This is a genomic window from Providencia sp. PROV024 (genome assembly GCF_032709665.1).
GTDB lineage: Bacteria > Pseudomonadota > Gammaproteobacteria > Enterobacterales > Enterobacteriaceae > Providencia > Providencia huashanensis.
In genome coordinates, this window is record NZ_CP120545.1 from 634388 (window position 1) to 692058 (window position 57671).

Genomic DNA, 57671 nt, shown 5'->3' on the forward strand with positions numbered 1-57671 from the left:
TTTTCCAGTTTCATAAATGCTACCAATAACCCAAGGTAAAACCTCTGATTTCATAGTGCTATCAACAGGTTTTAAGAGTAACTTTTTGGGGTTTGATGCATCGTAATCAGTGTCTTTTGCTTTCGCTATCATTCTGATGGTGTCTTGTTTACTACCATTACAGGTGACTGTTAATGACGATTTATGCAGTGACTGCATTTCATCTAAAAAGGAGTGTTTAATTTGGCTATTAGTCACATTACTTACTTCACAATAACGCAAAATGGTGATGTCAGCATCGATATTTAAACGAATGGCACTTCTTGCTGCATTATATCCACTAGTCATAAAATACAATGGAATATTGTTGCTGTACTGCATCTTTCCTGATGGCAAATTACTATCAACATATAATAATTGGGGACGAGAAACAGATAATGTCAGGTTTTTTCGCCCACCTTTAGGTACCGCTCGGTAACTGTCTGATGGATAAAAGCACGCTCCAGTGATTCCTGATTTCGAAATTTCGCTGAGTTTTGGGCTATTATCTCTGGTAAAAAAAGTACCATGGTAAGAAGGCTCTAGCCGATTAGAATATTTGCTAATAATTAAATCATAATCCAATTGTGGCACCAGATACGCGTTAACTCCCCCTTGGCTATTAACTAATGGGGCACCATAAATAACGTTAAGCATATAAGGTATCCTCCCAAAACCGGATAAATCGCATCCCGATTGGCTATTACTGATCCCCAGTAATGGTAGCGTTTCTAACCAATATTTGCTGTCAGTATTATCGTAAATGGGTTCAACATTTAAGACGGTATCCCCAGTTAAGGTTCCTTGGACTTCTTGTGCGACCCGATCCGATGATGTGAGATCGATGACTCCATGTAATTTTAGTGTTGCGGTACCGACAACCGCTGACTCACATGAAAGAGATACTCCTAACATGCCAAGAAATAAAATTGGGATGAGGCTTCGCCGCGTATAAGTATTTTTTCTCGGTATTTTTGTGTTCATCATCATCGTTATATCTCGACCACAGAAAAGAGGAAGAGGGCATTGTAATTTTACTACCTCAAACTCACAATAAAGGAATGACTCAGTATAATCGACGCCAGTTTAATTTATTCGTCGTATGACGATGCTAATATCAATAAAACATCAGAATATCAAATAAAACACAAAAGATCTGAAGACAATAATAATAATTCTTCGGCAGTCAGATATAAATAAGTATGAGCTACCCCGTCAGAAACTGGTTCTAATAGCTATCCACTGAAAGCCATATGCGATTTAGGTTCATTGTTGAGGACGGATGAACAATAAACTGATTTAATTGATATTATTGTATTAATAACTAGTTATTCGTTAGGTTAGAAAGAATACAGATGATATGAAGGGAAAGCCATGGCGGCTTTCCCTGTGCCTTTAGTTTTTAATAACCGCGCTCTAAAATAGGCTTTAAAAACCTTGCAGTATGTGATTTTTCACACTCAGCGACTTCTTCAGGAGTGCCGGAAATTAAAATTTCACCACCACCACTACCACCTTCAGGGCCTAAGTCGACAATCCAATCTGCCGTTTTAATCACATCAAGGTTATGTTCAATGACAACGATGGTGTTTCCTTGGTCACGTAACTGATGTAAAACAGCTAATAACTGTTGAATATCAGCAAAATGCAGACCCGTTGTTGGTTCATCTAAAATATAAATAGTTTGCCCAGTACCCCGTTTAGATAGCTCTTTGGCGAGTTTTACTCGTTGGGCTTCACCACCGGATAATGTGGTCGCGGATTGGCCAAGACGAATATAGGATAAACCTACGTCCATCAGGGTTTGTAGCTTACGAGCGAGTGCTGGGACGGCATCAAAAAATTCACGAGACTCTTCGATTGTCATATCGAGGACTTCATGAATACTTTTCCCTTTGTATTTGATTTCTAACGTTTCACGGTTATAGCGTTTGCCTTTACATTGGTCGCAAGGGACATACACATCAGGCAGAAAGTGCATTTCTACTTTAATGACCCCATCACCTTGGCATGCCTCACAGCGCCCACCTTTGACGTTGAAACTAAAGCGCCCCGGGTTGTAACCACGTGTTCTTGACTCAGGAACACCGGCAAATAGCTCACGAATTGGTGTAAACACCCCCGTATAGGTGGCAGGGTTTGAACGAGGCGTACGGCCAATAGGGCTTTGGTCAATATCGATAACTTTATCGAAATGTTCTATACCTTCTACATCCAAATAAGGGGCTGGAGTAATGGTTGTTGCACCATTTAGTTGGCGTTGAGCTATAGGGAATAAAGTATCGTTAATTAGTGTTGATTTACCAGAGCCTGATACCCCTGTGATACAAGTAAATAGACCAACAGGGATTTTTAGCGTCACATTTTTTAGGTTGTTACCCTTAGCACCAAATACAGTGAGTATTTTGTCTTTGTTAATAGGGACACGTTGCTGAGGGATTTCTATTTTACGCTCACCACTTAAATACTTACCGGTTAAAGAGTCAGGGTTCGTGACAATATCATTTAATGTGCCTTGAGCGACAACTTGCCCACCATGTACACCGGCCCCAGGCCCAATATCAATCACATGATCAGCGGCGCGAATGGCATCTTCGTCATGCTCTACGACGATAACAGTATTACCAAGATTACGCAGGTGGATTAACGTTTCGAGTAAGCGGTCGTTATCACGCTGGTGTAAGCCGATTGAAGGTTCATCAAGAACATACATCACCCCGACTAAACCAGCCCCAATCTGGCTTGCCAAACGAATACGCTGAGCTTCCCCACCAGACAAGGTATCCGCAGAACGTGAAAGACTAAGGTAATTAAGCCCCACATTAACTAAGAATTTCAGCCGCTCGCCAATTTCTTTTAATACTTTTTCTGCGATCTGCGCACGTTGACCCGTGAGTTTTAGATTTTGGAAAAACGCCATTGCGTGGCCAATGCTGTAATCAGCAATTTCAGGTAATGTTGTATTCTCAACAAAAACAAAGCGCGCTTCTTTACGCAAACGGGTTCCGTGACAAGAAACACAAGGGCGATTGCTTATGTATTTGGCGAGTTCTTCACGTACCGCAGTGGATTCTGTTTCTTTATAACGGCGCTCCATATTATTGAGCACCCCTTCAAATGGGTGACGACGAACAGTGACATCGCCACGGTCGTTACGATATTTAAATTCGATCGTTTCTTTGCCTGAACCGTATAAAATAATTTTTTGGATAGCAGGACTTAATGAACTGTATGGCGCTTCTGCGTCAAATTTATAATGTTCTGCTAATGACATTATCATTTGAAAATAATAAAAATTACGGCGATCCCAGCCACGAATAGCCCCGCCAGACAGGGATATTTCTGTATTTTGGATAACCCGTTCAGGGTCAAAGAACTGCTGAACACCTAAGCCATCACAACTTGGGCAAGCCCCCGCTGGATTGTTAAAGGAAAACAGCCGTGGCTCAAGTTCCATCATGCTGTAACCACACACCGAACAGGCAAAATTAGCAGAAAAAACCAATTCTTCTGCACTTGGGTCATCCATATCGGCAACAATAGCACTACCACCGGAAAGCTCGAGTGCGGTCTCAAAGGATTCGGCTAAACGTTGGGCGATATCATCACGAATTTTAAAGCGGTCGACAACAACCTCAATCGTGTGTTTTTTTTGTAATTCGAGCTTTGGAGGATCAGAAAGATCGCAGACTTCGCCATCAATTCTTGCTCGGATATAACCCTGTGTTGCTAAGTTATCAAGTAACTTAACGTGCTCGCCTTTGCGTTCTTTAACGACAGGAGCCAATAACATCATCCGGCGGTCGGTAGGCTGCGCTAGTACATTGTCAACCATTTGGCTAACTGTTTGTGCTGCTAGTGGTATGTCATGATCAGGGCAACGAGGTTCACCGACACGAGCAAATAATAAACGTAGATAATCATGAATTTCAGTGATTGTCCCGACAGTTGACCGTGGGTTATGTGAAGTCGATTTTTGTTCAATCGAAATGGCTGGAGATAGCCCCTCAATATGGTCGACATCCGGTTTTTCCATTAAAGAAAGAAACTGGCGTGCATAGGCGGATAGGGACTCAACATAGCGGCGCTGACCCTCGGCATATAGGGTATCAAAAGCTAAAGATGACTTCCCAGAGCCAGACAAACCCGTAATAACAATCAGTTTGTCACGAGGGATAACGAGATTGATGTTTTTCAGATTATGCGTGCGTGCGCCGCGTACTTCGATATTATCCATTTACCACTTCCCGGATGATTTGATATTGAACAATCGCAAGCGATCATTATCACATAATTATGGCTGAATGGATATACAGTACTTGCCATATTTTTCTACTACTCCTATTTAAATTCTTAGTGCTGTTGGTTGTGCTTGGCTAGGTAGTTACATACTTATATATACCTTTGTAATGCCTTCGCTTGCCGCCTAGCTATGAATTAAACAGTCTAGAGTGGGGAGTTTTAGTCTTAAAAATGTACAATTATACATAAGCTCAAGGGAAGAACGAATTTGTCGAAGGGGAAACGGTGAATTATTTTGTGTCTATACTGAAATTGCACTCAGAAATTACACTAAAATTTGGAAAGTGTTTCGCAAGTTCGAGGGGGAGTTTCAATTTCGTGGTGCAAATCAGCGAGGTCGTGGTAAACTTCTCGGCTAATCCAGAGATTAAAATTCAATGCATCAGGAGTAATAAATGGCCAGCAGAGGCGTAAATAAAGTAATTCTTATCGGTAACCTAGGACAAGATCCAGAAATCCGTTATATGCCTAACGGTGGGGCTGTGGCAAACCTGACTCTGGCAACTTCTGAAAGTTGGCGCGATAAGCAAACCGGCGAGATGCGTGAAAAAACAGAATGGCACCGCGTGGTTATTTTCGGCAAATTAGCTGAGGTTGCGGGTGAATATTTAAAAAAAGGTTCACAAGTCTACATCGAAGGTTCTTTGCAAACCCGTAAATGGCAAGATCAAAGCGGTCAAGACCGTTACACCACTGAAGTTGTTGTTAATATCGGTGGTTCAATGCAAATGCTAGGTGGTCGTGGTGGTGATTCGTCATCACAAGGGCAAGGCGGTCAGGGGGGTTGGGGTCAGCCTCAGCAGCCACAAGCTCAAGCTGCTCAACAATTTAGTGGCGGTGGTGCGCCAGCTCGTTCACAAGCACCAGCACCACAAACTAATGAGCCACCAATGGATTTCGATGATGATATTCCATTTTAATTATCAATATAATTAGAGGAATATATTAAATATAATGAAGGCTTCCTTGTGAGGCCTTTATTTTTATCTTAATAAATTAAATAATAACTTTAAACCTTAAGAGATTATTAATTTTAAATTAAGAGTTTCTTAAATTAATATTTTCTTAAGGTAATAATAGAAAAAGCTCCAGTAATTAACTTACATGGAGCTTTGTATTGAAGGTTGAATAAAAGAATATACAAATTTTATTTTCATATTGCGTATCAGGCAACTTTGGGTTCCAGTAGTAAAGGGTCATTTTGGCTTTCACCGGAAATTCGGTAAATTGACGGTGATGTACCTAAATATGCTCTGAACCGCTTTGCAAATGATTGCTGGGAGTCGAATTGGTATTTTATTGCTATATCAATAACTTGAAGGTCGGTCGTGCAGAGGTCCTTTGCTGCTTCACATATCCGCCTTCGGCGAATATATTCACCTAAAGGTATCCCAACAACTTTGCGAAATACCCTCTGTAAATGCCACTTCGTATATCCCGATTTTAGTGCAATATCGTCGAGTAATAGACGATTGGTTAAGTTCATTTCAATCCAAACTAATATCTCATTGACAACTGTAGATTGAAATTCCGTGTATTTCCCTTGGTAGGGAACAGTAATTTCTTTATACATAATATTTTCCTACTAGTTACTTTTTAATCATATCTCTGATTATGTAAATTACCAATAAATAAAAGATAAACAGATATAAATACAGGCTGTTAATTTGTGAAATAACAATAATGCAAAATTTTAATTAGTACTCAACCAGTGTTGTTTGACTTATGGTGATATATTTATGGAGCAACAAACTATCATGAACTTGTTTTTACACCATAAGCACAGAATTAAGATGTGAGTATTAAATGGTTTATTGGTGCGTTGGAATATATCTTTTTAACTGCCAAAAACCGACCAAAATTGCGATGGATATAACAACGGATAAGATATTCATCACTTGCCACCCTAGAGTGAAAAACAACATACCCGCAGCTAAGCTGCCAATTCCCCCAAAAAAATAAATAAGAAAATCCGTCATTCCTTGTACTTTGGCACGTTCATGTATTTCATAGGTGTGTGGTAGCAGGTTGGTCGTGCTGATAAGAATTAAATTCCATGCTACACCGACAAAAATACCCGCGAAAAGATAGTTATAAAAATGGTTAGCGAGTAAGTTCATGACAGCAGATAAAATTAATAAAACAATACCGCAGAAAATAATGCGTTTTGCGCCTAAATGATGAATTAATGTGCCCGTAAAGAATGATGGAGCGAACATGCCAAGTACATGAAACTGAAATACAATTGCAATTGAAGAAAAGGGGAAATCATGTTGCTTCATAGATAAAGGAATTGAGGCAAAAGTAAAGACAACAATGGCGTAACCTGCAGCACTAACAATTGCAATCAGCATTAAAATTGGCTGTAAATACAAATCCTTATAGCTACGTTTAACTAAGGTTTTGTCTGTTGTGGACTTAACAGCCTTCTTCAAGGGGACAATTAATAATAAAAGAAAAGCGATAAGATAAATGATGCCTAATGTGATAAATGGGCCAGCAAAAGGGTATTCTGCAAAAAATCCTTGGGTGGTAACCGCTAGGGTTGGGCCAATTAACGCAGCAGCAATGCCCCCACTCATAACAAGCCCAATAGCTTTAGCTCGCAAAGAAACAGGAGCTTCCTCGATTGCCGCAAAACGAAATTGTTGTGCAGTGCCTATTGCAATACCAGTGAAAAATAGCCCGATAGAAAAATAAATTAAGCTACTTTCTAAAACGCCAAGTATAGATAACCCAGCACCAATTAACCCGCCAATGTTGCCAATAATAAATCCTATTTTTCTTGAGTACCTTTGCATTACATAGGCAATTGGGATGGTTGCGAGGATCAAACCAATATACTGGCTTAATAATGGGAGCGTTGCGTAAGTGGGGTTTGTTGCCAATTTTTCTCCAACCACGACAGCAACAGAAAGTACAATGGCATTTCCGGTTATAAACAATGCAAGCGTCGTTGTTAACCACCAAACGGATTTTGGCATAAGCCCTCTCTCAACTAAAAGTTATTAAAATCAAGTAATAAGATATTTTTAATAGGGTAATTCTGTAGAATATTACATAAGGTACTACTTCAAGTTGACTTTAAGTCAAGTCTTAATGTAGGGTAAAAAAGGAAAATTTAATCAAAATTTAATTCTGAGTTTATTGATATACCCAGTTTATTCGTTGGTTTAGGAGGAGTGTGATGTATATCTCATTTGAGATTAGTAGAAATTAAAACGCAAAAAAATGATTGTCATCATCAGAAATTTATGTTTTCTTAAAGAAAGCAAGAACAATAATCAAATAAGTTAAACCAAATAAACTAAACAGGAAAACCCCGTGAACATGACTTTTAATCACTCAAACCTACTACTAACCGCGCCATGTGCCGCGGTGGTCGTGCGTGTGGTGGTGGTCGTGGGCTTAGCGCCGTAACGGGTACAAATCAACGCAGATTTAGAAACCCCGCCGGCGCAAACCGAGCGGGGTTTTTTATTACCTTCCGCTTGGGGTCGCAGGCTAGCAAAGGATAATTATGATGAGCGGATCGGGCACTACATCACCACATAAAACCTGTTTTACAGGGGCAGAGTTAATCGTCTATTTATTAGAAAAACATGGTATTACTATTGTTTCGGGCATTCCTGGCGGGGCGGCTTTACCGTTCTATGATGCTTTAGGGAAAAGTAAGCAAATTCAGCATATTTTGGCTCGTCATGAGCAAGGTGCGGGGTTTATTGCGCAAGGGATCGCGCGTACTACAGGGAAAGCGGCCGTTTGCATTTCTTCAAGTGGTCCGGGCGCGACCAACTTAGTGACCGCCATTGCGGATGCAAAACTGGATTCTATCCCGCTAGTTTGTATTACAGCTCAAGTTTCCTCATCAATGATTGGGACCGATGCATTTCAGGAAGTTGATACCTATGGTATTTCTATTCCTGTCACTAAACATAATTATTTAGTTCGTTCTATCAATGAATTACCTCAAGTTATTTGTGATGCTTTTCGTATAGCAGAGTCAGGGCGTCCGGGACCTGTTTGGATTGATATTCCAAAGGATGTTCAAACTGCCACTATTGAACTGACTGAAATACCAGAAGTATTACCGAAAGATAAAGCGCCAGCATTTGATATGGAAAAAGTTCTGCAAGCAGCTGAAATGATTAATAATGCGAAGCGCCCAGTACTGTATTTTGGTGGTGGGGTTATTAGTTCTGATTCAACAGAAACAGCGATTGCGTTTGCGGAAAAAGCCTCATTACCGACGACGATGACCTTAATGGCGCTTGGCACTATCCCTATGCGACACCCATTATATTTAGGTATGTTAGGCATGCATGCTGCTGCTAGCACAAATATGGTCATGGAAGAGTCTGATTTATTAATTGTTATTGGCGCACGCTTTGACGATAGAGCAATCGGGAAGGCAGAGAAGTTTTGCCCTAATGCAAAAATCATTCATGTGGATATCGATAAAGCGGAAATTAGTAAAATTAAACGACCAGATATCGCCATTCACGCAGATGCAGGGCAGATCTTGGAACTATTATTACCTTTAGTTGAACGTAATGAACGTAATGAACGTACTGAATGGGTTAATCAAGTTAGTGAATTGAAAAATAAATACCCATTGGATCTCCGCGAGGCAGACAACCCGTTAAATCATTATGGATTAGTTCTTTCTACTGCGCGGGCTGCGGGTGAAGATGCGATTATCACAACTGATGTTGGGCAACACCAAATGTGGGCAGCTCAGGCTTATCCATTATCGCGCCCTCGCCAATGGCTGACTTCTGGTGGTTTAGGCACCATGGGGTTTGGTTTACCAGCGGCGATTGGAGCCGCATTAGCCGAGCCAGACAAAACGGTTGTTTGTTTTTCGGGTGATGGCAGCTTGATGATGAATATTCAAGAGCTGGCGACAGCCGCCGAGCACCAATTAAATATAAAAATTGTTTTGATGAATAACCAAGCGTTGGGAATGGTACATCAACAACAGGATCTGTTCTTTGAGAATCGTATATTTGCGGCAGCTTATCCTTATCAAACTGATTTTATTAAGATAGCGGCAGGTTTTGGCTTACAAACGTGTGATTTAAATAATGAAGAAGATCCTGAAATGGCACTGGAAAGGGTGATGAATACCAAAGGCCCTTGTTTGATCCATGTTTTAATTGATGTTAACCAGAAGGTTTATCCAATGGTTCCACCAGGCGCAGCTAACATTGATATGATTGGAGCTTAATTATGGCATTTGAACATCACCCAATAGCTTTAGAGTTAATTGTTCGTAACCATCCCGGCGTGATGTCACATATATGTGGCTTATTCGCACGCAGAGCTTTTAACGTTGATGGCATTCTTTGTATGCCAATTAAAAATAAAGATGAAAGCCGGATATGGCTGTTGGTGCAAAAAGACGAGCGTCTATCACAAATGATTAATCAAGTTGAAAAGCTTGAAGATGTGAGAGAAGTTCGTTTCAGTGACGATTTACGTCTCTTCGAAACCATGCAGAATTATTTGCAGTAATGCTTATCAGCACCTTTTTTAATAGCCTACACAATGCGTGTGGGCTTTTTTTATCATGATTAATTTTCAACGTAGTATCATAAATAAGGGTTTCCTAAAGCGAACAAAGGTGATATAAATTTAAGCGGTTATAGAAATAGTTTAGGGAATGAAAAGCGAATACATTCTGCTAAATTGAATAATAAAAGGTACGAAAGTTATGCAGAACAACATTTATCTCACCAATACTTACCAATATGAAGTAGAAACAGTTCTATTAAAACAAGGTAGTGACGAGGAAGGGCACTGGGTTGCACTACAAGATAACATTTTCCATCCACAAGGTGGTGGGCAACCCGCCGATACTGCTTGGGTTAATAATGAGCCCGTTCGTATTAAGAAACACCTAAACGGTTTGATTGTTGCTTATCTCCCTGATGGGATAAATTTAAATTTAGAGAGCACCGTTGTTGCAGCCATTGACGGAGAAAAACGTCAACGATATGCCGCACTGCATACCGCAGGGCATTTGTTAAACTGGGAATTACGGCGTTTTGGCTGGCTTGCACAAAAAGGGCATCATTTTCCTGATGAATCTCGAGTCGAGTTTTGTATGATGGATGGTGAGGTTGTGCCGTTTGAAAAACTGGATAGTCAATATATTGAAGATATTGTTAATCAAAGCATTAGCAGTGGCCGGAAAGTTGAAATAAAACAAAACGACGAGCTGAGGATCAGTTATATCGACCAAACTGAAGAAATGCCATGCGGAGGAACGCACGTTGGTTCATTGGATAGCATTACGCATTTTTCAATTAAGTCGATGAAATATAAAAAAGGGACGTTGCGCATTAGCTATGATGCACAACATGCCTCGGTTTAAACACCTTCGCTGATATGGGAGTAAGTCATGACTACAGTCGCTTGTAACTCTCCCTCTATGCATAAATAAGAATGTGGAAAATCACCGCTAAATGCATAAAAATCGCCTGCTTCTAGAATGATGTTTTGATCGTTATGCAAACGCAACATTAGTGAACCTGAATTCACCATAATGTGCTCATGGGTTCCACTCATATGCGCAGGGCTATTAATAATAGCCCCTCTTTTCATGGTTAATTGCCAGATTTCGGAGATATTCCCCATACTAATACGGAATTTAAATTGCTGTGAATATTCCTCTTCACTCGAGGACCCTTTGACAAAGTAGGGATAAGCTTCATGTTGGCGTGTAAATAAATCGCTAAGCGGAAAACGCAGCGCGATGGCAATCGATTCTAATGTATCAATACGTGGGTTTGAATCGCCGGATTCTAATTTGGATAATGCGGCTTTTGAGATCCCAGATAGGCGAGATAGTTCATTCAAAGAAAGGTTTCTAGCTTGCCTAAGTAAACGGATCTTTTGACCAATTTTTATATTAATTTTTTTATCCACAATATGGCTTTCCCTAAATTCCAATTCATTATGCTAATTCTACATGACTCAGTAGAACTAATCACATATTCTCCATCTTATATTGTATTTAAAGAGGTTATTTTATTTTTTGATATAGTATTTAAAATTTACCCACAAAAAAATAAGGCTATTTAATCTGTCCTAAAAAATTTATAGTGAGAGTATCAAAAATTTTAGGAGTTAAATCAGTATGCCGTTTGGGTTATTAACGCCAGAGATGGCGATTTGTTTTGTGACTTTACTTTTCGCTTATTTGGTTTTTGGTATGGCGGGGTTTGGCTCAGCTCTTATCGCAACTCCTGTGCTGGCTATGTATTTGCCCTTAAGTATGATTGTCCCAATATTAGCGCTAATTGATTTAACTGCGGCCATTTTAAATTTATTTAGAGATGGGAAAAAAGCCGATTATCAAGAGATAAAATGGATAATTCCACTAATGGTAATAGGAAGTTTAATTGGAGCCGCTATTTTATTAAAAACGCGACCGGATATTTTAGTATTATTACTGGGTTTGTTCGTGATCGGTTATGTATTAAACACTTTCTTCTCCAAGAAAGTGAAAACACCATTTTCCAAAGCACTTGTTGTTCCATTCAGTTTAATAGGCGGTATTTTCAGTGCCTTATTTGGTAGTGGTGGGTTTATCTATGCGATGTATTTATCGAGCCGAATTGAAGATAAACAACGTTTTCGTATCACTCAGATGACACTGATTGGCTTTAGTACTCTTACCAGAGTAATCATATTCTTGGTTATGGGTGTTTATCTAAATATTGATATTTTATTGATTGCTTTGGCATTTTCCCCGGCAATGTTAATCGGTATTTGGGCGGGTAGGCATATTACCTTAAAAATTTCCCGTGAAGCATTTTTGAAAATTATTAATATTGTTATTTTAGTCTCAGGAATCGCATTGTTATATCGATATTTTTTTGTTCTTTAGTTCATCTAAGGCATTAAAATAAATAATACAATCTGCTTTTGTAGAGATAAATAGCGGAATATATTAGTCATGCTACAATTGATGAGCTAACTATAGTTTTCATTAGTGGCTTATTGGTTTTTTATTTTAAATAGTTATTTATTCATGGAGTTAAAACCTGTTTCTTTTGAAGAGGAAACGAGTTAAGTTCAAAATGAGCTCTGATAATCAGTTTTTGCAAAATTGTCGTCGTTCCCCGTTTTTCGCTATTTTTACGATCACCATGAGTATTGCTGTTATTGGTATCGTGATCGGGTTAAGTATACCGATGGTCGCGCTTAGGTTACATAATTATGGTGTCAATGAATTGTATATTGGCATTATTTCCGCAGCACCTGCGTTAGGGATGTTTTTAATCGCGCCTGTAGTCCAACGTATTGTGTTATGGTCAGGTAAGCGAAAGGCCATGTTATTGGCAACCATCATTTCTGCTGTGAGTTTATTGCCATTACTCAGTACCTTACCGCTGTGGTTATTATTTCCTTTGCGGCTCGTTACTGGTTTGGCTAGTGGTGTGATGATTTGTTTAGGGGAAACGTGGATCAATGAACTATCCCCAGAAAATAAGCGGGGCCGCATATTGGCGATTTATACGACTGTCTTTACAGTGAGCCAATTACTCGGGCCATCATTTATTGCTTATTATGGCGTGGAAGACAAATCACCATTATTAATTTGTACATTGATCCATTTAATTTCGGTGGCGTTATTTCTTTTGATGGATCAAAAAGTTGGTGATCATTCCGCAGAGGCTGCCGCGAAGTCTAATTTCTCTATTATTCAGTTTGTAAAAATTGCCCCAGGTATTTGCGGTGGGATTTTATTTTTTGCTTTTTTTGATGGCACTATTCTATCTATGTTTCCAATCTATGGGATGGGGATGGGCCACACAGAGGCTGTTGCTGCATTAATGATTAGCGCAATTTTAGCCGGTGATGCGATTATGCAACTGCCGTTTGGCTGGCTAGCTGACCATATGAATAGAGAAAAACTGTATCGAATTTGTGGTGTTGTGACATTAGGTGCAAGTTTTTTACTCCCTTTTTTGATAGACCAACCTTATCTTATTTGGGGGTTGTTGTTTGTTTTAGGGGCAACAGCAGGGGCAATTTACACCATCGCATTAGTCCAGATAGGCCAGTATTTTAAAGGGAATGAATTAATTGTAGCGAATGCTGCTGCCGCTATGCTGTGGGGGATCGGTAATTTATCTGGGCCGTTGTTAGGGGGCATTGCTACATCTATTTCACCTTCAGGCCTACCAGTGTTACTGATTTTATCTGCGGCTATCTTTTTATGGTTTACTCGTGAGAAGTACAGTGCTCAATCTATTGAACAATTAACAAATTAATTAATTTAGCGGTGCACTCAGGTAGGGAGTACACCGCTTATCGATTACTCAATAGCTTTATATACCACTAAGTTTTCACGATCTTCATCTGGCCTATGGTTGTGCCAAAATAACTTCATACCTTGTGGGGCCGGTTTAATTTCTTTTGATAGTACAATTAACCAACGGCATTGTGCGGGGCGCTCAAAACGATCTTGGCGTTGGTGTAAGATACCAGTGTAATAATAGAGCATGGGTGCTTCTGATTCGCCAATATTATCTGAAGCCATACAGTCAGTTGCAGTAAATTGGCCTGCTAAGTGTTGATCTAAATCGACAAAAACTCCCTCAAAACCTTTAGTGTAATCCACCCATCCGAGAAATAAGGTTAAAATCACGCCCCAGACGCAACATAGCCCAAGTAACCAATTTTTCATCATCTGAAATGCAGGTGAAATAGGGTTAGCGATGATTTTATTACGTAAAAACCAAACTAAGGTAATGACTAAGCCACTCACAAAAGCCACTGAGGAAAATGGCATCTGGTAGCTCATCGGTAGCCAGCGACTAAAAGGGCTGAGCCATTCTTGCTGGTGGCCTGTTAATGCTATTAGGTAACAGGCCCAAAGAAATAGAATCAGTAATGACCAGAATATTGCCGCGAAATATGAAATATAACGTAAAATTTTCGCTGGAGCAGCTAAGAGTGTTTGTGTTGCTAAAATCGCCATTGGGGCAATAAATGGGAGCAAATACAAGGCACGACCTGAAGCTGAAAGCTGCAAAAAAACAATGCCTAATAAAGGAAATAGGGTGAGTAAATATTGGTTTTGATTGAATAACCGCTTGATAGGGTGCCTTAAAAAATATGCTGTAGCTAGTAGACCCGAAGGAAAGGCGAACAATAAAACGGCAGCTGGAATACGTGTTAAATTGGCTTTTGCACCTAATTTTTCGACAGAAAACCCGAAAAAGCGACCAATATTGTTTTCCCAAAACCACACCATAAATAAGTCAGGATGCTGCAAGTATAAATGGATAGGCCAAGGTAAAATAGCAACAAGGGCGATTAACCCTGCGGATAAACTGAATAGCCAGAATTGCTTGGTTCTACATTGGCGAATAAAAATAGGGGATAAAATTAAGCAAATCCATAAAACGCCGGGGATGAAAACCCCTTTTGAGAGCATTGTGATTACCGTCCCTAGGGATAACCAAAGGCTAGACATCAACAGTTTCTGTTGCTGTATTAGCCCGAGTAACCCATAAAGGCCGATAGTTGCCCCAGCCATAAGAGCAACATCTGTGAACATATCATGGCTGTGGCGCAGAACCCCTGGGGCACAGGCATAGAGTGCGAAAGCTAACCAAATGCGTGTATCCGTAAAGTCTTTAGCTTGGAAAAAGCGGCGCGCTAAGCATAAAAAGAAAGCGAAATTGAGCGCTGAAAACAGCAAAGTTGCACTACGAGCTGCATCATAAAGGGGCATAAAACCAGAAAATAAATGGGATGTAATAGTAGCAACCCAATAATAAAGCGGAGGTTTTTCCATGAATGGTTCACCCGCATTTGTTGGGACTAACCATTCATTAGTTTCATACATGGTTTGAATAATGCCAAAGCTATAATTTTCATCTTGCTTCCAAGGGCTATGGCTATATATTCCCGGTAATAAATACATTGCGAGGAAACAAATAAAAAGTAGTAAAACACCCCGTTGTAAAGTGATTATTGATGTATTCTTATTTGACATTTTAATATGTTTTTTGTGTTCGTTATTATAAATAAATCAGAATTATAACTATGGTTGACAATAATTGAGTGTATATATATATGAATTATATTCACTCCATGTATGTTTTATTTTCTCAATAAAAACAACGTAAAAAAGCATGTTTAATGGTTTGTATGAAAATTATTCTACCATAAATAAATATTTTTTAAGTTGTTCGTTTTGTAAGAAAATATTCTGTGATTATACCAAGAAAAATAATCACTCTCTTTAAACAAACGCTATATGAAAAGTAATTAGTTATTTTTACTTAAAATAACTACGATGAAAATAAAGGGAATTTTAGAAAGTCCGTTTAAGGCTCAGAGGGGAATAGATATTTTTTATCCTTAAGGAAGTACTTAGCAAAAAAACTGATAAGCCTTTGTTGAATACGAAAGGGGGAATATCAGGGGGATATGCTAAAAACACTTGATCATTAGCCCGTTTTAGAACGATAATTGCCCTCCTCACAATACGTTTTATTCTAATTTCAAAGCCAAACGATTGCGTAACTGTTTTTATAGAGAATTTATTCTCAATTGGTTTTATTTTTTGAAAACGTAATCGTTTACGTCAACGTATGCGTTAGGCGTCAGCACTATTTGAGAGTATTCGTTTACTATTAACAGCAGAGGTACACCATGTCAGGCCAACAGGCGTCATCCAACTGTAAATTGGATTCATTTTTTAAGATAACAGCACGCGGGTCTTCAGTTCGCCGTGAAATCATTGCAGGGCTAACTACATTCTTAGCGATGGTTTATTCTGTCATCGTTGTGCCTGGTATGCTGGGGCAGGCTGGTTTCCCTCCAACCGCTGTTTTTATTGCAACATGTTTAGTGGCGGGGTTTGGTTCTTTGCTGATGGGGCTATGGGCAAATTTGCCAATGGCCATCGGCTGTGCGATTTCATTGACAGCTTTTACTGCATTTAGCTTAGTTTTAGGGCAAAAAATTAGTATACCCGTGGCACTAGGCGCCGTTTTTCTAATGGGGTGTTTATTCACCATTATCTCTGTTACAGGTATTCGTAGCTGGATCTTACGTAATATGCCAATGGGGATTGCCCATGGTACAGGGATAGGTATTGGTTTGTTTTTATTGCTAATCGCAGCAAATGGTGTTGGTTTAGTGATCAAAAACCCAAATGCAGGTTTACCCGTCGCTCTGGGGGAATTTACCTCTTTCCCTGTGTTAATGTCACTCGTTGGGCTAGCGGTTATTTTTGGTTTAGAAAAACGTCGTGTTCCGGGCGGCGTTCTACTGGTGATTATCGCTATTTCAATTATTGGGTTGATTTTTGACCCCGCTGTCCAATATCAAGGTTTCTTTAAATTACCATCATTGGGTGACGATGGGCTATCTCTAGTATTTAGTATGGATATTATGGGGGCTTTACAACCCATGGTATTACCAAGCTTACTTGCGTTGGTGATGACAGCTGTTTTTGATGCAACAGGGACAATTCGTGCTGTTGCGGGGCAAGCTAACCTTTTAGATAAAGATGGGCAAATTATTGATGGTGGTAAGGCGCTAACTGCCGACTCAGTGAGTAGTATTTTTGCTGGTGCGATCGGTGCATCTCCTGCCGCAGTCTATATTGAATCAGCAGCAGGAACCGCAGCGGGTGGTCGTACAGGGTTAACGGCTGTGGTTGTTGGGGTACTCTTCCTCTTAATTTTATTTTTATCACCATTATCTTATTTAGTGCCTGCTTATGCGACAGCACCTGCATTGATGTATGTGGGCCTGTTGATGCTAAGTAATGTCTCTAAACTTGATTTTGATGACTTTGTTGATTCAATGTCAGGTTTACTGTGTGCGGTGTTTATTGTTTTAACTTGTAATATTGTGACTGGTATTATGCTTGGTTTCGCCGCATTGGTGATTGGCCGTATTTGTGCGGGTGAATGGCGTAAACTGAATGTGGGAACTGTGATTATTGCGGTGCTTTTAGTGGTATTTTATGCCTCAGGATTAGCTATTTAAGGTTCATAATATTTAAATAAGGCGATCTTATCGCCTTATTTAACGTTTTATATCGATTAATCGCAAAATGGTAATTTTTTCCCCGAAAAATAATTGCTAAGGATAAAATAGATATAAGGCGGTGAACCAAGTGGAAGTCCATAGTTTCCACTCGTTACTGGCTCGATTTGAACAATCATGGTCTGGACGGTGCTATCTCTTACTATGCGGCGGCAGGCAAATTTTAGACTTTGGTCGTCTGGTTAATCAGTAAGGGCAACATGGAAATTTTCTTTACTATTTTGATTCTGATTTTAGCGGTCTCTATTTCTGGAGTTGCCGTTAAAGTTTTACCTATTCGAATTCCGCTTCCCCTCATTCAAATTGCTATCGGTGCATTACTTGCATGGCCTCAATTTGGCTTGCATGTCACTTTTGACCCTGAACTATTTATGGTTCTACTGATCCCACCTTTGCTGTTTGTTGATGGTTGGAAGACACCAACACGTGAATTTTTCCAAAATGGCCGAGAAATTTTTATTTTAGTGTTGGTTTTGGTGTTAGTGACTGTAATCGGCATTGGCTATTTAATTTACTGGTTAATGCCGGGTATACCTTTAATTGCCGCTTTTGCGCTTGCCGCGGTATTGTCACCTACAGATGCCGTAGCGTTATCTTCCATTGTTGGGAAAGGGCGAATTCCTAAGCGGATGATGAGCGTACTTGAAGGTGAAGCTCTGATGAACGATGCTTCCGGTCTGGTTGCATTAAAATTTGCCGTCGCAATTGCGATGGGCACGATGGTGTTTAGCACTTCAGGTGTCACCATTGAGTTCTTCAAAGTCGCTGTGGGTGGTTTACTGTCGGGGATTATCGTTACTTGGCTATACAGTAAATCATTGCGCCTTATGAGCCGTTGGAGTGGTGACGACCCAGCAACACAAATTGTGTTTATGCTCTTGTTACCATTCGCATCATATATGATTGCAGAGCATATTGGTTTTTCAGGTATTTTAGCGGCAGTTGCAGCAGGGATGACCATCACAAAATCAGGTGTGATCCGTAACGCTCCATTAGCGATGAGGTTACGTGCAGATAGCGTTTGGTCAATGCTTGAGTTTGTCTTTAACGGTTTAGTTTTCATTATGTTAGGGCTACAGCTACCGGGTATCTGGGAAACGTCAGTTATCCAAGCAGAACTTGACCCTAGTGTAGAAACGTGGATGCTATTTGCAGCGGTAGCCGTGATTTACTTTGCTTTATTGTTACTCCGTTTCTGCTGGCTGTGGCTAATGAAAAGGTTTAGCCGGTTGTTCTTAAAGAAAAAACCACTGCAATTTGCCAATTATACTGTGCGTGAACTCTGGCTTGCTTCCTTCGCAGGGGTTCGTGGGGCAATTACTTTAGCGGGTGTGCTTTCAATCCCTCTATTTTTAACCGATGGCTCTCCATTCCCTGCTCGTTACCAGTTAATTTTTATTGCTGCGGGGGTGATTCTATTCTCTATTTTTGCTGGGGTTATCGCTTTACCCTTATTACTGCGTAATTTTAAAGTGGGTGATAAGGATGCCGATGCTAACGAAATTCGTATGGCTAAAGCCGCAATGGCTGAAGTCGCGATTGTCAGCTTAAATAAAATGCAAGAGCGTTTATCTGCGGATGTCGAGGAAAAGCTAGATTCCGAAGATATTAGCGAGGTGGCATCCCGTGTGACGGGGTATTTAAGGCGCCGAACGGCTGGGCAGGATGAAATAGAACACAGCTTGCAGATTGAAGACTTGGAGCGTCGTTTCCGTTTAACCGCGCTTCGTGCGGAACGCGGTGAGCTCTATCACTTACGTGCGACGAAGAAAATCAGCAACGAAACGCTACAATCTTTACTGGTTGACTTGGATTTATTGGAAGCTGTATTGATCGAAAAAGAGCATTAAGGCTAAAAAACGAGTATTCTACTCACACCCCTTAAGTTTGAGACAAAATACAGCATTATGTGGTTACTTGTTATTACGACGCTGCTTTGGGCAGCGTCTTTTAGTCTTATAGGCGAATACCTTGCTGGCCAAGTTGACAGTTGGTTTTCGGTATTGGTGCGTGTTGCACTTGCTTCGTTAGTTTTCTTACCTTTCTTACGTTGGCGTCAATTTAGCCTCAAGGTGATTGCTCTGTATATGGCGGTAGGTGCTTGCCAACTTGGGGTGATGTATCTTTTTGTATTCCATGCCTATCAATACCTAACGGTAGCTGAGTTTTTACTTTTTACGGTATTAACGCCGTTATATGTGACGTTGATTTATGATTTGTTAGAACGACAACCACTCCGTAAAGGTTACTTATTTAGCTCACTACTCGCTGTAATTGGTGCTGCTATCATACGTTATGATCACTTAAGTGAATCTTTTTGGTTAGGTTTACTCTTCGTGCAGTTAGCAAATATCTTTTTTGCTATTGGGCAGGTAGGTTATAAGCGGTTGATGGAAATACACCCTATTCCTCAACATCAGGCATTTTCATGGTTTTATCTGGGCGCTACGCTAGTTGCACTGATTGGCTGGTTGTTATTTGGCAATAAATCAATGATGCCAACGACAACGCTTCAATGGGGGGTATTATTGTGGCTTGGCATTGTGGCGTCAGGAATTGGCTACTTTATGTGGAACTATGGTGCCACAAAAGTTGATGCTGGAACCCTTGCTATAATGAATAACATGATGGTTCCAGCAGGGTTATTAGTGAATTTTGCTATTTGGCAACAGCACCCTGATTGGTTGAGCTTTACCATAGGATCGAGCTTGATAATTGCTTCTCTTTGGGTGCATAGGCGTTGGATCCTTTCGCGCCCTTTACATAAGACAGGTTCTCCACAGCATGATCCGTCGCGGTCGCAGTAAAAGCCTCAATGGCTGGCTGGCGCTGCTCCCCCTCACGGCAAGCAGCGTACAGTCGGCTCCATAAACCACTCCCCAGTGTTTTTGTTTTAATCAGACCTTGTTTTTCAAAGGAATCAACCGCCCAGTGAGGGAGCGCTGCTATCCCCATTTTTGCTGCAACCATTTGAATTAAAATTAATGTGTTATCTACATTTTTTACATTGGGTGAGACCCCAGCTGGTTGTAAAAAATGACGCCAAACATCAAAGCGATCCCGTTGTACTGGGTAGATGAGCAGGGTTTCGTCTGCCAAGTCATGGGGCTCAATATACGGCTTTTTGGCTAACGGATGGTCATTGGAGACAATCAGTTTCACTTCATAGTCAAACATAGGTGTGTAGTGTAGGCCTTGCTCTGCCAATATGTCAGATGTCATCACGATATCTAATTCCCTTGAGAGTAACTCCGGCTGGGGGTCGAAAGTGACACCTGATTTAAAATCAACGCTGACTTGCGGCCAAGTTTGCCGAAATTGTTGCAAAGCAGGGGTTAACCACTGAATACAGCTGTGACACTCAATGGCAATACGTAATGCACAAACGCCAGGTTCATTACATACGCGGATCGCATCTTTCACTAATGGCAAGACTTGCTGTGCGAGTTGCAGCAAAACTTCGCCTTGTGGTGTGAAACGTAATGGTTGGCTTTTGCGAATAAATAGCCGAAAACCTAGTCTGTGCTCTAAATCACTAAACTGGTGAGACAGGGCCGACTGTGTCTGGTGCAAGTGGGTCGCCGTTGCAGCTAATGAACCGTATTGGCTGAGCGCTTGCAATGTTTTTAAGTGTTTTAATTCGATCATGAAAAACCTTCACCGTGATAATGAATAATTTGCGCTTGTGCTTTATACAGTACCTGTTGATTATAGATGTGTAAACATCTAGACGGCTAAATATTTTAAGGGGTCAATATGTCTGTTATAAATCATACGCTTGGGTTTCCACGTGTTGGACTAAAAAGAGAATTAAAACGTGCACAAGAAGATTATTGGGCAGGCAAGATTGACCAAGCTGCTCTATTAGACGTCGGTCACGTATTACGCGTTCGCCATTGGGAACAACAAAAAAATGCGGGAGTTGAGCTATTACCTGTTGGTGATTTTGCTTGGTATGACCAAGTACTGACAACCAGCTTACTATTAGGAAATGTGCCTCCGCGTCACCAAAATGAAGATGGTTCAATTGACTTAGATACACTATTTCGTGTCGCTCGTGGTCGTGCACCAACGGGAACACCAGCCCCAGCAGGGGAAATGACTAAATGGTTTAACACCAACTACCACTATATCGTGCCAGAATTTCAAAAAGGGCAAAAGTTCGCATTATCATGGACGCAATTATTTGATGAAGTGGATGAGGCATTAGCGTTAGGTCATAAAGTAAAACCTGTGATTATTGGCCCTATAACTTACCTATGGTTAGGGAAAGTTAAAGGTGGAGCCTTTGACCGTTTATCATTGCTAAATGAATTATTGCCTGTTTATCAGGAAATTCTTTCACGTCTCGCAGAAAAAGGTATTGAATGGGTACAAATTGATGAACCTGCTTTAGTGTTAGATTTACCTGCGCAATGGCAAGAAGCGTATCAACAGGCTTATCAGGCGCTATCGGGTAACACAAAATTGCTGTTAACCACCTATTTTGATGGTATTAGCCACCATTTAGATTTAATTAAAAGCCTCCCTGTTCAAGGCTTACATGTTGATGTTGTGGCAGGCGCTGATGATATTGAAGAGCTACATAAAGCGCTACCCGCAGATTGGGTATTATCACTCGGTATTATCAATGGGCGTAACGTATGGAAGGCCGATTTAGGTGAAAAATTCTCACGGGTGAAACCGTTATTAGGTCAGCGTAATTTGTGGGTTGGCACCTCATGTTCATTACTGCATAGCCCCATTGACCTGAATGATGAAACCCGTTTAGATACAGAAGTGAAAAGTTGGTTTGCTTTTGCAATACAAAAATGTGAAGAACTCGCTTTACTGACAAAAGCGCTAAATCAACCAACAGAAAATCATATTGCTACACTAGAAACATATAGTGCGCCAATCCGAGCTCGCAAAACATCAACTAGGGTGAATAACGCGGCGGTAGCACAACGTTTAGCGGCCATTCGTGATGGTGATACACAACGTAGTAGCCCGTATTCACAGCGTGCACAGCGTCAACGTGAGCGCTTTAACCTGCCATTATGGCCAACAACAACCATCGGCTCTTTCCCTCAAACCAGTGAAATTAGAACATTACGCTTAGATTTTAAAAAAGGTAATGTGGATAAAACTTATTACCGCACCAATATTAGCGAGCACATTAAACAAGCGATTAAAGAACAAGAAATTTTAGATATTGACGTGCTAGTTCATGGTGAAGCAGAACGTAATGACATGGTTGAATATTTTGGTGAACATTTTGACGGCTATGTTTTCACCCAAAATGGTTGGGTGCAAAGCTATGGCTCGCGCTGTGTGAAACCCCCTGTCATTATTGGCGATATTAGCCGCCCAGAGGCGATTACAGTGGAATGGGCAAAGTATGCTCAATCGTTAACAGAAAAACCGGTTAAGGGGATGTTGACAGGCCCTGTGACGATCCTCTGTTGGTCTTTCCCTCGTGAAGATGTTAGCCGTGAAACGATTGCGAAACAGATTGCGTTAGCATTACGTGACGAGGTTGATGATTTACAAAAAGCGGGGATTGGCATTATTCAAATTGATGAGCCTGCCTTACGAGAAGGTTTACCACTGCGCAGAGACGAGTGGGCAGATTACTTTAAATGGGCGGTTGATGCATTCAAACTCAGTGCTGCAGTTGCACAAGACAATACTCAAATTCATACCCACATGTGTTATTGCGAGTTTAATGACATCATGGATTCCATTGCTGCATTGGATGCGGATGTGATCACCATTGAAACATCACGTTCGGATATGGACTTGCTAGACGCATTTGAGACTTTCCATTATCCAAATGAAATTGGGCCTGGGGTGTATGATATTCACTCACCAAATGTGCCAAGTGTGGAATGGATTGTCGCGTTGCTGAGAAAAGCGGAAAAACGTGTTCCTGTTGAACGTTTATGGGTTAACCCTGACTGCGGATTAAAAACCCGCGGTTGGTCAGAGACTCGTCAAGCCTTAGCCAATATGGTTCAAGCAGCAAAACAACTGAGAAGTGAGCACTAAAAATAAAGTCAGTAAGTGACAAAGGGCAGGGGGAACCTGCCCTTTTTTATAAAATTAGCACAAAATTTAACTTTAATAATTTAAAAATGCGGTTATATATTTCAGTTACTCTTTGTTGATAATAAAACTAAATGTGAATGCGATTTTTTGCCAAATTAATAGGGAAAACAATATGTTTAAAATACCAATGAAAAAATCATTGTTACAAACAAGTACAGCGGTATTTTTATTAATTTCTATTTGGAGTTCATCGGCTTATGCTATTGACCACATTATTGAAACAACAAATGGAAAAGTCCAAGGTAGTACACAACAGTCGTTAGTCACATGGACTGGTATTCCTTATGGTAAAGCTCCTCAAGGGGAGTTGCGTTGGAAAAAACCAGAACCAGTGAGCCAGTGGTCTGAAACGTTTGATGCGACTAAGCCTGCTCAAAATTGTATTCAAACTAGCCAGTCAGGGGCGATAGGTACTGAAGATTGTTTGAATCTTAATATCTATAGGCCTGACGATAATCAGAAAAACCTCCCTGTTTTGTTTTACCTACATGGTGGAAATAACCAAACAGGGACTTCAGCCGAATTTAACCCTCAGTTGGTTGCAACGGAACTAAATGCAGTGATCGTTACCGTCAACTATCGTCTTGGCGCACTCGGTTTTAACCCTCTTCAAGCACTTAACACAGGGGATAAGATAGAAGACTCTGGAAACTACGCGTTATTAGACATTAAGCTTTCACTGGATTGGGTAAAAGAAAATATTGCTGCATTTGGTGGAAACCCAAATAACATTACCGTTTCCGGTTTCTCTGCGGGGGGACGAGATGTTATGGCAATGCTGATCTCCCCAATATTTGAGAACTCATTCAATAAAGCGATTGTATTTAGCGGAGGAATGACAACGGCAAATAAAAACCAAGCAGAACAAATTTTTGCTGACCGATTAGCCAAGTTAGTGGTTCGAGATAATAAAAAACCAACACTAGATTTAGCGAAAGCGTGGCTTTTAAGCGGCTCACCAGATGTTAAAGCGTATCTTTATCAACTCCCAGCCGCAGACCTAGCGACGTTATTTGGCGATGCTGGCATTAGAATGTCACAGTTTCCACACCTGTATCGAGATGGGGTTGTGCTACCTAAAAATGGTTTTGAAACAAACGCATATCACTCAGTCCCCATTATCATGGTCACTGGGCAGGGGGAGTTTTCTTTATTTGCTCGAGGTGATAAGCGCTTTGCGGGGGCAATAGCAGATGGCTCATTAGCGACGAATACTCGCCTTTTGAATCAATATGATTTTGCGAATAAATATGGCAGTTTGTTTTATAGCCTGTTTAATGTGAATCAATCGGCCCAAAAGATGTACCCTCATTACAAGGCACCGATTTATGGTGTGGAATTTAGTTTGGGTAGTGATGAAGTTGTGACGGGCAGCCAACTTGCCCCATTAGGTTCTTTCCATGGTATTTTTTTGGCACTGTGGGATAAAACAAAGTTTAGCCCGTTCACTCAAGAATTGGTTAAATTAGAGGGGACGAAAGATGTCAGACAGAAATTTAATGGCTACTTAGCTAATTTTTTATTGAATGGTGTACCATCGAATAAAGGCCAAATTGAATGGAAGCCTTGGTCACCAGAAAATGAACAAGCAGGGGAATCATTACTTGTTATTAATGCAAATAAAACAAAATCAATTATTTATATGAGTAATAAACCATATCAATACGATGATGTTGTTGCTTTGATTGAGCAAGATAATACGGTAACCCCAGAAGAGAAACAGCAAATAATAACGCAAGTACTTAATGGGCGTTGGTTCAGTGAGCCTTTAGATAAACAGTTTTCTCACAAAGAAACGCAATAGCGTTTTGCTGTCCATAAAATGGTTGATAAGCCTAAAATAAGGTTTATCAACCAGCTAACGCTTAACCAAAGAGTTTTGATTTCAGAAGGTTCATACCAATGGAGGCAAGATCCAAGTTTTCTGGGATTTCTCCATTTGGTGTCGCATTATCGACGAGTTGCGGAAGGTATTTTGCCACTAAATCTGAAGTTGACTGTGCATCAAGGCCGACACTTTGAGCGAGTTCTTGGATATTAACATTGCCAAATACTTGCATTAGCTGGTTATTATCGATAGGCAAGTTCTCACCTTCACTAATCCAAGATGCAATAACACCGCCTAACCCTTGCTCGTTAAACTTTTCAACAACACCGCTTAAGCCCCCTTGGTTTTCAAGCCAATCGATGACTGATTGAAATTGTTGCATTTTATCGCCAGCAACCATTCCCATTACTTGTTCAAATAAACCCATTTTAACTCCTCACAATATGTCAGCTAATGCTTAACAGCTATAGATATAACCCTAGTATGGAACATGACACTAAAAAAGTAGCGGGTTATTTTGGTCGATTTAGCCTTAAGGTCAATAAAAATAACGTACTGAGGACAACTTAGCCTAAAAATATATTTTTCAGCATATTGTAGTGGAACAAATAAACACAACCAGCATCACATTTTTTATCACATTATTCTGTGAATGTCTTTGTAGTGATGTTAAATCATTAATTTATTGTTATTCAGGTTGTTACGTCTATTTTGTTTATTTTTTATATTATTCTTAATGTGACGTTAGTCATGTGTTTGTGAATTTTATTGTGTGAAAATTCACAACAGTCACGAAGATTAACAACATCAGGGGTCATTATGGGAAATTTCGTTAATAATATTGGCGTTATTGGCCTTGGTTCCATGGGAATGGGGATAGCCCAATCTTTAATAAAAAATAATATTTCTACCTATGGATTTGATTTAAACCAAGATGCTTGCCAACGCCTTCTTCGCGCAGGGGCAAAAGGCGTTGGGCAAGATGCAGCAGAATTTGCTCATCTCATTGATGCTTTATTACTGGTCGTTGTTAATGGTCGTCAGGTTGAGGCTATTTTATTTTCGGGTGAAAAACCACTCGTGGAGCAGCTACGTCCAGGCACCATCATTGTTTTACACAGCACCTTAGCGGCTGAGCAAACCAAAAGCATTGCTCAACGCCTTGCTGAATACCAGTTACCTCTGGTCGATGCGCCGATTTCAGGGGGCTCCATTAAAGCAGCGGATGGCAAGTTAACCGTTATGGCATCAGGAGCACCTGTATTATTTGAAAAACTATCACACGTGTTCGAAGCAATTTCTGAACGTCTATATCGTGTGGGTGACGAAGTCGGTTTAGGTTCAACAGTAAAAACGATCCACCAGCTATTGGCTGGAGTGCATATTGCGGTTGCTGCGGAAAGCATGGCCTTAGCATCCAAAGCGGGTATTGACCTAGCGGTAATGTACGACATTGTGACTCATGCGGCTGGGAATTCATGGATGTTTGAAAACCGTATGCAACATGTATTAGACGGTGATTATACCCCGAAATCCTCCGTCGATATTTTTGTGAAAGATTTAGGGTTAGTAATGGAAACGGGGAAGGCGCTAAATTTCCCATTACCACTGGCAGCCACAGCTCACCAAATGTTTATTTCAGCTAGCAGTGAGGGGTTTGGGCAGCAAGATGATAGTGCTGTGATCAAAACATTTAAAGGTATTACTTTACCGGAGAAAAAAGCATGACAGTGAAGTTAGGTGTGATCGCCGATGATTTTACCGGTGCAACTGATATTGCAGGTTTTATGGTGCAAAACGGTTGGAAGGTAGTTCAATTATTGAATGAACCTGATGAAAACACAGTGATACCACAAGGTGTTGATGCAATTGTTGTTAGCTTGAAAAGTCGTTCTTGCCCAGTGGATGAAGCAGTCAATGCCTCAGTGAATGCATGCAATTGGTTGAAGAAAAAAGCCCAGTGCCAACAAATTTTCTTTAAATACTGCTCGACATTTGACTCGACAGAAAAAGGAAATATCGGCCCAGTCACTGATGCATTGATGAAACAACTCGGTACGACTCTCGCATTAGTTTGTCCTGCGCTGCCCGTTAATGGTCGAACCGTAGTTCATGGCCACTTGTTTGTTAATGGTCAATTGCTCAATGAAAGCGGTATGCAGCACCATCCAGTTACACCAATGACTGATGCAAATTTATTACGGGTGATGGAAAAACAGTCAAAAGGTAAGGCGGGTTTAATCAAACTTGCTGACATCCAACAAGGTAGCGAAGCCGTTAAGTCACAATTAACTGAATTAGCCCAACAAGGGGTGAATTACGCCATTGTTGATACCTTGACGATGGATGATCTGTTACCTATCGCACAGGCAGTAAAGACTATGCCTCTATTGACCGGGGGGTCCGGTTTAGGCGCCGCATTAGCAAACATTGATAGCCAATGTGCATGGGGTGAAAACAGCGCTCGAGGTGAAAAGCCAACGGGAACAACTCGGAAAACGGTTATTTTATCAGGCAGTTGCTCGGTTATGACTAATAAGCAAGTACAGGCTTATCAAAAAGTTGCCCCAGCAAAGGCCTTAGATGTTGGTGAATGTTTAGCTAATCCTGAGTATGCAAAGTTTTTAGCTACTTGGGTACAAGAACAGCAAGGTGGAGGGTTAGCACCTTTATTATATGCCACTCAACCACCTGAATTACTGAAAAAAACGCAAGAAAAATACGGTGCAGTAGAGTCCAGCGCAGCAGTTGAAAATGTGTTTGGAGAGGTTGTGAAGTTACTTCAATCACAAGGGTATGACACCTTTATTATTGCTGGTGGTGAAACCTCAGGGAAAGTAGTTCAAAGCCTAGGTACAGAACAATTAAGTATTGGTTCACCAATCGCCCCTGGTGTTCCATGGGTACAAGATTTAGCAAGCGGTAGCTGGTTAGCGCTGAAATCAGGTAATTTCGGCCAAGAAAATTTCTTCCAGTTTGCACAGGAGATGTTTAATGAGTGATGAAAAGGCGCTGCGCCAAGAACTAGTCGATTGGGCTAAGTCAATGTTTAACCGTGGATATAGCAGCGGTGGTGCAGGAAATATTAGTGCTCGGTTACCTGATGGGTGCATTATTGTAACACCCACAAATTCAAGCTTTGGCGATTTAGACCCAAACAGATTGAGCAAATTAGATGCCGAAGGTAACTGGATAGACGGTGATAAACCAACGAAAGAAGTGTCTATGCATATGGCGATGTATTTACAACGCCCTGATTGCCAAGCGGTTGTCCATCTTCATTCCCCTTGGTTGACCGCATTATCTTGTTTGCCGGGGTTGGATACTAAAAACTGCTTACCGCCAATCACCCCTTATTACGTGATGCGAGTAGGTAAATTACCATTAATTGAGTACCTACCTCCGGGGGATGACCGTATTGGTGAGGAAATTGCCAAATTGGCACCGACCCATAACGCGGTATTGTTATCGAATCATGGCCCCGTAGTGGGAGGGAAAACATTAAGACAAGCATTCTTTAATACTGAAGAATTAGAAGATACTGCTCGTCTGTACATCACCTTACGCCCACACGGCTTTACAACATTAACGCAAGAGCAAGTTGAGCAGCTCGAAAGTCGTTATCCACAAAAGTAAGGAAACAGAAATGGCTAAATTTGCGGCAAATTTAAGCATGATGTTTAACGAAGTGCCTTTTATGCAACGTTTTGCAAGTGCAGCGAACGCAGGGTTCAAAGGTGTTGAGTATCTTTTCCCTTACGAAGAAGATGCTAATGCGATTGCCGGTGAACTCAAAAAATACAATTTAACTCAGGCTTTATTTAATATGCCAGCAGGTGACTGGGGAGCGGGAGAGCGCGGTATGGCTTCTATTCCGGGTCGTGAGGCTGAGTTTTCTGAAGGCGTACAAACTGCATTGAAATACGCGAAAGCGTTGGGCTGCAAGCAAGTGCATGCAATGGCGGGTAAAGTGGATGAAAGCTTCACACTTGAGCAGCAAAAAGCGTGTTTTATCAAAAACATTCAACATGCTGCGGATGTTATGGCAGAACACGGTATTCGTGTACTGATCGAGCCGATTAATACTCGTGATATGCCGGGGTATTTTTTAACGACTCAAAAGCAAGCCGAAGCGCTATTACCTGAAATTAACCGTGAAAATGTCTTTATCCAGTTAGATTTATATCACTGCCAAATTATGGAGGGTGATTTATTGAAAACGATTGAGCGTTTATGGGGCAAGTTTAGTCATATTCAAATAGCGTCAGTGCCATATCGCCATGAACCGGATAGTGGCGAAGTTAATTACCCATGGATTTTTAAAAAATTAGATGAAATGGGTTACGAAGGTTGGTTAGGATGTGAATATCACCCTGCTGGCCGTACCGAAGATGGGTTAGGCTGGTTAAAACAAGCAAATTCATAATGAGGAAAACCTATGCTTCCTTCTGAGCGTCGTGATTTTATTTATCGTTATGTGCATGAGCACCAAACTGTTTCAATTAGTGATTTAGTTGAGCTAATGAATGTTTCGCATATGACAGTACGACGTGATATCCGCATGTTGGAAGAAAAAGGGAAAGTAACCAGTGTTAGTGGTGGCGTTAAATTAAATGATGCACTACGCCAAGAGCTCCCTTGGAGTGAAAAAGCACGGTTGCATCACCGTCATAAACGTGAAATTGGGCAGTTTGCTAGCTCATTAGTTGAAGATGGGCAAGTTGTGTATCTCGATGCTGGGACGACGACCTTTGAAATTGCACGAGTACTCGGTGAGCGTTTTAATTTAACTATTGTCACTAATGATTTTTCTATCATGCAGTATCTGATGAATAAGTCACAGTTAAACCTGTATCACACCGGGGGGCAGGTAGATAAACGTAACCATTCTTGCGTAGGCAATACCGCGGCAATGATGCTGCAAACGTTAAATGTGGACATTGCGTTTATCAGTACGAGTTCATGGGATATACAGCATGGGGTTTCGACCCCACATGAAGAAAAAGTTCAGATAAAACAGACTCTACTTGATGTTGCTCGCCGTTGCGTGCTGGTTTCAGATAGTAGTAAGTTCGGCAAATATGGCATGTTCCGTGTTTGTCCATTGAATCAATTGCACGACATTATTTGCGATGACCAACTGCCAACGGATGTCGTGCAACGGATAACAGAACAAAACATAAAACTTCATTTAATCAAGACATAAAACATAAATAATCTTACCTAGAACTGCATAGCCAGTTAAAAGGCTATAGCAAGGAGAATTACAATGAAAGTTATTATTACTGGTGGCGCAGGCTTTCTGGGCCAGCAGCTAGCCGCTGCTTTGCTTAAAAATACTCAGGGCTTAAATTTTGACCACCTTGTTTTAGCCGATATTCAGTGCCCTACAGCACCCATTGAGGATGCACGAGTCAGTTGTGTTGCGTTAGATTTAACACAGCCAGGTGCGGCCGATAAACTGATTGATGCGCAAACTGATGTGGTTTTCCACCTAGCAGCTATCGTCAGTAGCCACGCTGAAAGTGATTTTGACTTGGGTATGAAGGTTAACTTCGAAGCAACTCGCCAATTATTGGAAGTTGCACGTGCCAAAAACCCAGCAATCAAATTTATGTTCACCAGTTCGCTAGCAGTGTTCGGCGGAGAATTACCTGAGGTGATCACTGATTTATGTGTGGTTAATCCTCAATCTTCTTATGGCGCCCAAAAAGCCATGTGCGAGCTGATGGTCAATGATTATTCACGTAAAGGTTATGTGGATGGGCGTGTTATGCGTTTACCAACCATTAGTATCCGTCCAGGTGTGCCAAATAAAGCCGCTTCTTCATTCGCGAGTGGCATTATTCGTGAGCCATTAAATGGGATTGAAAGTGTTTGCCCTGTCTCTCCTGATCTCGCTTTATGGTTATCCAGCCCTGAAACAGTTATCAATAATTTTATCCATGCTGTCAGTATTCCAGCAGAAAAATTTGGTAAATCGCGCACAGTCAATCTGCCGGGGATCACCGTTACTGTACAAGGCATGATTGATGCACTGTGTGAAGTTGCAGGGCAAGACGCTGTTGATCTTATCCGATTTGAACCAGATGAAGCTATTAATCGTATTGTGGCTAGCTGGCCGGGTAAATTTGATATCAGCCGTGCTTTGGAACTTGGCTTCCGTGCAGATGGCTCTTTCAGTGATGCGATACGCTCGTTTATCACTCACCATGGCGCATCCAAGTAGGAGATAAACTATGTCCTATATTCCTGTTATTGGCCTCGCGGTGGCCATATTTGTCCTGATCTTTTTAGTATTACGAACGCGTGTTCATGCGCTGTTAGCGATGCTAATTGCTGCTGCAATCGCAGGTATTTCTGGTGGATTGACAGCAGCAGAGACAGTGACAGTAATTACGAAAGGCTTTGGGTCAACACTCGGTAGCATTGGTATTGTTATCGGACTCGGGGTAATGATGGGAAGGGTATTGGAAGTTTCCGGTGCCGCTGAACAGATAGCCTATAGCTTTATCAAATGGTTAGGTAAAAAACGCGAAGAGTGGGCATTGGCAATTACTGGTTATATTGTCAGTATCCCTATCTTTGTTGATTCTGCTTTCGTCATCTTATATCCATTGGCAAAAGCACTGGCAAAAAACGGTAAGCGCAGCATCTTAACATTAGGAGTTGCACTTGCTGGTGGGCTCGTTGTTACACACCATACTGTTCCGCCAACACCAGGTCCTTTAGGCGTTGCAGGTATTTTCGGTGTTGATGTCGGGGCGATGATCCTTGCTGGGATGAGCCTTGCTCTCCCCTGTGTTATTGGTATTGTTTTTTACGCAAAATGGTTAGGCACTAAATATCCTGAGTTTATGCCAGATGAAACGGGCAGCGAAGATTTAAAAGAAGTTCATGCCCGTTACATGGAAGAAAAAGCAAATAAACCATTACCAAGCTTATTTTTATCATTATTACCGATTATCACGCCAATTTTGCTGATCTTTATTAATGCAATTAATGGCTTGATTTTGAAAACAGCACCATTCCAAGGTATGGAAGGCAATTGGTATTTCCAGACTTTTGAATTCTTAGGTGCGCCGATTATTGCTTTATCAATAAGTGTATTGATCTCTGTATACACATTAATGCCAAAAGCAACGAAAGAAGAAGTCATTGACCGTATGGAAGAAGGCTTGCAATCGGCGGGGATCATCCTATTAGTTACTGGTGCTGGTGGTGCATTAGGTGCGGTGTTACGTGATAGCGGAACAGGGAACATTCTTGCTGAGCATGTTGCTAACTTGCCTATTACACCTGTATTAATTCCGTTTATTATCGCGACATTGGTTCGTTTGATCCAAGGCTCTGGTACAGTTGCAATGATCACAGCAGCATCTATTTCTGCACCGATCATTAGCCAAATACCCGATATTAACTTATTAGTTGCGGCGCAAGCGGCAACAATGGGGTCTCTGTTCTTCGGTTATTTCAACGACAGCCTATATTGGGTTGTGAACAGAATGATGGGAATAAAGGACGTTAAACAACAAATTATTGTTTGGTCTATCCCTACCACTATTGCGTGGGGTATAGGTTTAGTTGGTGTCCTTATCCTTGATGTAGTTCTCTAACATAGCGTTATTATTTTTAGTTCTGCCAAATAATCAAAGCGCCCAGCTATTAGGGGCGCTTTTTGTGGTTATGACAAACTTTCATCTATACTGGTATCAACGGATTTTAAATAGACATAGCGCAAATGTTAATTTGTGATGAATATCACTAAATAATGAAATCAAGTTTTTATTGTTTTCATTAAAAGTGACGCTTATCACTAAAAGTTAATGGTTTTCTCGCTATATTACTAGTTACGATTAATCAGTGATGACTGATTTAATGATGCCATTGTGTAAAGGAGTTTGAAATGTCTGACGTTTTCCACTTAGGTTTAAAGAAAAGTGACTTACAGGGTGCAACTGTAGCGATTGTTCCTGGGGACCCTAACCGTGTTGAAAAAATTGCACGTCTGATGGATAACCCTGTACACCTTGCATCATTGCGTGAATATACCTCTTGGCGTGGTGAGCTCGATGGAAAAGCGGTTATTGTGTGCTCAACAGGTATTGGCGGCCCGTCAACATCTATTGCGGTTGAAGAACTCGCTCAGCTAGGCATTCGTACTTTCTTACGTATTGGTACAACAGGCGCAATCCAAGAAGATATTAATGTTGGTGATGTATTAGTCACAACAGGTGCAGTACGCTTAGACGGTGCTAGCCAACACTTTGCGCCATTAGAATATCCAGCAGTTGCAGATTTTAATTGTACTAATGCTCTTTACGCTGCGGCAAAAGATGCAGGTGCGACAGTACATGTTGGGGTGACGGCTTCTTCAGATACCTTCTACCCAGGCCAAGAGCGTTACGATACTTATACCGGCCGTGTTATGCGCCATTTCAGAGGTTCAATGAAAGAGTGGCAGGACATGGGGGTAATGAACTATGAAATGGAATCGGCGACATTGCTCACTATGTGTTCCAGTAGCAAAGGCTTACGTGCAGGTATGGTTGCAGGCGTTATTGTTAACCGGACCCAGCAAGAAATTCCAAACGAAGCGTTACTGAAAAAAACGGAAGGTAACGTACTAAGCATTGTCGTTGAGGCTGCTCGTCGTCTGCTATAGTCAATAATTTACTGGCTCGCTTACTGAAATTTCACTCGGTTGTGGATGTAAAGTAGGCGAGCTTAGTCTCCGCACTTTCTTCCTGTATTCCCTCATTTATATTTTTCCTATAAATTTAGTAATTGCTAACAATTTACAGTGAATAATCTGATCCCCCTTATTTCGTAGATCTGTTATTGTCATAAAAACAATTATCAATATTATGTGCCCTCAAATTATTCAGGATGCATTTATTTTTGTGAACTGAATAAAAGCTGTGGGGCTAAAAGGAATTATTATGTCGACAACACCTTATCTTCACCCTTCAGTACTTCCTCTTAAAGGGGGGATTAACTTCCGCGATCTTGGCGGGAAAAAACTTCCTAATGGCAGCAAAATTAAACCTGGTATGCTATTTCGTTCGGGGTCATTAGACCGCTTAACTCAAGAAGATGAATCCGTTTTACATTCACAAAATCTTTTTCAAATTATTGATTACCGTGATGAAGCTGAAATTTTAGATAAGCCTGATGTGATCTGGGAAGGGGCTCATTATATTCATGCGCCAGCGAATCCTTTAGCTAAGGAGGTTTCGGCTAACTTAGATAAACTGACCCCAGAAATATTAGAACAATTTGACCCACAAGCTTTTATGTTCCGTCTGTATGAATTATTACCGTTGAATAACCCAGCTTATCATCAACTGGTGAACTTACTGCAACAACCAGAGAAAGGTGGAATAGTCCAACATTGTGCTGTCGGGAAAGACCGTACCGGCGTCGGTTCAGCATTAGTCCTCTTTGCGCTCGGGGCCGATTTGGAAACCGTTATGGAAGATTATTTATTGACCAACGAAACGCTAGCACCTTATCGCAAACATCTTTTAGCAGAGCATGCAAAAACGATGAATGAAAACATCGTTAAAAAGTTTGAGTATGTTTATTCCGTGCGCGAAGACTTTCTAATGACTGCCTTAAAGAGTATTGAAAGTCACTATGGCAATGTTGATAAATGGCTAGAGAAAGATTTTGGATTGGGGGCTGGCCAGCGGGAAGCACTGCAAAGTCATTTTCTTGATTGATCTATCTTAAGTGACGACGAGTTGTGGAAATTGCGCCTTATAAATTCCATAACTCGGTTAATTGATAAGGATTTTTTGCTTCGTTTAACTTTGATTTATCACATTTTCGTTACTGTAATAAAGTAAATCAATGATGATAGGGGATTGCTTTGACGCTTAATGAAATCGTTACCCTTGTAACCGACTTTACTCGTGAAAATGAAATATGGGCTCTTCCTATTATTTTCTTTCTCGCGTTTGGTGAGTCATTAGCATTTTTATCGCTACTTTTACCTGCAACAGTCATTTTATTAGGGTTAGGCGCTTTAATTGGTGAAAGTAATATTACATTTTGGCCAATATGGCTTGCTGCCGCTTTAGGGGCATTTTTTGGAGATTGGCTCTCTTATTGGTTTGGTTTTCATTATAAAGAGAATGTTCGCAAAATGTGGCCGATTTCCCGTAACCCGCAAATGATAGATAAAGGGCATCGTTTTTTTGACCGCTGGGGGGTATGGGGGATTTTCTTTGGGCGATTTTTTGGCCCTCTACGTGCGGTTGTTCCCCTTGTGGCAGGGATTTGCGCGATGCCACAGCGTCATTTTCAACTGGCAAATATTGCTTCTGCGATGATCTGGGCATTTGGCATTTTGGCACCGGGTGCACTCGGTCTGAAGTGGTTTGCAAGTTGGGTAGGCTAAGCAAAGCTTGCGAAATGCTTCGCAAAATTTTCTCAGTATATGTAATTACCTCTGGACACTTATACAGTATCCAATTACCTTACACTGGGTTTTGTAAAGTAAGGGTGTAATCGTGGATACCTCTCTTTTATATGCAGTTATTGGTGTGTTGAGTGGCATTTTAGTGGGTGGCTTAGCAACGTGGTTTTCTATTGCTCAAAAAATAGCTCACAAAGATCAAGAGCTACAACAAATCAATCGGCAATTGGCGGCAAGTGACGAAAAAAGTATTCATCTTGCTCAATGGAAAGCAGAGTACGACAGGCTTGACCAAGAATTGCGCACACAACGGGATATCAATCGGGAACAAGAAGCCGAACTTCGTGAAGTCATTACCCGTTTTGAACAAAATCAGCTCGCAAATGAAGAAAAACAACGTATTTTACAAAACAGTGAACAACGATTGACTGCGCAGTTTGAAAATTTAGCAAACCGTATTTTTGAACAAAATGAACGTAGGGCGTCGGAACAGCAACAAAAAAGTTTATTGGCAATGTTATCGCCTTTTCGTGAACAACTAGAAGGTTTTCGCCAACAAGTTCAACAAAGTTTTGGTGAAGAAGCGAAAGAAAGGCATACCTTAGCGTATGAAATAAGGCAGTTGCAGCAGCTTAACAATCAGATGACCAAAGAAGCTGTTAACTTAACCCGGGCACTTAAAGGGGATAATAAAATCCAAGGTAATTGGGGGGAAACTATCCTCACTCGCATTCTTGAGGTTTCCGGTCTGCGGGAGGGAAGCGAGTTCGAAACCCAAGTCAGTGTCAATACAGGTTATAATACTCGCTATCAACCCGATGTTATTATTCATCTTCCTGAAGGTAAAGATGTGGTTGTTGATGCAAAAATGTCATTGGTTTCCTATGAACATTATTTCAATAGCGAAGACCCGCACGAACAACAACAAGCGCTAAAAAATCATGTTGCATCCATACGCAACCATATGCGTATGTTGAGTCGAAAGGATTACCATCAGTTACCCGGAATACGCTCTTTAGACTATGTTCTAATGTTTATTCCTATTGAACCTGCGTATTTGCTTGCTTTAAAGGAAGCTCCTGAACTACTTGATGAAGGAATAAAACAGAATATCATGTTGGTTTGCCCGTCCACGTTATTAGTGGCTGTGCGAACTATCAATAATATTTGGCGCTATGAGCGACAAGGGCAAAATGCCCAAGAAATTGCAGAAAGAGCTGCAAAAATGTATGACAAACTACGCTTGTTTGTGGATGATATGCAGGTTTTAGGCTCCAGTCTTGATAAAGCGAATAATACTTACCTGTCGGCAATGAAACGTCTTGCACAAGGGCGAGGTAATTTAATTAGTCAGGCGGAAAGTTTTAAAGAGCTAGGGGTAGAAATTAAACAACCTATCGCGCCTCAACTTATTGAGCGCTCAGAGGCATCTAATTGTGCGGAATCTTAGACTTCTGATAGGGTTTTACCTCAAAGACTGTTACACTTCTAACAAAAGTTTGAACTATCAGCAGGCATAAGAGAAATGACTGAACCAACTAAAGAAACCATTGATTTTGGTTTCCGTACTGTCGGCAAAGAAGATAAAGCCGGTCTAGTAGCGAATGTTTTTCACTCTGTAGCATCAAAGTATGACTTAATGAATGACTTAATGTCATTTGGTATTCATCGTATCTGGAAACGTTTTACTATTGAAGCAAGTGGTGTCCGCCGTAATCAGCGTGTACTTGACCTTGCTGGTGGAACAGGTGACTTAACCGCTAAGTTTTCGCGTCTTGTGGGCGAAAAAGGTGAAGTCATACTTGCTGATATCAATGACTCAATGTTGAAGATGGGGCGCGAAAAATTACGTGATCTTGGCATTGTTGGTAATGTAAATTATGTTCAAGCTAATGCTGAAGAACTTCCATTTCCAGATGACCACTTCGATTGCATTACTATCTCTTTTGGTTTGCGTAACGTTACGGATAAAGACAAAGCACTGCGTTCGATGTTTCGTGTTCTAAAACCGGGTGGGCGTCTATTAGTATTAGAATTTTCAAAACCTATTATTGAGCCATTGAATAAAGCGTATGATGCGTATTCATTTCACATATTGCCTCGTATTGGTCAGGCAATTGTGAACGACCCAGAAAGCTACCGTTATTTAGCGGAATCCATTCGTATGCACCCTAACCAAGAAACACTTAAAGGGATGATGGAAAACGCCGGGTTTGAGCAAGTCTCTTATACCAATATGACTGGTGGGATTGTTGCATTGCATAAAGGGTTTAAATTCTAAGATGGAAGCACCATCAACACATACCGAAAATCAAAATACAGTTTTGTACTCTTTGATAACAGCATTGATGGAAACCTCACTTAACCATATGTTGTTCAAAGAAAAAGTATTACAGCCTGCTAGGGTGCGTTTAGCAGGCAAAGTGATGGCTATTGAGCTTAAAGAACTCAATAAAACGCTAACACTTATTTTTGCTGAAAATCATGTTGATGTATTAAGCGAATGGGTTGAACCCGCAGACTGTACAATTAAAACATCATTATTTACTTTAATTAAATTGAAAGATAAACAGCAGTTATCTCAGCTAATCAATCGTGGTGATATCGTGATTGAAGGGGATATGCAGATTGTTCAGCATTGGTCCTCATTGCTCGATTTAGCAATTTGGAACCCGGCACATTATCTTTCACCTTATATTGGTGATGTCGCTGCTGAAGGGCTTAGTAAACTCTTGAATAAAGGCGTTTGCTTCGCATCTCACTTAGTTAAAAGGCAAAAAACGTATGTGAAAGATGCATTAATTGAAGAATGGAAAATGGCACCTAGCCAACTCGAACTTGCTCATTTTAATGACAAAGTTGAGGAAGTAGAACATTCAATTAATACGCTCGAACAAAGGTTAAGTCTGTTGGAGGAGAAGAATGACACCCGGTGAAATAAAACGACTTTACTTCATTATTCGGGTTTTTCTCTCTTATGGACTAGATGAGTTAATCCCCAAAATTAAGCTTACGTTACCTCTAAGAATTGGGCGTTTAGGCTTTTTTTGGATTAGAAATCAGCACAAAGATAGGCCATTAGGCGAAAGGCTTCGCCTTGCATTACAAGAGCTAGGGCCCGTATGGATCAAGTTTGGGCAAATGTTATCAACCCGTCGTGACCTTTTCCCGCCAGCAATCGCAGACCAACTTTCATTGCTACAAGATAAAGTCGCTAGTTTTGATGGGAAATTAGCTCGAGGTTACATTGAGGATTCTCTTGGTGGGCCGCTAGAACAGTGGTTTGATGACTTTGATGAGCAAGCCTTAGCTTCAGCTTCAATTGCTCAGGTTCACACTGCGACGCTAAAAGAAAATGGCAAAGATGTTGTTATCAAGGTAATTCGCCCTGATATTCTGCCTATCATTAAAGCCGATATTAAGTTGATGTACCGTATTGCTAACTGGGTTCCTTTACTACCTGATGGTAGGCGTTTACGGCCCAAAGAAGTAGTGCGTGAATATGAAAAAACGTTAATTGATGAGCTAAACCTACTACGTGAATCGGCCAATGCGATCCAGCTACGCCGTAATTTTGAAAATAGCTCCATGCTTTACATTCCCGAAGTTTACCCAGACTATTGCCGTGAAAACGTTATGGTCATGGAACGTATTTATGGCATCCCCGTATCAGATATTACAGCGCTAAAAGCTCAGGGTACAAATATGAAGCTGCTAGCAGAGCGGGGGGTAAAGGTTTTTTTCACCCAAGTTTTTCGAGACAGTTTCTTCCATGCAGATATGCATCCCGGAAATATCTTTGTTAGCTATGAGCACCCTGAAGACCCCCTGTACATTGGTATCGATTGCGGGATAGTGGGTTCACTAAATAAAGAAGACAAACGGTATCTTGCAGAAAACTTTATTGCCTTTTTCAACCGTGACTACCGCAAGGTTGCTGAACTACATGTTGATTCAGGATGGGTGCCTCTTGATACAAATGTGGAAGATTTTGAGTTTGCTATTCGTACAGTTTGTGAACCTATTTTTGAAAAACCATTGGCCGAAATTTCATTTGGGCATGTTTTATTAAACTTGTTTAATACTGCACGTCGTTTCAATATGGAAGTACAACCACAGTTGGTATTATTACAGAAAACATTACTGTATGTGGAAGGGCTTGGGCGTCAGTTATACCCTCAGCTTGACTTGTGGAAAACGGCAAAACCATTCTTAGAAGATTGGGTTCACAGCCAAGTGGGGCTACCCGCCATTACTCAGGCATTGAAAGAAAAAGCGCCTTACTGGGCAGAAAAGATGCCTGAAATTCCTGATTTAATATATGGCGCATTGCGACAACATAAGTTTTTACAATCGAATATAGACCAGTTAACACAACAGTTGAAAAGTCAGCGCAATAAACAGCGTAAATCCCATTATCTTCTAGGTGTGGGGGCGACTTTTATTTTGTGTGGTAGCTTATTTTTTATTTCTGATTTTACACGGCTTGCGGTCGTATTTATGGCGGCGGGTGCCCTATCTTGGGTAATTGGTTGGTGTAAAGCGGGCGATAATTAAGTAAACTTTGTTTTGCGACAAGTTTATAAGGCTGTGAACATTTCCGTATTTAGTGTTGGTTGTATATAATAGATATAACAACAATTGATCCCAAAACTATAGAGGTATTAACAATGGAATCAACTATTGCAATGGCTGCTTTCGGTAGTCCTTGGCAACTAATCATCATTGCTTTGCTTATTATTTTAATTTTCGGCACCAAAAAATTACGTTCATTAGGTTCTGATTTAGGTGAATCACTTAAAGGTTTCAAGAAAGCGATGAGTGATGATGAAAAGGCAAAAGTTGAGCAAGATAAGCAAGATGCCGACTTTGCGACTAAGAACATTACTGAACAACAGGCTTCTGAAAAAAAAGAAAGCCCAGTTGAGAGCAAAAACAAAGAGCAGGGTTAAACCGTGTTTGACATAGGTTTTAGTGAGCTGTTGCTTGTTACAGTTATTGGTCTTGTAGTCTTAGGTCCTGAGCGCTTACCAGTGGCAGTGAGAACTGTCGCTGGGTGGATACGTGCTATGCGTTCAATGGCAGCGAATGTACAAAATGAGTTATCACAAGAGCTGAAATTACAAGAGCTGCAAGACACTCTGAAGAAAGTAGAAGAGAAAGCTAACTTAGAAGCGCTTTCCCCGGAACTTAAGCAGTCCATGGAAGAGCTGCGTACAGCAGCACAGTCATTGAAAAGCGGCTATCAAGCAACAACCAGCGATATCGAAACAGAGTTAAATAAAGCAAAAGAGATCACTGACAGTTATGATAGTGCTGTTAAGGATGCTGAAAACAAGGCCCCAGAGGCCCAAGAATCAGATCCTGACCCTGAGCATGCAGCTAAGATGGCAGCGGTTGTTGAGGATAAAACACCTGAAGCTCCTACAACAGTGAAAACGGCTGAGCCGCTCGATGCTAAAGTAAAGAACTCTAATCAAACTGAAAGTGAAAAATAACACATGGCTGTAAATGATACACAACCACTTATTAGCCACCTCATTGAACTCCGTAAACGGCTAATGAACTGTTTAATTACAGTTTTGATCGTTTTTGCTGCGCTCGCTTATTTTTCAAATGATATTTACCGGCTGGTAGCAGCCCCTTTGATTGATAAGTTGCCAGTGGGCTCTCAAATGAGTGCGACGGATGTGGCGTCAACCTTCTTTACCCCTATTAAACTGACGATGATGGTTTCGGTTTTTGTATCGATACCAGTTATTCTCTATCAAATTTGGGCATTTATAGCGCCGGCCTTATACAAGCATGAACGCAAACTCATGTTGCCTTTGCTTGTTTCAAGTAGCTTTTTGTTTTATTTAGGGATGGCATTTGCTTACTTTGTTGTTTTCCCATTAGCTTTTGGCTTTTTTGTAAAAACAACACCAGACAGCGTTAACTTTATTCCGGACATCAGTAAATATCTTAGTTTTGTCATGACATTATTTATGGCTTTTGGTGCTGCATTTGAGGTACCAATTGCAATTATTTTACTGTGTTGGACTGGGGTAACTACACCTGAATCATTAAAACGTAAACGTCCATATATTTTGGTTGGGGCATTTGTTGTAGGGATGTTTTTAACCCCACCAGATGTCCTTTCTCAGACTTTACTAGCAGTCCCAATGTATTTGCTATTCGAGTTGGGGGTATTACTGTCTAACTTTTATGTCGGCAAAGGTCGAGGTCGACAAGAAGAAGGTACTGAGGAAGAAGAGTCGTAAGTAGGTTTTAGGTCATATTAGGCTTAATGACAGCCCATAGAGAACCCTTCATTGTTGAAGGGTTTTTTATGAGCACGATTTTTAGTCAGTTGATTTTTTAAATTGAGTATTATCAACAATTTTAGGGACACTTTTGTTCAATATATTCAGTAGAAGAATTGAACGATATTCTCCATTTGGCTCATCAAAGATAGCTTGAACTCCCGCAAAAACACCCTCAGTAATTGTGACTTGATCTCCATGTTTTGGCATATCAGGGGCTATGGAATGACTAATAGGGTTTTGTTGTAATAACTTAATGATTTCATCAGGGACTTCAGCGGGTAATTGGCCAAACCGAATAAAATGGCTGACCCCACGAGTTGATTGGATAGTTGTAGTATGAATTTCGTTGTGATCAAACTTTACGAACAAGTAATTAGGGAATAAAGCTTCTTGCACCTTAGTTCTTTTTCCTCTGACCACTTTTTCCATTTCTGTCATGGGCGTCATACAGATAACACTCTGCCTATTTAGATGCTCAATAGCACGCTCAATTTGCCCTCGTTTGCAATAAAGCAGATACCACTTTTCCATTTTTCGAATCTCGCATGACAAAATTATGTTTATGATAACAAATTACGACATAACAGTGTGACTATTGAGTAGCAGCACAATATTATTGGTATTCTGAAGCTTATATTAATCGAATATGGACTTTAGGTAACTGTAATATAAAAAGCAAATCAGTAGGAGACATGATGGATATCTTTTTGTTGAGTAATGGTAAGCTGCCAGGTAACCCTGTATGGCTAAGCTATGCTCTACCTCGTATCAAAGAAATGATTACACGTAAAAATGTAAAGTCAGCTGTTTTAGTTCCTTATGCGATCCTTCGTGGCTCACATGATGAAAGAGCAGAGCAACTATCGGAAGCTTTAGGGATAAACGTTACTTCCATTGAGCATTTTGCGAGCCCAGTAGAAGCGATTGAACAAGCTGAGTGTATCTTAGTGAGTGGTGGCAACACTTGGTGGCTCAACAAGTGTTTACATGAAAATGGCTTGGTTGTTGCTATTCAGCGCGCTGTTAAAGAACGAGGAGTCCCTTACATAGGTTGGAGTGCGGGGTGTAACGTTGCGACTCCAAGTATTCGTACTACTAATGATATGCCCGTAAGTAATGCTGTAATTATGCCTTCTCTAGGGTTATTCCCTTTACAAATCAACCCCCATTATATTGATGCTCATATTTCTGGGCACATGGGCGAAACGCGTGATGAAAGGTTGCAAGAATTTTGTGTAATTAATCCTCATGAGGTTGTTGTTGCTCTGCGAGAAGGGAGTGGGATGCAGATCAAAGGTAATGAACTTCATTATTTCAGTGGAAAAGATCAAGGTTTTAAACTATTTCAGCACAACAAAACATTCTCAGAGCAGTTTGATACATTATTATTAGAAAAATTAGTCCCTTTTGATTGCCAGTAAAATGGTATACTTGACCAGAAAAAGATTGATTATTAAGTGTTTTAGGCAGTAACTTGTAACCTTGGCCGGACGTCTTATAATGGGACTCCCTCTGTAACAGTAAAAGAAGATAATGAAATATCGTGACCTTAGAGATTTCATCGCGCAGCTTGAAAAGCAGGGCGAACTAAAACGTATTACAATGGAAGTCGATCCCTACTTGGAAATGACTGAAATTGCAGATCGTACACTAAGAGCAGGGGGACCGGCCCTATTATTTGAAAATCCCAAAGGTTATAACATGCCTGTCCTATGCAACTTGTTTGGGACGACAAAACGCGTTGCTATGGGGATGGGGCAAGAAGATATCAAAGCCTTACATGATGTAGGTAAATTGCTCGCATTTTTAAAAGAGCCTGATCCTCCGAAAGGTTTTCGTGACCTTTTTGATAAGCTACCAAAATTCAAACAAGTATTGAATATGCCAGCAAAGCGCTTAAGTTCAGCGCCTTGTCAGGAACAAATTTGGGCCGGTGATGACGTAGACATCACCAAAATACCCGTTATGCATTGTTGGCCAGAAGATGCGGCACCGTTAATAACATGGGGGCTAACTGTCACCAAAGGGCCATATAAAGAAAGGCAAAACTTAGGTATTTATCGCCAGCAAGTACTTGGTAAAAACAAAGTTATCATGCGTTGGTTGTCTCATCGCGGTGGTGCTCTTGATTTTCAAGAATGGTGCCAAGCTCATCCAGGTGAAAAATTTCCGGTAGCCGTAGCATTGGGGGCTGACCCGGCAACAATTTTAGGGGCGGTAACCCCTGTGCCTGACACGTTATCAGAATATGCATTTGCAGGCTTATTACGTGGTAATAAATCAGAGGTCGTAAAATGTATATCTAATGATCTCGAAGTTCCGGCGGGTGCTGAAATTATTCTTGAGGGCTATATTGAACCGGGTGAAATGGCACCTGAAGGGCCTTATGGTGACCACACAGGTTATTATAATGAGATAGATAACTTCCCTGTGTTTACTATTACTCATGTGACTCAGCGCCGCGATGCAATTTATCATTCAACTTATACAGGGCGGCCACCTGATGAACCAGCGGTACTTGGTGAAGCCTTAAATGAAGTTTTAGTACCTATCCTACAAAAGCAATTTCCAGAAATTGTCGATTTTTACCTTCCACCTGAAGGTTGTTCATACCGGCTTGCTGTCGTAACAATGAAAAAACAATATGCGGGGCATGCAAAAAGAGTAATGATGGGAGTCTGGTCATACCTGCGCCAATTCATGTACACTAAATTTGTTATTGTTTGTGATGATGATATTAATGCGCGTGATTGGAAAGATGTTATCTGGGCAATTACAACCCGAATGGACCCTGCCCGTGATACCGTTATGATGGAAAATACGCCGATAGACTACTTAGATTTTGCTTCACCTGTATCAGGGTTAGGTTCAAAAATGGGGCTTGATGCAACCAATAAGTGGCCAGGTGAAACGGATCGCGAATGGGGACGTCCTATTGTTATGACAGATAACGTAAAATCCCGTATTGATGACATTTGGGAACAATTAAATATTTTTGAAAAATAAGAGGGGAACCATGGCAACTCTAAGCTGTAAAGTTACATCTGTCGAATCGATTACGGATACGGTTTATCGGGTTATATTGTTGCCAGATGGTCCTTTTCATTTTAAAGCAGGTCAATATTTAATGGTCGTAATGGACGAAAGAGACAAACGACCATTTTCAATGGCTTCTACCCCAAAAAATAAAGAAACGATTGAATTACATATCGGAGCTTCTGAAATCAACCTGTATGCTATGGCTGTTATGGACAGGATTTTAGAACAAAAACGCATCGATATTGATATTCCTCACGGTAAAGCTTGGTTTCGCGAAAACAGCAGCAATGGCATGATTTTAATTGCAGGGGGGACAGGGTTCTCTTATACCCACTCAGTACTGCTTGCTGCATTAGCTGAAAATCCTAATCGTGACATTACTTTCTATTGGGGAGGGCGTCAGTTGGAGCACCTGTATGACCTTGGTGAATTACAAGCACTGAGTGAAAGCTACCCTAATTTGAAAATCACCCCTGTTGTAGAGCAACCTGATGAATTATGGCGTGGTAGAACAGGCACTGTTCTCAGCGCAGTGTTAGAAGATTTCGGTGATTTATCCAGTCATGATATCTATATTGCAGGGCGTTTTGAAATGGCGAAAATTGCTAGGGATCGTTTCTGTAATGAACGCAATGCTAGGGCCGAGCAGTTGTTCGGTGACGCTTACGAATTCATTTAACCCGTCCTAGTTCAAATTGTAGGGGTGTTGGCTTCGCTCATTCGCCCTAGTCACATACTTATGTATGCTCCTAGGGTCTCATTCACTTGCCGCCTACCTACAATCTGAACTATGAGGGTTAAACTCGTCTGGTATCTGCATGAAATCAGGTTAGTTTCAAATTGTAGGGGGGCTAGCTTTGCTCATTCGTCCTAGTCACATACTTATGTATGCTCCTAGGGTCTTATTCACTTGCCGCCTACCTACAATCTGAACTATGAGGGTTAAACTCGTCTGGTATCTGCATGAAATCAGGTTGGTTTCAAATTGTAGGGGGGCTAGCTTTGCTCATTCGCCCTAGTCACATACTTATGTATGCCCCTAGGGTCTCATCACTTGCCGCCTACCTACAATCTGAACTATGAGGGTTAAACTCGTCTGGTATCTGCATGAAATCAGGTTAGTTTCAAATTGTAGGGGTGTTGGCTTCGCTCATTCGTCCTAGTCTCATACTTATGTATGCTCCTAGGGTCTTATTCACTTGCCGCCTACCTACAATCTGAACTATGAGGGTTAAACTCGTCTGGTATCTGCATGAAATCAGGTTAGTTTCAAATTGTAGGGGGGCTAGCTTTGTTCATTCGCCCTAGTCACATACTTATGTATGCTCCTAGGGTCTCATTCACTTGCCGCCTACCTACAATCTGAACTATGAGGGTTAAACTCGTCTGGTATCTGCATGAAATCAGGTTAGTTTCAAATTGTAGGGGGGCTAGCTTTGCTCATTCGTCCTAGTCACATACTTATGTATGCCCCTAGGGTCTCATCACTTGCCGCCTATTGATAACCTAAACTATGAGAGGCTATTTGGTTAGAAAAAGGCAAAAAAAACCCGCCCCTGACTAGGCGGGAACATCGACAAAATGCAATGTTTGTGAAAATTACGGCTAAACACGTTCAATAATAGTGGCGATACCTTGACCAAATCCGATACACATAGTTGCTAAACCAAACTGTTTATCTTTAAGCTCTAATTGATTAAGTAAAGCGGTGGTGATCCTTGCACCTGAGCACCCTAATGGATGACCGAGGGCGATAGCACCTCCACTAAGATTTACTTTTTCGTCTAATTGATTCTCTGATAATTTTAAACCTTTCATGCAGGCTATTGATTGAGCTGCAAAAGCTTCATTTAGTTCAATAATATCAATATCATTTAAAGACAACCCAGCGCGTTTTAATGCAAGTTCGCTTGCTGGTACTGGCCCATAACCCATTATTGATGGATCACAGCCAACTACTGCCATTGCTCGTACTCTAGCTCGTGGCTTAATCCCTTGCTGGCTAGCATAGCTTTCACTCGTTAGCAGCATTGCGGATGCCCCATCAGATAGGGCTGATGAGTTCCCTGCCGTGACTGTACCACTGACCGGGTCAAATGCTGGTCTTAGAGCAGCTAGGCCCTGAAGGCTAGCATCAAAGCGGATGACCTCATCATAATTTACAGAAATAAGATTACCATTAGCGTCATGCCCGCTAATAGGGACAATTTCATTACTAAATTTCCCATTTTCTGTTGCTAAAGCAGCAAGTTGGTGAGATCTCAAGGCAAATGCATCTTGTTCTTCACGGCTAATTTTGTACATTTTTGCTAGCATTTCAGCGGTAAGGCCCATTGCGCCTGCGGCTTTGGCAACTCGTAACGTCAGTTTAGAGTTGAAATCTATACCATGAGTCATGGGGACATGCCCCATATGCTCGACGCCACCAATTAATACTGAGTTTGCATCGCCTGTCATGATGAGTCGGCTAGCATCATGTATTGCTTGCATTGATGAACCACAAAGGCGATTAACAGTCACAGCTGGAACAGTGTGAGGTATATCCGTGAGCAATGCCGCATTCTTGGCAATATTAAACCCTTGTTCTAAGGTTTGTTGGACACAACCCCATATGATGTCATCTAACTGTTTTTTACTTGCATTTGGATTGCGTTCAAAAATAGCATTCATAAGGTGCGCAGATAGGTCTTCAGCCCTGACATGGCGAAATACCCCACCTTTTGAACGGCCCATTGGTGTACGTATTCCATCAATAATGACGACATTTTCCATAAAATTAACCCCTCGCAACTTTTTTGACATCAACGGCCACAACAGGTGGTTGTGGGTAATATCTAGCATTAGTAACTGCTTTTTCTTTTAAACCTTTAGGTGCCTGATAAAGAGGGCTTAAATGCTCTAAAGATTCTGCTGTTTTTAAATAAGACTGGCTACCCAAAGTATCTAAGTAGCAGAATGCGCCACCTCTAAATGGTGGGAACCCTAGACCATACACGAGAGCAATATCTGCATCTGATGGGCTCTGAATAATGCCTTCTTCTAAACAACGGACAACTTCATTGACCATTGGGATCATCATTCGAGCAATAATTTCTTCTTTGGTAAAAGAACGTTTTGTTGAGCAAATAGAAGCGAGTAGTTCATCTGTATGAGGGTCATTAACTTTTTTCGGCTTACCTTTTTTATCTTTTTCATATAGATAAAAGCCCTTGCCATTTTTTTGACCAAAACGCTGCTGTTCAAACATCACACTTATGGCATTTTTGCCTGTTTTACTCATACGCTCAGGGAAACCTTCGGCCATGACTTGTTCAGCATGGAAAGCAGTATCAATACCGACAACATCGAGAAGATAAGCAGGGCCCATAGGCCAACCAAATTCTTTCTCCATGATTTTATCTATTTCTCTAAAATCAGCCCCATCTTGCAAAAGTAAATTAAAACCTGCGAAATAAGGGAAAAGGACTCGGTTAACAAAGAAACCAGGGCAATCATTAACGACAATAGGGGTTTTCCCCATTTTATTCGCATAGGCAACAACTTTGGCGATAGTATCTTCAGATGTTTGTTTCCCTCTGATAATTTCAACTAATGGCATACGGTGTACTGGGTTGAAGAAATGCATTCCACAGAAATTTTCTGGGCGTTTTAGTGAGCTTGCAAGTGTCGAAATTGGAATGGTAGAGGTGTTTGATGCTAATAAGGTATCAGGGGCAATAAGGGATTCTACCTCAGTGAGCACAGCGGCTTTAATTTTGGGGTTTTCAACAACAGCTTCAACGACGATTTGGCTGCTTTCAATACCTGAATAGGATAATGAAGGGTGTATAGCAGCTAATGTGGTTGCCATTTGTGCAGCGGTGATTTTCCCTCTTTCAAATTGCTTGTTTAACAGCTTTTGTGCTTCCTCAATCCCTAACTCTAATGATTTCTCATTGATATCCTTCATTAAAACTGGCACGCCCCTACTGGCGGACTGATAGGCAATGCCTCCACCCATAATCCCAGCACCAAGCACTGCGGCATGCGTTGGAGTACTAACATGTTGTGAGAGTTTTTTGCTATTAGATTTAACATGTTGATCATTCAGAAAAATACTGACTAATGCGCGAGCAACATCACTATGGGCGAGAGGTACAAAAGCTGCGGTTTCATGTTTTAATGCTTCATCTCGTGCACAGTTTGCTGCTTTTTCAATTGTATTTACAGCAGCCATTGGCGCAGGGTAATGTTTCCCAGCAGCCTGATACACCATTCCTTTTGCCACATTGAAACTCATTGTTTGTTCAATAGGGCTTAATTGTAATGGCTCTAGTTTTGGTTGGCGTTTTTTCTGCCAATTTAGTGCACCTGCAATAGCTGATTCAATGATAGTCAGTGCAGATTGAGGTAAGAGTTGGGTATCAACAACAGCGTCGATAAGACCAAATTTTAATGCTTGAGCGGCATTGATATCTTTACCTGCGGTAATAATTTCTAAGGCACTATCTAAACCGATTAGACGAGGCAGACGTACGGAACCACCGAACCCAGGCATAATACCAAGTTTTGTTTCAGGAAGCCCAATTCGAGCGTCGGGTGATGCGATACGAAAATCAGTGGATAAAACGCACTCACAGCCACCACCTAAAGCATAGCCATTGATAGCGCAGATAGTAGGAACTGGCAAATCTTCAATGCGGTTAAAAATGGTATTGGCATATTGTAACCAATTACTTAGCGTTTCTTTTGATGCCTCAAATAGAGATAAAAACTCTTTAATATCAGCTCCAACAATAAACGCTGGTTTATCAGAACGGAAAATAACACCTTGCAGATCGGTTTGCTGCTCTAGAACAGTCACGGCTTCATCAAGTGAAGCAACGGTGTGGGTATCCAATTTATTAATCGGCCCTGGTGAGTTAAAAACCAGTTCTGCAATCCCTTTTTTCAACCATTGAATATAGATTGTTTCACTTTGATAAAGCATTCTGCTCTCCTTTACATGGTAATGGTATCTGGTATGACCAGATGAAATGAGTGTGACCAGAATGTTAATTAATTGCAAATGATTAATGACAAAAATGGAATGCGGGTCACAGCAATTAAGCGAAATAATAATGAATTAAAATGATATTATCATTATTTATCAATATATTAAGTTAGGTTTGCAATAGAGTGCATATCCGTTAATTTCAGAACGTGGTAAGCTTGAATTTTCTAATTAATGCTGAAAGGTTGAAAGAAATGGAAAAATTGACTGCACTCTACGCTGAACATATTAAAACGTTACAATACAGAACTCAGCAAGTCTTACAGCGCAGCAAATTAGATGCCATATTGATTCATTCAGGTGAACCCCTACGCATCTTTCTTGATGATAGTGATTACCCTTTTAAAGTTAATCCTCATTTTAAGTCTTGGGTACCTGTTACTGATGTCCCACATTCTTGGTTACTCATTGATGGCGTAAATAAGCCTAAATTATGGTTTTATTCGCCAGTTGATTATTGGCATAGCGTTGAGCCATTACCAGATGGTTTCTGGACTAAAGACATTGACTTAATCCACCTAAAGAATGCGGACGATATCAAAGGGTTTCTGGCGAATATCCAAAAAGACAATATTGCCTATATCGGCTCTGCAACAGCAAGAGCGGAGTCATTAGGCATCTCTTTGCATAATATCAACCCAAAACCGGTTTTAGACTATTACCATTTCCATCGTTCATATAAAACAGACTATGAGCTTTACTGTATGCGTGAAGCACAAAAAATGGCGGTGAATGGGCACCTTGCAGCACTTGAAGCATTCCGTGCGGAAATGAGTGAATTTGATATTAATATCAGTTATTTACAGTCTACTGGTCATCGAGATACCAATGTGCCATATGGTAATATTGTTGCTCTAAATGAAAATGCAGCCGTACTGCATTACACCAAGTTGCAGCAAACAGTTCCTAATGAATTACGTAGTTTTCTGATAGACGCTGGTGCAGAGTACAATGGCTATGCAGCTGATATTACTAGGACTTATGCCGCAAAAGGCAAGGATGAATTTGCTGAATTAGTGGCGGATGTAAATAGCGAACAGCTTTCATTAATTGATACAATTAAAGCTGGGGTTCGTTATACCGATTATCACGTGGATATGCATCATAGGATCGCAAAAATCCTTGCTAAACACGATATTATAAAAGGTATTAGCGAAGAATCGATGGTCGAAAATGGGTTAACAACACCATTTTTACCTCATGGCTTAGGGCACCCTTTAGGGCTGCAAGTGCATGATGCTGCTGGTTTTATGCAAGACGACAGCGGGGCTCACCTTGCTGCTCCGAAAATGTATCCTTTCTTGCGCTGTACTCGTGTATTAGAACCTAAAATGGTATTAACAATTGAACCTGGTCTGTATTTCATTGAATCTTTACTCGCTGAGTGGCGAAATGGTGAATATAGTCAGCATTTTAATTGGGATAAAATAGAGTTCTTTAAACCTTATGGCGGTATTCGTATTGAAGACAATATAGTGATCCACGCTAACCGAATTGAAAATATGACTCGAGACTTACATTTACGTTAATGAAACCTTATTTAATACCAGCAGAAACGATTTCGTTTACTGAAGAAATTAAAAAAAGTCGTTTTATTACGTACTTAGCACATACCGAGGGTATTGAAGCGGCAAAAGATTACATCCAATCGGTTAAAGCTCAATATCCAGATGCTCGGCATCATTGCTGGGCATTTGTTGCTGGGCGTCCTGATGACTCGCAACAATTAGGTTTTTCTGATGACGGCGAGCCAACAGGAACGGCTGGCAAACCTATTATGGCACAACTGTTGGGAAGCAACTTAGGGGAAGTCACTTGTGTCGTTGTGCGTTATTTTGGTGGGATAAAACTGGGGACTGGCGGGTTAGTTAAAGCTTATGGTAATGGTGTACAGCAAGCACTGAAAATTTTACCAACACAAACTAAAGTGCCACAAAAAGTGTTTAATTTAGTATGTGATTACTCATTGGTTAATGCAATTGAGCAGCTACTTATTCAGGTGAATGGCGTGGTTTTACACAGTGATTATAATGAAGCTGTCTCTTTGCAAATTGCAATTCCTGCTACCCTTCAGCAGGAAGTCAATGATAAATTACGCGATATAAGTCGTGGTGCCTTGTCGCTCACGCCAGAATCGGAATAGTAAACAGCTTTAGCAAGGAATCTGCCGAATGCATTTTCGCGCAATAACCCGTATTGTCGGGCTGCTAGTCATCATTTTTTCATTTACCATGGTTATACCAGGTATTGTGGCGCTAATTTATCGCGATGGCGCAGGGCGAGCCTTTAGCCAGACTTTTGTGACTGCGTTATTGATTGGTCTTTTTTTATGGCTACCTACGCGTAATAGCCGTCATGAACTTAAGGCAAAAGAAGGTTTTCTTATTGTCGTATTATTTTGGACTGTTCTGGGGAGTGTTGGGGCATTACCTTTTATCTTTTCAGAGAGACCAAACCTTTCCGTTACTGATGCTTTTTTTGAATCATTTTCGGGGTTAACCACTACTGGCGCAACAACGCTAACAGGGCTCGACTCGTTACCTAAAGCAATATTATTCTATCGGCAAATGCTTCAATGGCTTGGCGGTATGGGGATCATTGTACTCGCCGTTGCAATCTTGCCTCTACTGGGTGTTGGGGGGATGCAGTTATATCGAGCGGAAATGCCGGGGCCTTTGAAAGACAATAAAATGCGCCCACGTATTGCAGAAACTGCAAAGACGTTATGGCTTATTTATGTATTGCTAACGATTGCTTGTGCTGTTGCTTTGTGGGTAGCTGGTATGGATGTTTTTGATGCTATATCCCATAGTTTCTCAACAATTGCTATTGGTGGTTTTTCTACACATGATGCAAGTGTAGGTTATTTTAATAGCCCTGCGATTAACACCATCATTGGGGTATTTCTGCTCATCTCTGGCTGTAATTTTGGTTTACACTTCGCTGTATTAACTGGGCGTAGCCTTGGCATTTATTGGCGTGACCCTGAATTTAGAATGTTTATTAGCTTCCAGTTTGTTCTAGTCGTGATCTGTACTTTAGTTTTAATGTATCACTCAGTTTATGGTAGCTTTGGGCAAACGCTCGATCAGGCATTTTTCCAAGTTGTATCAATGGCGACAACTGCTGGTTTTACAACAGATAGCTTTTCGGGGTGGCCACTTTTTTTACCGATGCTTTTATTATGTGCGGCATTTGTTGGTGGGTGTGCAGGGTCAACTGGGGGCGGGCTAAAAGTTATTCGCATTTTGTTACTCTTCTTGCAAGGTTCTCGGGAACTAAAACGTCTGGTTCATCCAAATGCGGTATACACGATTAAGTTAGGCCAAAGAGCGCTCCCTGAAAGAATTATAGAAGCGGTATGGGGGTTTTTCTCCGCATATGCTTTGGTTTTTATTGTCAGCTTATTACTTTTGATAGCAACGGGCGTTGATGAGTTTTCTGCTTTCTCTGCTATAGCCACCACATTAAATAACTTAGGCCCGGGTCTAGGAACAGTTGCTGACAACTTTACCTCTATGAATCCAACTGGGAAATGGATATTAGTTGTGACTATGTTATTTGGGCGTTTGGAGGTCTTTACTTTATTGGTACTGCTGACACCGACTTTCTGGCGTGAGTAATTGAGTACAACCTAATATAGAAATGATAATAATCTAGGAACGATGATGAGCTATTTACTTTTACATTCCAGTACGGATGGGCAAACAAAAAAAATTATTTTAAAGATGGCTGAGCAGCTACGGACATTAGGTCGAGAGTGTGATATTCGTGATTTAAACACTGAGCAAAGCTTAAATTTGGCGGCTTATGACAAAGTATTGGTGGGGGCATCGATTCGTTATGGTCATTTTAATAAAAAGCTACTTCGTTTTGCGACTACTCACCAAAACCAATTGAATTCAATGAACACAGCCTTCTTTGCTGTAAATCTTACAGCAAGAAAAGAAGGGAAAGACACAGTAGAAACAAACGCATACACACGTAAGTTTTTAGAAGCTAGCCCTTGGAAGCCAACATTAAAGTCTGTTTTTGCTGGAGCCCTCTTTTATCCACGTTATAAATGGTTCGATAGAACTATGATCCGCCTAATAATGAAAATGACAGATGGTCCGACTGACCCAAATACTGAAATTGAATACACTAATTGGGAGAACGTTACCCAATTTGCTAGTGAGTTTGATAAACTGTAGGTCTTTTTATCAACAAAATGCAGCAGGTTTGCACGATTTGTTTAATAAATCAGCGCTTGAAAAGAAATATTAAAAAAACACTTGCTAGATTTTCTGGGCTCCCTATAATGCGCATCCGTTGTCACGATAAACCGGCTCGAAGAAAACCTCGAAGCCTTGTGATAACAGAGGTGAGAAAGAAAAAGTTGAAAATAAACGCTTGACTTTCTAAATAAAAAACGTAATATACGTCACCTCGCGACAACGACCTAAGTTAATAAAAACTGAGTCGAATTTCCAAAAGAAATGTCGCAACGCTCTTTAACAATTTATCAGACAATCTGTGTGGGCACTCACAGGACACTATCAAAAAAAATATTTGATTTTAAGTCTTGAAGAGTGACTAACACGTTAATTCATATATATATGAACTAATAGGTAATCTGGTTTCTTCGGAAATCAGGCGACAGTAAACATTCTTTGAGCATCAAGCTACTTTTAATTGAAGAGTTTGATCATGGCTCAGATTGAACGCTGGCGGCAGGCCTAACACATGCAAGTCGAGCGGTAACAGGGGAAGCTTGCTTCTCGCTGACGAGCGGCGGACGGGTGAGTAATGTATGGGGATCTGCCCGATAGAGGGGGATAACCACTGGAAACGGTGGCTAATACCGCATAATCTCTTAGGAGCAAAGCAGGGGAACTTCGGTCCTTGCGCTATCGGATGAACCCATATGGGATTAGCTAGTAGGTGAGGTAATGGCTCACCTAGGCGACGATCCCTAGCTGGTCTGAGAGGATGATCAGCCACACTGGGACTGAGACACGGCCCAGACTCCTACGGGAGGCAGCAGTGGGGAATATTGCACAATGGGCGCAAGCCTGATGCAGCCATGCCGCGTGTATGAAGAAGGCCTTAGGGTTGTAAAGTACTTTCAGTCGGGAGGAAGGCGTTGATGCTAATATCATCAACGATTGACGTTACCGACAGAAGAAGCACCGGCTAACTCCGTGCCAGCAGCCGCGGTAATACGGAGGGTGCAAGCGTTAATCGGAATTACTGGGCGTAAAGCGCACGCAGGCGGTTGATTAAGTTAGATGTGAAATCCCCGGGCTTAACCTGGGAATGGCATCTAAGACTGGTCAGCTAGAGTCTTGTAGAGGGGGGTAGAATTCCATGTGTAGCGGTGAAATGCGTAGAGATGTGGAGGAATACCGGTGGCGAAGGCGGCCCCCTGGACAAAGACTGACGCTCAGGTGCGAAAGCGTGGGGAGCAAACAGGATTAGATACCCTGGTAGTCCACGCTGTAAACGATGTCGATTTGAAGGTTGTTCCCTTGAGGAGTGGCTTTCGGAGCTAACGCGTTAAATCGACCGCCTGGGGAGTACGGCCGCAAGGTTAAAACTCAAATGAATTGACGGGGGCCCGCACAAGCGGTGGAGCATGTGGTTTAATTCGATGCAACGCGAAGAACCTTACCTACTCTTGACATCCAGAGAACTTAGCAGAGATGCTTTGGTGCCTTCGGGAACTCTGAGACAGGTGCTGCATGGCTGTCGTCAGCTCGTGTTGTGAAATGTTGGGTTAAGTCCCGCAACGAGCGCAACCCTTATCCTTTGTTGCCAGCGATTCGGTCGGGAACTCAAAGGAGACTGCCGGTGATAAACCGGAGGAAGGTGGGGATGACGTCAAGTCATCATGGCCCTTACGAGTAGGGCTACACACGTGCTACAATGGCGTATACAAAGAGAAGCGACCTCGCGAGAGCAAGCGGAACTCATAAAGTACGTCGTAGTCCGGATTGGAGTCTGCAACTCGACTCCATGAAGTCGGAATCGCTAGTAATCGTAGATCAGAATGCTACGGTGAATACGTTCCCGGGCCTTGTACACACCGCCCGTCACACCATGGGAGTGGGTTGCAAAAGAAGTAGGTAGCTTAACCTTCGGGAGGGCGCTTACCACTTTGTGATTCATGACTGGGGTGAAGTCGTAACAAGGTAACCGTAGGGGAACCTGCGGTTGGATCACCTCCTTACCATTGAAGTGTTTTTGTGAAGTGCTCACACAGATTGTCTGATAGAAAGTAGAGCAATGGCTTTACGTGGGAGGCTTTTTGCGCTGATGTAGCATTTTAACACAGTCGCTCCATTCCAATGAGGAATGTCGCCTTACACGAAACTAGCAAATCGATGATTTGCTAAACAAGTTTCGTGTCCCCTTCGTCTAGAGGCCTAGGACACCGCCCTTTCACGGCGGTAACAGGGGTTCGAATCCCCTAGGGGACGCCAATTGCGCCGATATCGAGTGAAAGACGATGTCCCCAATAATGATTAAGCCAATTACGTTGTAGTTGGTTTAACAATTATGCTCTTTAACAATCTGGAACAAGCTGAAAATTGAAAACAACGCACATTGTTTATCGCTTAAACAATGTGAGAGTCTCTCAAAAATCTCAACTTGAATAGTGTACTTTGAGCTATCGAGTCGACGAGCGAAATGAGTTCAAGGCAGCCCGCGCACAGCAAGCGCAGCGTACTTAATGTACGTGAGCATTGCGAGCACGGACTAACGCCGAAATCATGAAGCACAGTCACTCGTTGTCAGAAGACACCTTCGGGTTGTGAGGTTAAGCGACTAAGCGTACACGGTGGATGCCTAGGCAATCAGAGGCGATGAAGGACGTGCTAATCTGCGATAAGCGTCGGTAAGGTGATATGAACCGTTATACCCGACGATTTCCGAATGGGGAAACCCAGTGCAATCCGTTGCACTATCGTTTGATGAATACATAGTCAAACGAAGCGAACCGGGGGAACTGAAACATCTCAGTACCCCGAGGAAAAGAAATCAACCGAGATTCCCCTAGTAGCGGCGAGCGAACGGGGAGCAGCCCAGAGTCTTAATCAGCATTAGTATCAGGAGAACGGTCTGGAAAGTCCGGCAGTAAAGGGTGATAGCCCCGTATCTGAAGATGCTAGTGTTGTGAACTCGACGAGTAGGGCGGGACACGTGTTATCCTGTCTGAATATGGGGGGACCATCCTCCAAGGCTAAATACTCCTGATTGACCGATAGTGAACCAGTACCGTGAGGGAAAGGCGAAAAGAACCCCGGCGAGGGGAGTGAAATAGAACCTGAAACCGTGTACGTACAAGCAGTGGGAGCCTTGATTTATCAGGGTGACTGCGTACCTTTTGTATAATGGGTCAGCGACTTATATTCTGTAGCAAGGTTAACCGTATAGGGGAGCCGTAGGGAAACCGAGTCTTAACTGGGCGAATGAGTTGCAGGGTATAGACCCGAAACCCGGTGATCTAGCCATGGGCAGGTTGAAGGTTGGGTAACACTAACTGGAGGACCGAACCGA

At 41.3% G+C, this 57671-nt stretch carries 47 protein-coding genes, 1 tRNA gene and 2 rRNA genes (2 of these 50 running past the window's edge); 39 read left to right on the forward strand and 11 right to left on the reverse strand.

What is annotated here, in order from left to right:
• Both P3L56_RS02755 and uvrA read right to left on the reverse strand, forming a co-directional pair.
• Positions 1–1008, reverse strand: the 5' portion of a protein-coding gene (locus P3L56_RS02755) for a hypothetical protein (protein ID WP_166687583.1). The gene continues 195 nt to the left of window position 1, outside the view; the window shows 1008 of its 1203 coding nt (coding positions 1–1008); it begins with the start codon at positions 1006–1008; its stop codon lies beyond the left edge, outside the window.
• A gap of 412 nt (positions 1009–1420) precedes the next feature.
• Complete coding sequence (uvrA, locus tag P3L56_RS02760; RefSeq protein WP_042848856.1) at positions 1421–4255, reverse strand: excinuclease ABC subunit UvrA; 2835 nt, start codon at positions 4253–4255, stop codon at positions 1421–1423.
• A gap of 460 nt (positions 4256–4715) precedes the next feature.
• On the opposite strand from uvrA, the gene P3L56_RS02765 reads away from it, so the two are divergent.
• Positions 4716–5240: a single-stranded DNA-binding protein gene (locus tag P3L56_RS02765; RefSeq protein WP_042848855.1), complete on the forward strand. Its 525-nt coding sequence runs from the start codon at positions 4716–4718 to the stop codon at positions 5238–5240.
• A 245-nt stretch (positions 5241–5485) separates the two neighbouring features.
• On the opposite strand, the gene P3L56_RS02770 is transcribed toward P3L56_RS02765, so the two are convergent.
• Positions 5486–5893, reverse strand: coding sequence for a helix-turn-helix domain-containing protein (locus P3L56_RS02770; RefSeq protein ID WP_198861122.1), 408 nt, complete (start codon positions 5891–5893; stop codon positions 5486–5488).
• Positions 5894–6131: 238 nt separating this feature from the next.
• Positions 6132–7304, reverse strand: a complete 1173-nt coding sequence (locus P3L56_RS02775; RefSeq protein WP_042848852.1) for an MFS transporter — start codon at positions 7302–7304, stop codon at positions 6132–6134.
• Between the two features lie 346 nt (positions 7305–7650).
• Here P3L56_RS02775 and ivbL point away from each other — a divergent pair, with 346 nt between their 5' ends.
• From ivbL to P3L56_RS02795, 4 genes are all read left to right on the forward strand, one after another.
• Entirely contained in the window at positions 7651–7740 is a 90-nt protein-coding gene (gene ivbL / locus P3L56_RS02780; protein WP_105880933.1) for an ilvB operon leader peptide IvbL, read from the forward strand.
• 103 nt (positions 7741–7843) lie between these two features.
• A complete protein-coding gene (gene ilvB, locus P3L56_RS02785) occupies positions 7844–9550 on the forward strand; it encodes an acetolactate synthase large subunit (protein WP_272686223.1) in 1707 nt (568 codons plus the stop codon).
• Positions 9551–9552: 2 nt separating this feature from the next.
• Complete coding sequence (ilvN, locus tag P3L56_RS02790; RefSeq protein WP_042848850.1) at positions 9553–9837, forward strand: acetolactate synthase small subunit; 285 nt, start codon at positions 9553–9555, stop codon at positions 9835–9837.
• A 199-nt stretch (positions 9838–10036) separates the two neighbouring features.
• On the forward strand, positions 10037–10699 hold the full coding sequence (locus tag P3L56_RS02795) for an alanyl-tRNA synthetase (protein ID WP_042848849.1): 663 nt from the start codon (positions 10037–10039) through the stop codon (positions 10697–10699).
• Here P3L56_RS02795 and P3L56_RS02800 read toward each other — a convergent pair.
• A complete protein-coding gene (locus P3L56_RS02800; protein WP_042848848.1) occupies positions 10696–11253 on the reverse strand; it encodes a helix-turn-helix domain-containing protein in 558 nt (185 codons plus the stop codon). The genes P3L56_RS02795 and P3L56_RS02800 overlap by 4 nt on opposite strands.
• Positions 11254–11464: 211 nt before the next feature.
• Between P3L56_RS02800 and P3L56_RS02805 the strand changes: the two genes are divergently transcribed.
• Positions 11465–12217, forward strand: a complete 753-nt coding sequence (locus P3L56_RS02805) for a sulfite exporter TauE/SafE family protein (RefSeq protein ID WP_042848847.1) — start codon at positions 11465–11467, stop codon at positions 12215–12217.
• A gap of 193 nt (positions 12218–12410) precedes the next feature.
• The gene (locus P3L56_RS02810) at positions 12411–13607 is read left to right on the forward strand and encodes an MFS transporter (protein WP_048608645.1); all 1197 of its coding nucleotides are present in this window, start codon (positions 12411–12413) and stop codon (positions 13605–13607) included.
• 44 nt (positions 13608–13651) lie between these two features.
• Here the strand turns inward: P3L56_RS02810 and P3L56_RS02815 are convergent, their stop codons facing one another.
• The gene (locus P3L56_RS02815) at positions 13652–15340 is read right to left on the reverse strand and encodes an ArnT family glycosyltransferase (protein WP_166685919.1); all 1689 of its coding nucleotides are present in this window, start codon (positions 15338–15340) and stop codon (positions 13652–13654) included.
• A 662-nt stretch (positions 15341–16002) separates the two neighbouring features.
• On the opposite strand from P3L56_RS02815, the gene P3L56_RS02820 reads away from it, so the two are divergent.
• The 3 genes from P3L56_RS02820 to P3L56_RS02830 all read left to right on the forward strand — a co-directional run bounded on the left by P3L56_RS02820 (position 16003) and on the right by P3L56_RS02830 (position 20216).
• A complete protein-coding gene (locus tag P3L56_RS02820; RefSeq protein WP_042848844.1) occupies positions 16003–17349 on the forward strand; it encodes an NCS2 family permease in 1347 nt (448 codons plus the stop codon).
• 260 nt (positions 17350–17609) lie between these two features.
• Positions 17610–19259, forward strand: a complete 1650-nt coding sequence (locus tag P3L56_RS02825) for a Na+/H+ antiporter (protein WP_048608641.1) — start codon at positions 17610–17612, stop codon at positions 19257–19259.
• 57 nt (positions 19260–19316) lie between these two features.
• Complete coding sequence (locus P3L56_RS02830; RefSeq protein ID WP_166685921.1) at positions 19317–20216, forward strand: carboxylate/amino acid/amine transporter; 900 nt, start codon at positions 19317–19319, stop codon at positions 20214–20216.
• On the opposite strand, the gene metR is transcribed toward P3L56_RS02830, so the two are convergent.
• A complete protein-coding gene (gene metR, locus P3L56_RS02835) occupies positions 20101–21057 on the reverse strand; it encodes an HTH-type transcriptional regulator MetR (protein WP_042848842.1) in 957 nt (318 codons plus the stop codon). The two genes, P3L56_RS02830 and metR, sit on opposite strands and share 116 nt — an antisense overlap.
• A 108-nt stretch (positions 21058–21165) precedes the next feature.
• On the opposite strand from metR, the gene metE reads away from it, so the two are divergent.
• Both metE and P3L56_RS02845 read left to right on the forward strand, forming a co-directional pair.
• Positions 21166–23439 carry a 5-methyltetrahydropteroyltriglutamate--homocysteine S-methyltransferase gene (gene metE, locus P3L56_RS02840; RefSeq protein ID WP_272686221.1) on the forward strand — a complete coding sequence of 758 codons (2274 nt, stop codon included), beginning with the start codon at positions 21166–21168 and terminating at the stop codon, positions 23437–23439.
• A 172-nt stretch (positions 23440–23611) separates the two neighbouring features.
• On the forward strand, positions 23612–25303 hold the full coding sequence (locus P3L56_RS02845) for a carboxylesterase family protein (protein ID WP_243838428.1): 1692 nt from the start codon (positions 23612–23614) through the stop codon (positions 25301–25303).
• A 61-nt stretch (positions 25304–25364) separates the two neighbouring features.
• Here P3L56_RS02845 and P3L56_RS02850 read toward each other — a convergent pair whose 3' ends face one another.
• Positions 25365–25754 carry a YidB family protein gene (locus P3L56_RS02850; RefSeq protein WP_048608635.1) on the reverse strand — a complete coding sequence of 130 codons (390 nt, stop codon included), beginning with the start codon at positions 25752–25754 and terminating at the stop codon, positions 25365–25367.
• Positions 25755–26146: 392 nt separating this feature from the next.
• Between P3L56_RS02850 and ltnD the strand changes: the two genes are divergently transcribed.
• The 17 genes from ltnD to tatC all read left to right on the forward strand — a co-directional run bounded on the left by ltnD (position 26147) and on the right by tatC (position 42013).
• On the forward strand, positions 26147–27055 hold the full coding sequence (ltnD, locus tag P3L56_RS02855) for an L-threonate dehydrogenase (RefSeq protein WP_272686222.1): 909 nt from the start codon (positions 26147–26149) through the stop codon (positions 27053–27055).
• On the forward strand, positions 27052–28329 hold the full coding sequence (gene otnK / locus P3L56_RS02860; RefSeq protein WP_210855492.1) for a 3-oxo-tetronate kinase: 1278 nt from the start codon (positions 27052–27054) through the stop codon (positions 28327–28329). The genes ltnD and otnK overlap by 4 nt, the downstream gene beginning before the upstream one ends.
• Complete coding sequence (locus tag P3L56_RS02865) at positions 28322–28963, forward strand: aldolase (RefSeq protein WP_042848837.1); 642 nt, start codon at positions 28322–28324, stop codon at positions 28961–28963. The genes otnK and P3L56_RS02865 overlap by 8 nt, the downstream gene beginning before the upstream one ends.
• 10 nt (positions 28964–28973) lie before the next feature.
• On the forward strand, positions 28974–29753 hold the full coding sequence (otnI, locus tag P3L56_RS02870; RefSeq protein WP_166685924.1) for a 2-oxo-tetronate isomerase: 780 nt from the start codon (positions 28974–28976) through the stop codon (positions 29751–29753).
• A gap of 12 nt (positions 29754–29765) precedes the next feature.
• On the forward strand, positions 29766–30533 hold the full coding sequence (locus tag P3L56_RS02875) for a DeoR/GlpR family DNA-binding transcription regulator (RefSeq protein WP_042848835.1): 768 nt from the start codon (positions 29766–29768) through the stop codon (positions 30531–30533).
• Positions 30534–30596: 63 nt separating this feature from the next.
• Positions 30597–31556: a D-erythronate dehydrogenase gene (gene denD / locus P3L56_RS02880; RefSeq protein WP_210831394.1), complete on the forward strand. Its 960-nt coding sequence runs from the start codon at positions 30597–30599 to the stop codon at positions 31554–31556.
• Between the two features lie 10 nt (positions 31557–31566).
• Positions 31567–32943 carry a GntP family permease gene (locus P3L56_RS02885; protein ID WP_042848833.1) on the forward strand — a complete coding sequence of 459 codons (1377 nt, stop codon included), beginning with the start codon at positions 31567–31569 and terminating at the stop codon, positions 32941–32943.
• 290 nt (positions 32944–33233) lie between these two features.
• Positions 33234–33992: a uridine phosphorylase gene (gene udp, locus P3L56_RS02890; RefSeq protein WP_042848832.1), complete on the forward strand. Its 759-nt coding sequence runs from the start codon at positions 33234–33236 to the stop codon at positions 33990–33992.
• Positions 33993–34269: 277 nt separating this feature from the next.
• Entirely contained in the window at positions 34270–35052 is a 783-nt protein-coding gene (locus tag P3L56_RS02895) for a tyrosine-protein phosphatase (RefSeq protein WP_166685925.1), read from the forward strand.
• 149 nt (positions 35053–35201) lie between these two features.
• Positions 35202–35732: a DedA family protein gene (locus P3L56_RS02900; RefSeq protein WP_042848830.1), complete on the forward strand. Its 531-nt coding sequence runs from the start codon at positions 35202–35204 to the stop codon at positions 35730–35732.
• Positions 35733–35844: 112 nt separating this feature from the next.
• Positions 35845–37200 (forward strand): DNA recombination protein RmuC, encoded by a 1356-nt coding sequence (gene rmuC, locus P3L56_RS02905; protein WP_048608629.1) that lies wholly within the window; start codon positions 35845–35847, stop codon positions 37198–37200.
• A 75-nt stretch (positions 37201–37275) separates the two neighbouring features.
• Positions 37276–38031, forward strand: a complete 756-nt coding sequence (gene ubiE, locus P3L56_RS02910; protein ID WP_042848829.1) for a bifunctional demethylmenaquinone methyltransferase/2-methoxy-6-polyprenyl-1,4-benzoquinol methylase UbiE — start codon at positions 37276–37278, stop codon at positions 38029–38031.
• Position 38032: 1 nt separating this feature from the next.
• The gene (locus tag P3L56_RS02915) at positions 38033–38686 is read left to right on the forward strand and encodes an SCP2 domain-containing protein (protein WP_042848828.1); all 654 of its coding nucleotides are present in this window, start codon (positions 38033–38035) and stop codon (positions 38684–38686) included.
• Positions 38673–40307, forward strand: coding sequence for a ubiquinone biosynthesis regulatory protein kinase UbiB (gene ubiB, locus P3L56_RS02920; protein ID WP_042848827.1), 1635 nt, complete (start codon positions 38673–38675; stop codon positions 40305–40307). The genes P3L56_RS02915 and ubiB overlap by 14 nt, the downstream gene beginning before the upstream one ends.
• 113 nt (positions 40308–40420) lie before the next feature.
• On the forward strand, positions 40421–40702 hold the full coding sequence (gene tatA / locus P3L56_RS02925; protein WP_042848826.1) for a twin-arginine translocase TatA/TatE family subunit: 282 nt from the start codon (positions 40421–40423) through the stop codon (positions 40700–40702).
• A 3-nt stretch (positions 40703–40705) separates the two neighbouring features.
• A complete protein-coding gene (gene tatB / locus P3L56_RS02930; protein ID WP_042848824.1) occupies positions 40706–41248 on the forward strand; it encodes a Sec-independent protein translocase protein TatB in 543 nt (180 codons plus the stop codon).
• Positions 41249–41251: 3 nt separating this feature from the next.
• Entirely contained in the window at positions 41252–42013 is a 762-nt protein-coding gene (gene tatC, locus P3L56_RS02935) for a Sec-independent protein translocase subunit TatC (protein ID WP_042848823.1), read from the forward strand.
• 81 nt (positions 42014–42094) lie between these two features.
• On the opposite strand, the gene rfaH is transcribed toward tatC, so the two are convergent.
• Positions 42095–42589 (reverse strand): transcription/translation regulatory transformer protein RfaH, encoded by a 495-nt coding sequence (gene rfaH, locus P3L56_RS02940; RefSeq protein ID WP_042848822.1) that lies wholly within the window; start codon positions 42587–42589, stop codon positions 42095–42097.
• A gap of 164 nt (positions 42590–42753) precedes the next feature.
• On the opposite strand from rfaH, the gene pepE reads away from it, so the two are divergent.
• The 3 genes from pepE (at position 42754) to fre (ending at position 45776) form a co-directional block, all read left to right on the forward strand.
• A complete protein-coding gene (gene pepE, locus P3L56_RS02945; RefSeq protein WP_042848821.1) occupies positions 42754–43479 on the forward strand; it encodes a dipeptidase PepE in 726 nt (241 codons plus the stop codon).
• 112 nt (positions 43480–43591) lie between these two features.
• Positions 43592–45064 carry a 4-hydroxy-3-polyprenylbenzoate decarboxylase gene (ubiD, locus tag P3L56_RS02950; protein WP_042848820.1) on the forward strand — a complete coding sequence of 491 codons (1473 nt, stop codon included), beginning with the start codon at positions 43592–43594 and terminating at the stop codon, positions 45062–45064.
• A gap of 10 nt (positions 45065–45074) precedes the next feature.
• Positions 45075–45776 carry an NAD(P)H-flavin reductase gene (fre, locus tag P3L56_RS02955; protein WP_131680254.1) on the forward strand — a complete coding sequence of 234 codons (702 nt, stop codon included), beginning with the start codon at positions 45075–45077 and terminating at the stop codon, positions 45774–45776.
• A 926-nt stretch (positions 45777–46702) separates the two neighbouring features.
• On the opposite strand, the gene fadA is transcribed toward fre, so the two are convergent.
• Both fadA and fadB read right to left on the reverse strand, forming a co-directional pair.
• Positions 46703–47869, reverse strand: a complete 1167-nt coding sequence (gene fadA, locus P3L56_RS02960; RefSeq protein ID WP_042848818.1) for an acetyl-CoA C-acyltransferase FadA — start codon at positions 47867–47869, stop codon at positions 46703–46705.
• A 4-nt stretch (positions 47870–47873) separates the two neighbouring features.
• Positions 47874–50066: a fatty acid oxidation complex subunit alpha FadB gene (fadB, locus tag P3L56_RS02965; protein ID WP_129467028.1), complete on the reverse strand. Its 2193-nt coding sequence runs from the start codon at positions 50064–50066 to the stop codon at positions 47874–47876.
• Between the two features lie 257 nt (positions 50067–50323).
• Here fadB and pepQ point away from each other — a divergent pair, with 257 nt between their 5' ends.
• The 7 genes from pepQ to P3L56_RS03000 all read left to right on the forward strand — a co-directional run.
• On the forward strand, positions 50324–51658 hold the full coding sequence (gene pepQ, locus P3L56_RS02970) for a Xaa-Pro dipeptidase (protein ID WP_166686126.1): 1335 nt from the start codon (positions 50324–50326) through the stop codon (positions 51656–51658).
• The gene (locus P3L56_RS02975) at positions 51658–52272 is read left to right on the forward strand and encodes an IMPACT family protein (RefSeq protein ID WP_042848815.1); all 615 of its coding nucleotides are present in this window, start codon (positions 51658–51660) and stop codon (positions 52270–52272) included. The genes pepQ and P3L56_RS02975 overlap by 1 nt, the downstream gene beginning before the upstream one ends.
• A 28-nt stretch (positions 52273–52300) precedes the next feature.
• Positions 52301–53752 (forward strand): Trk system potassium transporter TrkH, encoded by a 1452-nt coding sequence (gene trkH / locus P3L56_RS02980; RefSeq protein ID WP_042848814.1) that lies wholly within the window; start codon positions 52301–52303, stop codon positions 53750–53752.
• Between the two features lie 45 nt (positions 53753–53797).
• Positions 53798–54322 (forward strand): menaquinone-dependent protoporphyrinogen IX dehydrogenase, encoded by a 525-nt coding sequence (hemG, locus tag P3L56_RS02985; RefSeq protein ID WP_210831392.1) that lies wholly within the window; start codon positions 53798–53800, stop codon positions 54320–54322.
• Between the two features lie 478 nt (positions 54323–54800).
• Positions 54801–56340 (forward strand): 16S ribosomal RNA (locus P3L56_RS02990).
• 177 nt (positions 56341–56517) lie between these two features.
• A tRNA-Glu gene (locus P3L56_RS02995) sits at positions 56518–56593 on the forward strand.
• A 336-nt stretch (positions 56594–56929) separates the two neighbouring features.
• Positions 56930–57671 (forward strand): 23S ribosomal RNA (locus P3L56_RS03000) (it continues 2165 nt past the right edge of the window).
• The 16S and 23S rRNA genes sit together here with 1 tRNA gene alongside, the layout of an rRNA operon.

Bases quoted from the DNA above. Each gene is read 5' to 3' on its own strand.
- uvrA (WP_042848856.1), bottom strand. From the start codon at position 4,255: ATGGATAATATCGAAGTACGCGGCGCACGCACGCATAATCTGAAAAAC.
- P3L56_RS02765 (WP_042848855.1), top strand. From the start codon at position 4,716: ATGGCCAGCAGAGGCGTAAATAAAGTAATTCTTATCGGTAACCTAGGA.
- P3L56_RS02770 (WP_198861122.1), bottom strand. From the start codon at position 5,893: ATGTATAAAGAAATTACTGTTCCCTACCAAGGGAAATACACGGAATTT.
- P3L56_RS02775 (WP_042848852.1), bottom strand. From the start codon at position 7,304: ATGCCAAAATCCGTTTGGTGGTTAACAACGACGCTTGCATTGTTTATA.
- ivbL (WP_105880933.1), top strand. From the start codon at position 7,651: ATGACTTTTAATCACTCAAACCTACTACTAACCGCGCCATGTGCCGCG.
- ilvB (WP_272686223.1), top strand. From the start codon at position 7,844: ATGAGCGGATCGGGCACTACATCACCACATAAAACCTGTTTTACAGGG.
- ilvN (WP_042848850.1), top strand. From the start codon at position 9,553: ATGGCATTTGAACATCACCCAATAGCTTTAGAGTTAATTGTTCGTAAC.
- P3L56_RS02795 (WP_042848849.1), top strand. From the start codon at position 10,037: ATGCAGAACAACATTTATCTCACCAATACTTACCAATATGAAGTAGAA.
- P3L56_RS02805 (WP_042848847.1), top strand. From the start codon at position 11,465: ATGCCGTTTGGGTTATTAACGCCAGAGATGGCGATTTGTTTTGTGACT.
- P3L56_RS02810 (WP_048608645.1), top strand. From the start codon at position 12,411: ATGAGCTCTGATAATCAGTTTTTGCAAAATTGTCGTCGTTCCCCGTTT.
- P3L56_RS02815 (WP_166685919.1), bottom strand. From the start codon at position 15,340: ATGTCAAATAAGAATACATCAATAATCACTTTACAACGGGGTGTTTTA.
- P3L56_RS02820 (WP_042848844.1), top strand. From the start codon at position 16,003: ATGTCAGGCCAACAGGCGTCATCCAACTGTAAATTGGATTCATTTTTT.
- P3L56_RS02825 (WP_048608641.1), top strand. From the start codon at position 17,610: ATGGAAATTTTCTTTACTATTTTGATTCTGATTTTAGCGGTCTCTATT.
- P3L56_RS02830 (WP_166685921.1), top strand. From the start codon at position 19,317: ATGTGGTTACTTGTTATTACGACGCTGCTTTGGGCAGCGTCTTTTAGT.
- metR (WP_042848842.1), bottom strand. From the start codon at position 21,057: ATGATCGAATTAAAACACTTAAAAACATTGCAAGCGCTCAGCCAATAC.
- metE (WP_272686221.1), top strand. From the start codon at position 21,166: ATGTCTGTTATAAATCATACGCTTGGGTTTCCACGTGTTGGACTAAAA.
- P3L56_RS02845 (WP_243838428.1), top strand. From the start codon at position 23,612: ATGTTTAAAATACCAATGAAAAAATCATTGTTACAAACAAGTACAGCG.
- P3L56_RS02850 (WP_048608635.1), bottom strand. From the start codon at position 25,754: ATGGGTTTATTTGAACAAGTAATGGGAATGGTTGCTGGCGATAAAATG.
- ltnD (WP_272686222.1), top strand. From the start codon at position 26,147: ATGGGAAATTTCGTTAATAATATTGGCGTTATTGGCCTTGGTTCCATG.
- otnK (WP_210855492.1), top strand. From the start codon at position 27,052: ATGACAGTGAAGTTAGGTGTGATCGCCGATGATTTTACCGGTGCAACT.
- P3L56_RS02865 (WP_042848837.1), top strand. From the start codon at position 28,322: ATGAGTGATGAAAAGGCGCTGCGCCAAGAACTAGTCGATTGGGCTAAG.
- otnI (WP_166685924.1), top strand. From the start codon at position 28,974: ATGGCTAAATTTGCGGCAAATTTAAGCATGATGTTTAACGAAGTGCCT.
- P3L56_RS02875 (WP_042848835.1), top strand. From the start codon at position 29,766: ATGCTTCCTTCTGAGCGTCGTGATTTTATTTATCGTTATGTGCATGAG.
- denD (WP_210831394.1), top strand. From the start codon at position 30,597: ATGAAAGTTATTATTACTGGTGGCGCAGGCTTTCTGGGCCAGCAGCTA.
- P3L56_RS02885 (WP_042848833.1), top strand. From the start codon at position 31,567: ATGTCCTATATTCCTGTTATTGGCCTCGCGGTGGCCATATTTGTCCTG.
- udp (WP_042848832.1), top strand. From the start codon at position 33,234: ATGTCTGACGTTTTCCACTTAGGTTTAAAGAAAAGTGACTTACAGGGT.
- P3L56_RS02895 (WP_166685925.1), top strand. From the start codon at position 34,270: ATGTCGACAACACCTTATCTTCACCCTTCAGTACTTCCTCTTAAAGGG.
- ubiE (WP_042848829.1), top strand. From the start codon at position 37,276: ATGACTGAACCAACTAAAGAAACCATTGATTTTGGTTTCCGTACTGTC.
- P3L56_RS02915 (WP_042848828.1), top strand. From the start codon at position 38,033: ATGGAAGCACCATCAACACATACCGAAAATCAAAATACAGTTTTGTAC.
- ubiB (WP_042848827.1), top strand. From the start codon at position 38,673: ATGACACCCGGTGAAATAAAACGACTTTACTTCATTATTCGGGTTTTT.
- tatA (WP_042848826.1), top strand. From the start codon at position 40,421: ATGGAATCAACTATTGCAATGGCTGCTTTCGGTAGTCCTTGGCAACTA.
- tatC (WP_042848823.1), top strand. From the start codon at position 41,252: ATGGCTGTAAATGATACACAACCACTTATTAGCCACCTCATTGAACTC.
- rfaH (WP_042848822.1), bottom strand. From the start codon at position 42,589: ATGGAAAAGTGGTATCTGCTTTATTGCAAACGAGGGCAAATTGAGCGT.
- pepE (WP_042848821.1), top strand. From the start codon at position 42,754: ATGGATATCTTTTTGTTGAGTAATGGTAAGCTGCCAGGTAACCCTGTA.
- ubiD (WP_042848820.1), top strand. From the start codon at position 43,592: ATGAAATATCGTGACCTTAGAGATTTCATCGCGCAGCTTGAAAAGCAG.
- fre (WP_131680254.1), top strand. From the start codon at position 45,075: ATGGCAACTCTAAGCTGTAAAGTTACATCTGTCGAATCGATTACGGAT.
- fadA (WP_042848818.1), bottom strand. From the start codon at position 47,869: ATGGAAAATGTCGTCATTATTGATGGAATACGTACACCAATGGGCCGT.
- fadB (WP_129467028.1), bottom strand. From the start codon at position 50,066: ATGCTTTATCAAAGTGAAACAATCTATATTCAATGGTTGAAAAAAGGG.
- pepQ (WP_166686126.1), top strand. From the start codon at position 50,324: ATGGAAAAATTGACTGCACTCTACGCTGAACATATTAAAACGTTACAA.
- P3L56_RS02975 (WP_042848815.1), top strand. From the start codon at position 51,658: ATGAAACCTTATTTAATACCAGCAGAAACGATTTCGTTTACTGAAGAA.
- trkH (WP_042848814.1), top strand. From the start codon at position 52,301: ATGCATTTTCGCGCAATAACCCGTATTGTCGGGCTGCTAGTCATCATT.
- hemG (WP_210831392.1), top strand. From the start codon at position 53,798: ATGAGCTATTTACTTTTACATTCCAGTACGGATGGGCAAACAAAAAAA.